The sequence below is a fragment of the Aerococcus sp. BD502 genome (genome assembly GCF_057919555.1).
This window is the reverse complement of the sequence record NZ_CP147972.1, coordinates 632,376-690,046: the sequence shown is the minus strand read 5'-3', so window position 1 is coordinate 690,046 and position 57,671 is coordinate 632,376. Positions and strand designations below refer to the sequence as shown.

The following is a 57,671-nucleotide window of genomic DNA, read 5'->3' as shown; positions in this document are numbered from 1 at the left end:
ATTTAGTAGGAGAAAACATCTAATATATGCCGCCTTGCTGCTTTTGCTTATTTTAGTGGGCAGCACGATTGGGGTGGGGAATTATTTTGTGAACTATGCTCTGCTTCCTCAGCAAGGAGCAGAAGAGCGACAGGTGGAAAAGCCTCAGGAGTCCGCCGAAAGAGCGTCGGCTGTCGCCAAAATTGAGCGAAATAAGAAGCGTTTAGAAAATTGGCAGAGAACTTGGGAAAAAGAACATCAAGAAGTCATCGAACCGGTGGAGATTGAGAGTGCGGACGGTTTAAAACTGCGGGGCCATACCTACCGGCAGGAAAAGCCCACGGGACTTTGGCTCATTCTTGTGCATGGCTACCAGGCTCGGGAGGCTGACACCAAGCTTTTGCTGCCGGCCTTCTATGCCCAAGGCTACAATGTGCTCACGCTAAGCCTTCGGGCTACCCCACCAAGCGAGGGCAAGTATATCACCATGGGCGCCAAGGAGTCCCAGGACTTATTGACTTGGACGGACTGGCTCCTCCAAGAAGATCCCGACGCCGATATCATTTACCATGGGACTTCCATGGGGGGAGCCACCGTTTTGAATGCGGGTGATCAAGCCCCACCTGCCGTTAAGGCCATCATTAATGACTGTGGCTACAGCTCCAACTGGGCCATTTTTGCCAGTGAATTAAAGAAGCGTTTCAACTTACCCGCTGTCCCCATTTTGCCCATGGCGACAGTCATGGCCGGCCTCCGTGCGCACTACTGGCTGCCGTCCAATAAACCCATCGCCCATGTGGCCCGTTTCACCAAGCCCTTACTGACTATTCACGGGGACCAGGATGATTTTGTGCCCCTAGACATGGGTGCCGACATTCACGCAGCCCATCCCGGCCCCCACAAAGAATTCTGGCAAGTTCCAGGCGCTGGGCATAATGAGAGTCGCCTCCTCGCTCCCAAGGCCTATATCCAGCATATGACGGCTTTTTTACAGGAGCATGCTGCCTTAAAACATCATAAAGCTTTGAAGCCTATTGAAGGCATTCCTTGGCCAAAAGGCCTCTAAGTCCTATCTAAGGCGCTCATTTTGGGGTATAATGAAGGTGTTAAAACTTCTGGCTAGCCAGTTGGACAGGGCGGAGGATGAATGGATGCGGCATTGGTTTTTGCTATGGCTTGTTATTTTGCTCGCTTTACTTTATTTTTGGCTCAGTTTGGCTTGGGTGCAGGAGGCCAGCTTTCGAGACGTGTCCCAGAATACCTATGAAAATTACCGTGAGGAACAGATGGCACCAGATATTTTAAATTATGAAGCCTGGCGAGAGAGAATATTAAAGCATTAAAAAGGCCGCTCCGGGAGCGGCTTTTTAGCTAGCAAGAAGTTATTGCTAGTCCAGGTTTGAAGAGGCAGGAGCAAACTGCCTCTTATTATTGTGTGCTTTTGGGTCTGTTTAGCTTTTCTTTTGGAAGCTTTCCCAGTCTTTGAGGAAGGCAGCGAGGCCATTATCGGTGAGGGGATGGCTCCACAATTTGCTGAAGAGTTTGCCAGGAATTGTGGCTATATGTGCTCCGCAACGTGCTGACATGGCGACGTGTTCGGGGGTGCGGATACTGGCAGCGATAATTTCTGTATGGTAGCCATAGAAATCAAGAACATCACGTAAATCAGCAATGAGTTCGAAAGCATCCGTGCCAATATCTTCCAAACGGCCGATGAAGGGGCTGATATAGGTAGCGCCAGCCTTGGCAGCGAGTAGGCCTTGGTTCAAGCTAAAGACTAGGGTCACGTTGGTTTTAATGCCTTCGTTAGACAGGGTGTGGGTGGCTTCCAGGCCGGCTTCGGTCATTGGAATTTTTACCACCACGTTGGGTGCCCATTTGGCCAATTCGCGCGCTTCTTCGACCATTTCCTCAGCGGTCGTCCCAGTCACTTCCGCGCTGACAGGGCCTTCGACCGTCGCGCAAATTTCCTTGATGACCGTTTCGAAATCTTGGCCATTTTTAGCAATAATGGAAGGGTTCGTCGTCACACCATCCACCAAGCCTAGGGCATTCACGCGTTTGATTTCGGCCATATCTGCCGTATCCAAAAACATTTTCATGTCTGTAAAACTCCTCCTCATCGATGTAAAAACTGCATAAGTCAGATTCATTATAGCAGAGATTGACCCCCTTGTCGTCCCTTTGGCCTAGGCAAATTTTTTAGTTGACATTGCCCCAGCCGTTCGGTAAAGTATGCATGGTACAGTAATTGTATTTAAGGGTGTACGAAACTTGTACTCCCGCCGATGAAAGGGGAAATGGAGTGGATATGATGAGGAAGAAGAGCTTCTGGCTGAAGCTACTGCTTTTACTTTGCCTGCTGCCTTTAGTGGCTTGCCAAGGGCAAAAATCAGCGACGAAGGATAGTAAAGAGAGTGCTAGCACCGAGAAGACGGAGGCAGCTGACGAAAAAGACGCCGATCAGGCGGAAGGAAAAGTCACGATTGCCGTCAATGGCGATGCTAACCGGATCATCTGGGAAGATGTCAAAAAACGACTGAAAGCTGACGGTGTGGATTTAGACATTAAATCCATGACCGGCTGGGTGTCACCCAATGTGGCCGTCAAGGATGATGAAGCGGACCTTAATTGCTTCCAATATATTCCTTTCTTGAAGGATTTTAATGACTCCCACAATGCGGACTTGGTACCGATTGGCTATGCCTTCCTACCCCCCATCAGCATTTACGCCGTGCCTGAAATTAAGAGCTTGGACGATATTCCAGACGGGGCGAAATTTGCCTTGCCCGAAGACCCGGTCAATTTAGGCCACAGTCTCTTGGAAATCGAAAATGCCGGCTTGATTAAATTGAAGGATTCCGAAGCCACCGACATCACCTTGGATGACGTGGTGGAAAATCCGAAAAACCTCGACTTTATTTTACTCGATGGCCCCAACATTGCGCGCGCTCTAGGGGATGTGGACCTCATGATTACGGGGAGCACGGTCGCACGGGACGCCGAATTATCCGAAGACCAGGCCATCTACACCGAAGACGTCAACAAAACTTCCAACTACTATAAGGTAACGATCGTGGCCAAACGTGAGCGCAAGGACGATCCCCTTTTGAAAAAGGTCGTCGAAGCTTACAATGATCCGGCCACCGTGGAAGCCATGAAGAAAAACTTTGACGACACGGTTCTCCCTGCTTGGAGTGACGATGACCATCCGGTGGAAGATTACGATGGCTTAGTCGAGAAATTAGCAAAGGAAAAATAACACTTATTTTTTAGAAAAGAGGCAACACCATGAAAAAACGTTGGTTACTTTTACTATCGGTCCTCTCCGCCCTCCTATTTGCGGCTTGTGGCCAAGGTGGCGGTAGTGGCAAAGACGCTAAACCGGAAGCGAAAAAAAGCGAAGTCCAAAAGGCCAAAGTCGGTGTCGTGAGTGATACCAACCGCGTGATTTGGGCGGATGTGAAGAAACGCTTGAAGGATGAAGAAAATATTGACTTGGAAATTGTCACCATGGACGACTGGGTGACCCCTAACGTTGCTGTTCAAGAAGGGGAACTCGACATGAACTGCTTCGAGTACATTCCTTTCTTGCATGACTATAACGACGCCCATGACGCCGACTTGGTCCCTGTCGGCTATGCTTACTTGCCCCCAATTAGCATTTACGCCGTGGATTTCATTAAAAGCATTGACGATGTGCCAGAAGGGGCTAGCTTTGCCTTGCCCGAAGACCCGGTCAACTTGGGCCACAGTCTCTTAGAAATTGAAAAAGCCGGCCTCATTACCTTGAAGGCAACGGAAGTCGATAACCCTACTTTGGATGATATTGAAACGAACCCTAAAAACATTGAGTTCAAATTGCTCGAAGGCTCAAACATTGCCCGGGCTTTAGGGGACGTGGACCTCATGATTACGGGGAGCTCGGTGGCCGCTGACGCTGGCTATGATAAGGAAGACGCCGTTTATACGGAAGATCCAGAAAAAACATCCAACTACTACAAGGTTATGCTAGTGGTGAAACGAGACCGAGTCGATGATCCTTTGATTCAAAAAATCAAGAAAGCCTACCAAAGCGAAGAAACAAAGGCCACGATGAAGGAAAACTTCGACGACAACATTCTGCCCGCGTGGCCAGAAGATGATAAAGCCACCGCTGACTACGACGAATACGTCAAGAAATTAGAGGATGCCGGTAAATAGCATGCAGAACAGGAAGAAATTTTTAAAACTCAAACGTTGGCTGTTGGCCCTGATGGCTTTGGCTTTGCTTTTTGTGACGGCCTGCCAAGGCGGTGAAAGTCAGGACAGGAAATCGGCAGCCCAGGAGGAAAAATCAAAAGAGCCCACTACGGTGAAGCTCGCAGTCGGTGGTGAACTGGGACGGGTGATTTGGGAAGACGTTAAAAAACGTTTGCAGGACGACAATATTAACTTGGAATTGGTCGTCATGACCGACTGGGTCACCCCTAATGTCGCCGTGAAGGAAGGGGAAGTGGATCTCAATGCTTTCCAATATATGCCTTTCCTCTATGACTTCAATAAATCTCATGATGCTGACCTGGTTCCTATTGGCTATGCCACCCTGCCCCCGATCAGTATTTATGCGGTGGATTCCATTAAAAGCCTAGACGATATTCCAGACGGTGCCAGTATCGCTATGCCGGAAGACCCGGTGAATGTGGGTCACAGCTTGCTAGAAATGGAAAAAGCCGGCCTTCTGACCTTGAATGCCACGGAGGCCGACAATCCGACTCTGGATGATGTGAAAACCAATCCAAAAAATTTAGACTTCAAATTAATGGATGGGGCGACGATGGCGCGGGCGCTTGGCGATGTCGATATGATCATCACCGGCAGTGCCATGGCGGCTGACGCTGATATCGGCCAGGAGTCAGCCATCTACACCGAAGATCCGGATGAAACTTCGAACTACTATAAGGTGATGATGGTCACCCAACGTGCTAAGAAGGATGACCCGGCCATTCAAAAAGTCTTAAAAGCCTATCAGAGCGATGAGACGAAGAAAATTATGAAAGAAAACTTTGGCGATGATATTATTCCTGCTTGGAAGGAAGGACAAGATCCCGTCAAAGACTATGATGAATTGGCTAAAATCTTAGACGAGCAAAATAAGAAATAGGGGACTTGCCTAGGTTGGCGAACAACAAAGCCTAGGCAGGAAAAATGTTTTGTCCCTTTTACTCACCTCACTTGCCCAGGGAAGGCTCCTTGCTTCCCTGGGTTTTTTAGGAGCCAGAACAGCTGTACTTTCATCCTGTAAGTATTCCCTTTTCTTTGCTATAATGTAAGCGACTCTAGGAGGGTGATATTTTGAAGCGAGGGATCAATTGGAAAACGCTGGGACGAACATGCGGTTTTGTGCTGCTCGTTTTGGCCACCATTTTTATTTTTAGTTACTTTAAGCCGGAATTGGTGCGGGAAATTGTCTTGACCCATCCCTATTCCGAACTGATTTACGTGCTACTCTGGACCTTTTTGCCGATTGGCTTCTTTCCAGTTTACTTTCTGGCTTTTGCGGGGGGCATGGGCTATGGCATGCTGAAGGGCTGCTTGCTCACCATGGTGGGGACGACTTTTAACATGACCTTAATGTTCTTCATTTCCCGCTACCTCTTCCGGGAGCCGGTGCAAAATTTTGTGTTCAGCCGCTACCCGCAAGTGAAGCGCACACTGACGCAAAACAAGCGGGGCTTGCGCATTGCCTTGGTGGTGGCGCGCCTGATGCCCCTGATTCCCTATAACGTGGAGAATTACGCTTTTGGCCTGACCGACATGAATTACTGGGAATACATCATCATTTCCTTCTTCATGATTCTGCCGGGGAACGTCATCTACGTCAATGTGGGCGATAAAATGCTGGATACCAAGTCGCCGTCTTTTATTATTTCTATTATTTTGATGCTTTTACTCATTTTTGGGACCGTCTTCTTAGCCCGTTTCTTAAATACCGACGACAAGGAAAAGAAGGAAGACGTCAGGTAAAACTCTTCGCCGACGCCCTTAGGAAAGGATGGAAAACATGAAAAAATATTTCAAACGCTACTCACACTGGGGCCTGCTCCTGTCACTTCTCTTTATGTTAGGAGCTTGTGGCACGGGTGATTCCGCCAAAGACCAGCCGGCCGACTCGCCCAAGACCGAGCAACAGTCGACTGGGAAAACCGATGAGAAAGCTGACGCTGAAGAAGACTTGACGGCCTTAGACTTCGATGCTTTAAAGGAAAAAGCGGCAGGCCAAACCGTCAACTTCTACGGCTGGGGTGGCGATGAGAAGTTGAACAACTGGATCGATAAGGTTTATGCCCCAAAAATGAAGGCAGACTATGATGTCACCATTAATCGCGTACCCATGGATATTGAGCAAATTTTAAGCCAATTATCCGGGGAAAAACAAGCCGGCACGACGGAGAGTGACATTGATATGATTTGGATTAACGGGGAAAACTTCAAAACGGCGAAGGAAAATGACTTCCTCTACGGGCCTTTTGTGGATGCCCTCCCCAACTACCAGGACTATGTGGACGCGGATAATGTCGAAAACCAAAAGGACTTCGGCTTCCCGATTGATGGTTTGGAGGCGCCTTTTGGCAAGGCCCAACTCGTTATGCTCAAGGATAGCGATAAGGCCCCTGAAGAAATTCATAATGCAGAGGATTTTGCTGACTTTGTGAAGGCCCATCCTGGTGAAGTGACCTATCCAGCCCTGCCTGACTTTACGGGCAGTGCCTTTGTTCGCAATATTATTTACGAATTTGTTGATCCGGAAAAATTCCAAGACGACAGCCTGGTGGATGACGAAGAAAAAGTGCGCCAACTCGTCCAACCGGCCATGGACTACTTGCGCGACTTAAAACCTTACCTCTGGAATGAAGGGCAAAGCTTCCCCAGTAGTGCGACGGAACAAGAAAACATGTACGAAGACGGCGAGCTGGTTTTCCATGTGAGCTACGGCTCCTTCATCAATGCGCTTGGCCTCGAGCAAGGCCGCTACCCCAAAGGCAGTGAAACGGTCATCTTCGACCAGGGTACCATTGGGAATACCAACTTCCTCGCTATCGGAAAAAATGCTAAAGACAAGGCCGGGGCCATGGTCGCCATTAATGAAATGCTGTCGCCGGAAATGCAATTGTCCCGCTATGAAAACCTCAAAGTCTTGCCCGTCTTAGCGCCAGATAAATTATCTGCAGAAGACCAAAAAGCCTTCAAGGATGTTGAAATTGGCGAAGGCGTCATCCCTCAAGACGAGCTCTTAGAAAAACGCTTGCCCGAAATGCCCGCTGGCCTTGTCCCTATGATTGAAGACATTTGGTTAGAAGAAGTGGCGGGTAAGTAATGAAGGAAAAGACTCCTTTGACTCTCTGGCTCCTGCCCCAAATCACCCTCACCCTGCTTTTGGGGTGGGGGCTTTTGGCTGGTTTGAGCCAGAGCTTTGGCTACCTGCCGGCCTTGGGCTTGACGAAGTGGACGACTCATTACTATGAGGCCCTGTTCAAACGGCCGGATTTTTGGCAAAGTCTCGGCTTTAGCCTCCGGATCGCGGCTTCTTCCTCAGTTTTAGCCTTGTTTTTAGGCGTGGGCTTGGTTTACCTCTTGCTCCATGTGTTCAAGCGGGCCGACCGCGCGCTCAGCCTCCTGCAATTGCCTATTATTATGCCGCATTTAATTGTGGCCCTGTTGACGCTCCTAATATTCTCCCAAAGCGGCCTCTTAGTGCGGCTTTTATCGCAGCTGGGCATTAGTGGGGCGAAAGCTTGGATCAAGCCGCTTACCATGGATCCCCACGGTAACGGTATTATCCTGAGCTACTTGTGGAAGGAAATTCCCTTTATCACTTTTTTTGCCTATGAACCTCTGAAGGCCATTGATGAGCGCTATGGGGAGGCGGCGCAAACGCTGGGAGCGAGTCCTTGGCGCAGTTTTCTGACCGTGACTTTGCCTTTATGCCGGCAGACGCTGGCGACCGCTTTTTTAATTATTTTCATGTTTGCCTTGGGTGCTTATGAATTGCCTAGCCTGCTTGGACCGACGCTCCCGAAAAGCTTGCCGGAGCGGGCTTATATCGACTACATCCATCCCGATTTAACCCACCGACCCTATGCCATGGCGGTTAACGGCACCATTCTGCTTTTAGGTGTGTTGGCCTTAGCCCTCTACTTACTGGTCAGCATCCGCCGGCAAAGGAGGCGGTCCTCATGAGGCGAAAAATCAAGCAGGGCCTCATCTTACTGGGGCTCATGGCTGTCATCCTTTGGCCCCTGCTGTTACTCGGCTTGTGGACGGTGGTCGCCCGCTGGCCTTACCCGAATTTGTGGCCGACTGCTTTTTCCCTACGCGGCTTGAAGCAACTCCATACTCAATGGGGGCAAGTGGCGCCTGTTTTAGGCCAGAGCTTTCTTTTGTCTCTGGGGGTGGGGCTTTTATCTCTCGTGATCAGCCTACTGAACGCCCGTTTCTATGTGCAAACCACGGCTTGGGGGCGGCGCTGGCTTTCGATGCTTATGTTTCTCCCCATGCTGATTCCGGCCACGGTGTTTGGCATGGGCATTCATACGCCCTTCCTCCGGCTGGGCTTAGCCAATACTATTCCGGGGGTTTTACTGGTGCATTTGCTCTATTCCCTGCCTTATGCGAATTTTCTCGTGTGCGAGGCCTACCAAAATATTGGCCTTGGCTTAGAGGAGGAAGCCCAAACACTCGGAGCTAGTCCCTTTCAGGCCTTTCGCTTGGTGACCTTGCCCCTGCTCGCTCCCGTCCTCCTCACGGCCATGGTCATGGCGTATATCGTGTCTTTCAGCCAGTACTTCCTCACCCTACTTATTGGCGGCGGGGTGGTGCGGACCTATGCGCTCATCATGTACCCTTACTTGCAGGCCAATGACCGCACGATTGCCAGTGTGTTTAGCCTGGTTTTCCTATTGTTTACCTGCCTAGTTTTTGCCTTAGGACGGTTTTTGGTGCGCTGGTGCCAGAGACACTTGTTGCAAAGGGAAGCCTTGGGAAAGGAGTGTAAGCATTGAGTCTCAACATTGAAAAGCTATCAGTAGCGCTCGGCGGGCGAGATGTTTTACGAAATTTGACGTTACAAGTTAAAACGGGGGAAATTTTTACGGTGCTCGGCCCCTCTGGCGTGGGAAAAACGACCTTACTGAAGGCCTTGGCTGGCCTTATTACCAGCCAAGTTCAGACGATGACTTTAGGGGGACAGGATCTCAAGCCCCTGCCCACACAAAAGCGCCCCATCGCCTTTGTTTTCCAAGACTTGCGGCTCTTCCCGCATCTGAGCGTTTTTGATAATATTGCCTTTCCATTGAAAATGCAGGGCGTACCTAAAAAATTTTGGGACGGACGGGTCAAGAAATTGCTTGGCGAGGTGCAGCTCCAAGGCTTTGAACAGCGAGAAATTGCCTCCTTATCAGGAGGGCAACAGCAGCGGGTCGCCATTGCCCGTGCTTTAGCTCAGGAACCTGAGCTTTTACTTTTGGATGAGCCTTTTTCCAGTTTGGACGAGGCCCTCAGGTTAGAAATGCGCGAATTATTAACAACGCTTCGTGACAAACATCAATTAACTTGCCTCCTCATTACCCATGATAAGAATGAGGCCGTGCAGCTGTCCGATCGCCTAGCTGTATTGAGTCCCCAAGGCTTAGAGCAGGTGGGCACGCCGAGAGAACTTCTGCTTGAGCCCAAGAATTTAACGGTGGCCCAGTATTTTGGCACTGTCAATATTTTAAAGGGCGTGGTCAAAAATGGTGAGTTTAAAGGGGCCTTTACCTTGCCGGTGGCTCCGCAGTCTCCCCAGCAGCATGATGGTTTAGCCTGGGGCATTCTCCGGCCGGATCAGTTGACTTTAAAGGCTGCTGGTCAAGCTTGGGAGGTCACCGAGCGCCTGCAGCAGGTTGAATTCGCCCAAGTGAGCGTTAGGAAGGGGACAGAGGTCTTACGCGTGACCCTGCCGCCCCAAGCCGCCTTTGTGGTGGGGGACTCGGTGGCTGTACATTGTGAGAAGGAGGCGATCTGGTGCCTGCCGCGGACTTGACGTCATTTATTTCCTGATAAAAAGCCGATTTTCTTTACTTGCTTACAGGTCTGTGCTATGGTGAATGATGTGAGTATTTTAAAGGAGGAAGACAAGTGCATAAAACACTGAAGAAATGGACGAGCTGGTTTTTAGCCTTAATGGCGACCTTGTTCCTACTCGCAGCTTGCGGCCAAGGTGGCGGGCAAGAAGCAGAGTCTAAGGCACCAGCTGAAGAAACGAGCGTTGAGGAGTCTAAGGCTGGCTCAGCAGACGCTAAAGATGAAGATAAAGAAGCGGCGGAGGAAGACGCCGATAAGGAAAAAGACACCGAAGCCAAGGCAGGCACCTTGCGCGTGGTAACGACTTCCGAACGTTACGTGCCTTTCTTTGAGAAATTTACCCAGGAAACGGGCGTTGACGTTGAATTTCTTTCCATGTCCAGTGGGGAAGTGCTCTCCCGCATGGAAGCTGAACAGGGTGAACCGATGGCAGACTTATGGTTTGGCGGCGGCTTAGATGCCTTCATGTCTGCTAAAGACAAAGGCCTGCTCGAGCAAATCGATAGCGAAGCGGTCAAAGCCCTGCCCAAAGCTTACCGCGATGAAGACGGCTACTGGCTCTCCAAGGGCTTGACCGTTGGCGGCTTACTGGTGAATGATAAAGTCTTAGAAGAAGAAGGCCTAGATAAGCCTGAAACGTGGGACGACCTTGCGAAACCGGAATATGAAGGGGAAATCATTATGTCCGATCCCTCCGTTTCTGGCACCATGTACGCCATTGTTAAAGGCCTCCTCGACTTAAAAGGTGAAGAAGGCTGGGACTATTGGGCTAAAGTCGATAAAAATATTCCTTTCTACGGCAAACGTGGGAAAGACCCGGAAGAAAAAACCGCTGCGGGTGAATTCGCTATTGGCCTCGTGCCACTGGACGAAGCGACCTTCAAAACCGCTGAAGAAAATGGCCTCTCGGCTGTTTATCCCAAAGACGGTGTCCCCTGGGTACCAGAAGGGGTGGCCGTTTTTAAGGATGCCGCTAATGCGGATGCAGCCAAGGAGTTCATCGAATTTTTCTTGAAACCTGAAAACCTCTCCGAACTGGCGAAGTTAGACGGTAAAGACACGGCCCAAACCTTGAAACCTGATGAAGTTGAGGGCTTAGATTTAGGCCTTGACAAAGACCAGCTCATTGACCAAGACCTGAGCACATTCGGTACTGATCGGGATAGTATTCTCGAAAAATGGGCTGAAATGACCGAAGGTAAGGAAACGAAATAACCAAAAGAAGGCTGGGCAACCAGCCTTTTTTCTTTACTCGTATGTTGGAGGTGACTTATGGCAAAATGGAGTCAACGGGGGCTTCGGCTCACTTTGGTTCTGCTGATTCTCTTATTTATTTTATATCCCTTGCTGACGGTGTTTCGCCAGGCCTTCCGCCAAGACGGGCACTGGAGTCTGGAACCGCTCCTAGCCTACGTGACGGGGCACAGCACTTTAATCAAGCAGACGCTCATTGTGGCGGCCTTAGTAATGCTCTTGACCACTTTACTCGCGGTAGCCATGGCCGTCACCTATTACTTGGCGACTGCTTTCTGGCAGCGGCTGATGCGACTATTTCTTCTGGTCACCCTGATTTCTCCGCCCTTTATCAGTGCCTTGGCCTATATTCACCTTTTTGGTCGGCGAGGCCTCATCACCTACCGCCTTTTGGGGCTGCGCCTGAATCCTTATGGGCTGTGGGGCATTGTCGCTATGGAGACTTTGGGCTTTGTATCCTTTGCGAGCTTTCTCTTGATCAATGCCTTGGAGCGGACGGACCATGAACTTTTAGAGAGTGCTTATTCCTTAGGCGCTCGCACCAGTCAGGTGATTAGAACGGTCCTCCTGCCACTTATTCGGCCGACAATTTTTGTGGTTATGCTCCTAACCTTTATTCGGGCTTTGGCGGACTTTAGCACGCCGACGATTATTGGTGGTAATTATAATGTTTTAGCGACCGAGGCCTACCTCAGCATGATTGCCTACGGGAAGCCGGGGACGGCAGCAGTGATTAATGTGTTGCTATTAATGCCGGCACTAATAGCTTTTTACTTCTATCGCAAGGAAAATGCCAAGGCCATTAGCAGTGGCAGTGGGCAAAGTCAGGGCTCTGGCCAGCGCCAGGGTGGGGGCTGGCTGCTGCGGCTTTTCCAGGGCTTGAGCAGTTTTTTCCTGGTGATGATTGGTGCCCAGTATGGCACGGTTATTTTCATGGCTCTTAGCCAAAGACGGCAGGGTGTGGTGCATCTGACGCTGGATAATTTTAGGGCTGCCTGGCCCTACTTCCGTAGTGTGGCAACACGCTCCATCCTCTATGCCCTGATCACCGCCGTGGGAGCTGTTTTCCTTTGCAGCTTGCTGGCTTACTTCCTCCACATTCAAAAAGTTCGCTACTTGGACACGGTAGAAGGCATAGCGACCTTGCCTTATATTATTCCCGGCTCGTTTTTCGGCTTGGGCTATATTCTTGCCTTCTCCGGCCAGCCATTTTTTTGGACGGGCACAGCCACGATTGTCGTATTAAATATGTTATTTAAACTACTGCCCCTCACCAGCAAGCTCCTCGGCAATGCGGCGGCTGGGCTTGAACCCAGTATTTTTGAGGCCAGCCGCGACTTAGGCGGCCCTTGGTACCAGGAATACTTGCGCCACTTCCTGCCTTTAGCCTGGCCCAATATCCAATTGGCTCTGATCCACGGCTTCATCAGTTCCATGACCACGATTGGCTCCATTATTTTCCTGATTTACCCCGGACAAAAGGTGTTAACCTTGGTGCTGTTTGAACTCATTGGCAGTGCCAAGTACGACATAGCTGCGGCTCTGACTTGCTGGATGATGCTGATTTGCTTGGCTTTTGCCGGTTTCATGCAATTGCCCAGATTTTGGAAAGGAGGGCATCATGCTCTTAGACGTTCGTGATTTAAGTAAGGCCTTTGGGGAGAAAGAAGTTCTATCTCATCTGGACTTTTCCGTGGCAGAAGGGGAAATTATCGCCGTATTAGGCCCCTCCGGCTGTGGGAAAACGACGCTACTCCGTTGCTTAGCCGGTTTTGAGGCCGTGACGGGGGGAGAAATGCTTTTAGTAGGGCGGAAAATGAATGATCTCTTACCCCAAGACCGCCCCATTTCTACTGTTTTTCAAGCTTTTGGCCTCTTCCCCCATCTCAATGTCTTTGACAATGTGGCTTATGGTCTCTGCATGCAAGGGGTGAAGCGGTCAGAACGCCAGGAGCGGGTGGAGCGGGTCTTAGAATTAGTGGCCCTCAAAGCTTATGCCCAAGCTCGCATTCAAGCCCTCTCTGGTGGCCAGCAGCAGCGCGTGGCCTTGGCGAGAAGTCTGGTGATACAGCCGGCTCTCTTGCTCTTGGACGAGCCCTTTTCTAGCTTGGACCAGCAATTGCGCACCCGCATGCACCGGCAAGTGAAGGAAATTCTTAGGGAAGCAGGGACGACTAGTCTGCTGGTGACCCATGATCAGGCCGAGGCTTTTACGCTAGCAGATCGCATTATTGTTCTCCACGACGGCGTGATCCAGCAAATTGGGACCGCCCAGGAGCTTTATGAAGCACCTCAGACGCCTTTTGTTTTAAACTTCATTGGCCAGGTGAATCGCCTAGGCGACGGGCTTTATGTGCGTCCAGAAGCGGTTTGCTTAGCCAAAACACCGCAAGCTCATTTTAAAAAAGCAGCACTTCGCCGCCTGCTCTACCTCGGTGGTCAAGTGCTTTATGAGTTAAAAACAGCGGAGGGAGAGCTGCTAAAAGCCAGTCGCCAAACTTTGCTGCCTGGTGTTACAGAAGGCGACACCCTCTATTACTCCTACCAAGCACAAAAATTGTAAGCAAAAAGCCTGCTCCCCAGAGGATGCAGGCTTATTTTTTGCCCAAAATGAAGCTTAACGCAAGCGCCGACGGAAGGGCCGGACCTCCACCAAAATAATGCCCACAAAAATACAGGCTGCTCCAACCAAGAGGGACTGGGTGATGGGCTCGTCTAAAATGAGAATTGCTCCCAGACTGCCGAAAAGAGCCTCAGTAGCCAAGATGACAGCGACTTGCGTACTTTCAACAAAACTTTGTGCCCAAGTTTGAATGCCAAAGGCGACTAGTGTGCAGACGGGACCCAGGAAAAGAATAGAGGAGATTGCCCCCAGTGACCAGTCAAATTGCCACTCGCCCCGGACCAGGACAGCCAGCCAGCCGAAGATGGCCGCTATCCCCATTTGAATAACGACCATGTGATTGGTGGGGACGTCGTCTAAATACTTGTCGATGAAGTAAACTTGGAGGGCAAAAAAAACAGCTCCCAAAAGCGATATGGGATCCCCCAAGCTAAAGCCTCCCGTGCGTAGGTCACCCGATAAGAATGCGATGCCGGCTAGGGTAATAATGGCCGCCGCAATGGCGTGCTTACTGACCTGGCGCTTGAGGAGGAACCAACTGAGGAAGGGCACCATAATAATACTCGTAGCCGTCAGGAAGGCATTTTTCGAGGTGGTAGTGAATTGCAGGCCAATGGTTTGACAAGCAATGCCCAAGAATAAGGACAGGCCCACTAGCCCGCCCCCCTTAAAAGCTGTCCGGCTAAAGTCCTTGATTTGCCGGTGAAAAATGACTGCAGCGAGGATAAAAGCGGTTGTAAAACGGAGGGCAATAATTTGAAAAGGGGAGTAATACCGTAAGGCGATGGCACTCGCAACAAAACTACCGCCCCAAATAATAGCAACGAGAAATAAGGATACTTGACCGAGAAATTTCTTCATATCATCACCTCTTAACATGCAAGAGCCACTGCTCAGAGAATACAACAACCACAAAAAAAGCTAAGTAACTTAGCTCATTTTTGCTTAGGAAAGCTCCCTCAGCACCATAATGAAAGGGCTTAAAAATATTTCCATATCTCTAGTATACGCTTCTTTTTTAACTTTGGCTAGCGTGTTGAAGAAAAGAATACTGGTATTTGCTTGCTTTGCTTTTGAAAATATCATATGCCATCACTAAGGAAATTTTACTAATATTTAACTTGATAAATAATTATATTAGTAGTATAATAAACGAAATAAAAATAAGGAGGCGCTACCATGCGCTGGAAAAAGGTGTTGCTAGCGGTTGCTGGTGTAGGGTTTTTGCTCTCTTCCTATCATTTTTGCTCTGTGGTGGAAGCGGCCGATGGGCAAGCAGTGGTTAGCAGTAGTGAGCAGGAAAAGAAGTCAGAGGGCCATACGATCTATGAAGGGAAGGTCACAGGGCCTTGGACAACTGATGGGACGCGGGCTTTGTCGCTGGGGAAAAAGACGCGTTACCCTGATGAAGGGGGTACCTGGTCCTATGGTTTTTGGAATGTAAAAGTGCGCTCATAATATAAAGTCAATCGCTGTCACGGCAGTACGGTTAAGCTCAATGGTAAAGTGAGTCGTTCCATTAATACTGCTGCTAACTATTGGTCCTATGCTGAACTGTGGGCGGTGAATACACCACGCGCCTCCGATGAGTATTACTATCGTTTGTGCCGTTAAACTCGGCTTGGAAAAGGGCAGGTGAGGGCCTGCCCTTTTTACCTAGCTAAAATTCTGATTCGAGAGGTGGGAGAGGGATGCGACGCTTCGGTTTAAGCCTGGCAAGTGGCTTATTCATCATCGTTTTAGGGGTTTTTCTGTTGCAATATCTTGAGGCTCGGCAAAGCCATTATCCTTTTGCAAGCAGGGGAGAATTGCAATTGCAGCTGCCGACTTCCACAGTCAGCAAGGAACAATTGCAGAAAGAATTAGACCAGTTGGTTGATGCTCATCCAGGTGCTCAATTGCTTAAGGTGAGAAATCGCCAAGAAGGGCAAAAGGAGCAGCGAGACTTATATTATTTTGGCAGTCAACCGCCAGTGAGTCGTGACCTACCTTTAGCAGGGCAACGTATTTTATGGTTTGGCAGGCAGACGATTGGCCAGTTACGTCCCGCGCAGGCATTAGGGACGACACCATTATTTGGAACTTACGCTTGGGCGGGGGATGAGCGTTTTATTTCGGCCTTGCAAACTTGGGCGGAGGAACGTGGCTTGGCAGTGCAAGTACAGGAGCGCCCTTCTTTTTGGCGAAACTTGCGCCAGAGCCTCCTGGCCCTGCCCCAATCCGGGCGGGGGCAGATTGTTAGTATCACTTTTCTGCTATGGTTAAGTACGGTGCTCGCCTATTTTCGTGACGAACATCGCCATCATGTTTTACGCTTGCTCGGTGGCATTTCACCGCGGCGGATTGTCGTTGATATCATTATTGATCTGAGTCAGCAACTGCTCTGGGGCTTGCTATTGGGCTTACTGATTCTGGCTTGCGGGGTAGGGCTTTTCTTTGGCTACCAGCAAATTAGCATTGCTTGGCGTTTTAGCCGTCTTATTCTGCTGGGTCTCTCTATAGGACTGTTGCTCTTATTGGGCCTGTCCGCTTGCCTGTTGCGCCCACGGGTGGCGGTGGTTTCTCAACCTGGCTTTGCAGAACCCTGGTTGGAATACTCCCACCGGGGACTGCGTTTTTTAAGCTGCCTAAGCTTTTTCTTGCTCCTGCCTGGCTTGCTGACCACATTTTGGATTCGCTTTCAACTTGCTCAAGAATATCAAATCTGGCAGGGCTTCGAAAATCATGTACAGGTGGCTCTTAGTCAGGAAGAGGCCAGCACCCAAGAGCCAGCCAAGACGTTGGAGTTTCTGCAAGGGATGGCTGATCATGAGGGCTTGGCGCTCTCTTATGTCGTGGATCAAAGTATTCATCTGGAAGAGGAATTGGGCGATGCGTTTGATCATTTTATCGTGACTGATCCGCAGTGGCTAGAAGCTATGGAGCTTTCTGTATCTGACGCTCAGGCTGCCGGCCAACTTAAGCCCCTGCAGGTTGAGCAGCTTTCCCCCGGCTTGCGGACTTTTTTACAAAGTCAATTGCCTTTATGGCTGAGGGATAAAAATGCCGAACTGGATTCTTTACCTTTTTATGTTTGGACAGGCAAAAAACCTTTAGTTGCCTTACCGCCTAATTTAGCCATGGGCAATCAGACAGTGCATGCTAAACACCCACTGGTTCTGCTGGTGGACCATCCAACACGAGATTTAGAATTTAACGGTTTTCTGTTGCCCGCCTTAACCAGTGGCAATTTAGTCTTTAAGCAGGATACTTATTTTGAAAATGCTTTAGCGAGATCACCACTCTATTGGGATGTTTTGTCCATCGATACGATTGCGGATGTTGCCCTCCACCAGGGGCAGGACTTCCAGAAAGAAGCCAATTTCTATGTCTTGGCGATTGGAATTACCCTCTTTCTTATCGGCTATTCGGGCTTTTTGGCGGCCAAAAATTGGTTGGATCAACATCAAAAAGTACTTTTTATCGAACGCACGAGTGGCCATCCTTACCATCAGATTTTCCGGCCTGCCTTGCGTTTGGAATTGGGGATGTTTAGCCTGGCTGCCTTTTTAGGCCTCGGTTATGGGGCTTTTTTTGGACATTTGCCGTTGACTTTACTGCTGGGTGTGGGTGCTGGTGGCTTACTATTGTTTATCACAAGTTTGTTGCTCACTTATCATGGGGTGGGCAGCCAGCGTTTCCAAAATATCATCCAGCGCGCTTAGGAGGGATCGAGATGGCTTATATTGGCGAAAATATTGGGGTTAAGATTGGGGAACGAACTTTATTTGCAGGCCTGAATTTCACATTGAGGGCGGGGACCAGTGTGGCAATCACTGGGCCTTCAGGCTGTGGGAAAACGACCTTGCTCAATGTATTAGGCTTGCTGCGACCTGCTGACCAGGGGGAATTATTTTGGGCTGGCCAGCGTCTCGATGCCCAGTCGGAACAGCAGCGCCTGCGTTTTTGGCGGAATGTGGCCGCTTTTATTTACCAGGATTATGGGGTCATTGATGAGGCCAGTGTGGCCTATAATGTGACCTTAGAGCGGCGGAAAGAACGCGCTCCTCAAGTGGCAGAAATTCTTAAAGCGGTTGGCTTAAATGGACAAGAGCAGCGTCAGGCAGTTACCCTGTCTGGTGGGGAGAAGCAACGTCTGGGCTTGGCGCGTGCCTTGTACAAAGAGGCAAAAATCATCTTTGCGGATGAGCCCACTGCCTCCTTAGATCGAAAAAATCGTCAGCAGGTCTTTCGCCTCTTTCGCCATTGCCAAGACCGCGGAGCCTTGGTAGTATTAGCTACCCATGATGAAAATTTAGCCCAACACTGTGACCAACAGCTGTGTTTGTAGGTGCAGTTTTAAGGATTCAGCTGGAGGGGACTCCAGCTTTTTTTAGGTGAGATTTGGGCACAAAGAAAAAAGAGCTGGCGAACCAGCTCTTTAGGGGGCAGCGAAACTTTCTATTCTTCAGGGAAGACGGCGTCGAGGGCTTTGTTAATTTTTTCCTCGTCTGCAAGGTAAGGGATAGTGATGTGGCCATCAGACTTCCGATCGTTATAATTAATCGCTGTTTCAATGGCGTGAGGGTTGCGAGCCCAGCTCCGACGGGCGACACCGCCCATGGTATCCCAGGACATACTGAGACGAATAATTTCGTCAACACGTTCACTACCGTCTAAGACAAGACCAAAACCACCGTTAATGGACTTACCAACACCGACACCGCCACCATTATGGAGGGCAATCATGGTCATCCCACGGGCAGCATTCCCGGCATAGCATTGTACTGCCATGTCAGCGGTGACGTTAGAACCATCCTTAATGTTGGAGGTTTCACGGAAGGGGGAGTCTGTCCCAGAAACGTCGTGGTGGTCGCGGCCGAGCATCACCGGACCAATTTTGCCTTCACGAACAAGTTCGTTGAATTTAAGGGCGATATTCACCCGCCCAATTTCATCTTGGTAGAGGATGCGGGCTTGGGAACCAACAACCATTTGGTTCTTTTCAGCGTTCTTGATCCAGTTGTAGTTGTCCAAGTCTTGGTAGCGACGATCCTTGTCAATGGCTTCCATCGCAGCCTTGTCCGTTTGGATTAAGTCTTCGTGTTTGCCGCTCAAGCATACCCAGCGGAAAGGTCCGTAGCCGTAGTCGAAGAGCATCGGTCCCATGATATCTTCCACGTAGCTTGGCCAGATGAAGCCGTCTTTGTCATCGTGGCCATTTTTGGAGATTTCCTTAATGCCCGAGTCATAGATGGCTTTCATGAAGGAGTTCCCGTAGTCGAAGAAGTAGGTGCCTTTTTCTGTTAGCCGCTTGATCACGTGATAGTGGCGATCGAGGGTTTCGTCAACCAGCTTGCAGAACTGCTTAGGATCTTCATTTAACATCTTAGTCCGTTCTTCAAAGGTCAAGCCAACTGGGCAGTAGCCCCCAACATAAACGTTATGGCAAGACGTTTGGTCGGACAAGAGGTCGATGTGAATGTCTTCCTTATCCATGTATTCCAAGAGATCAACGATGTTACCGTGGTAGGCGATCGAGGTGGATTCTTTCTTATCCAAGGCTTTTTGGGCACGTTCGCAGGCGTCTTCTGGCGTTTCTGCCAATTGACTGATCCAGCCTTGTTCGAGGCGGGTGTCAATCCGGGATTGATCCACTTCTGCAACGATGGTGACGGAGTTGGCGATTTCCCCAGCTTTACCTTGGGCACCGGACATCCCACCGAGACCACTTGTGACGAATAATTTACCGGTCAAATCGCCATCTTCAGGGACGCCTAATTTCAAACGACCGGCATTTAAGATGGTGTTGAAGGTGCCGTGAACGATACCTTGTGGGCCAATGTACATCCAGCCCCCAGCCGTCATTTGCCCGTAGTTGGTGACGCCCATTTCTTCGGCGACTTCCCAGTCCTCTTGGTTGTCATATTCGCCGACGAGTAGGCCGTTGGTGATGATGACGCGAGGGGAGTTTTTCCGTGATTTGAACAAGCCCACAGGATGTCCTGATTGCATGACGAGGGTTTGTTCATCGGTCATGTTTTCTAAGTATTTCTTGATGAGGCGGTATTGGAGCCAGTTTTGGCAAACTGAACCGGTTTCACCATAAGTAACGAGTTCGTAAGGGTAGAGGGCGACGTCGAAGTCCAAGTTGTTGTCGATCATGACTTGGATTCCCTTAGCCGCTTCACATTTCCCCTTGTATTCATCAATTCCCTTGGCATAAATTTTGCCCGCAGGCCGCCAGCGGTAAGCGTAAATACGACCGCGCGTCCGGAGTTCTTCGAGGAATTCAGGAATAACTTTTTCGTGTAGTTCTTCTGGTAAATAACGTAAAGCATTTTTTAACGCTGTCCGTGTTTGGTCTTTCGTTAAATGGAAGCCACGATTGGGCGCCCGACGAATACCTTCTTCAAATTCTGGGTAATCAGGCAGGGTATTATCCAATTTGATTTCCATTGCCTGAGAAATCTGTTGATTATCCATTTTTTCGCTCCTTTACTAGCACTAACGGTTGTCAAAGTGTAAAACCCTAAGCCAAGTGAGAGTGAGCTATAAAGATTTTACTCTTTTACAGCGCAATACTACTCTATCCGACCTCTGTCAAACAAAAGTCAATCTTAGTATATCATAGTAAGTGCCTTTTGTTCAAAGCGCTTTCCGCTTAGCTTAGACGTTTTTTTGACAATAAAAAGGTATCTTGTACTATAATAGTGTTAGTAACTCAATTGATCCAAGCGAATATGCAAGGAGGCATAATATGGCAAGTGATAAAATTTTTGTCCATTTTAGTCAAGTGTTCAATCCTCATGACGAAGGACGAGCCTTATATGGTTCGGAAATGGATACGGCAGATGTCATTGAAGATGGCTATATTGCTGTGAAGGATGGGAAAATCCTCGCTGTTGGTTCCGGGGAACCCGCCAGTGATTTAGTGGATGACAAAACTGAGGTGATTGACTGCACGGGTAAATTCGCTAGCCCCGGCCTCATTGACTGCCACACCCACCTTGTTTACGGTGGTAGTCGCGAGCATGAATTCGCTAAGAAATTAAACGGCATGTCCTACCTGGAAATCTTAAATGAAGGCGGTGGGATTCTCTCTACGGTTAGAAGTACCCGTGAAGCCAGTTTTGACGAATTAGTCGAAAAGACAGAAAATCTCTTAAGCCACATGCTTCGTCACGGGGTGACCACTGTGGAAGCGAAGAGTGGCTACGGCTTAAACTGGGAAAATGAAGAAAAACAAATGCGGGTGGTCGAAAAATTAAAGCAAACGCAACCGATTGAACTGGTTTCAACCTTTATGGCCGCCCACGCCATTCCGGAAGAATACAATGGTGACGGCGACAAATATATTGATGATGTCATTGCCATGCTACCTAAGGTAAAGGAAGAAAACTTGGCGGAATTCTGTGACGTTTTCTGCGAGCAGGATGTCTTCACGGCGGAACAATCCAAACGCCTTCTCGAAGCTGCGAAGGAATTGGGCTTTGGCCTACGCATTCACAGTGATGAAATTGCTACGATTGGTGGCGTCGATGTGGCGGCGGAAATTCCTACGAACACGGCTGAACACTTGATGAAAATCACTGATGAAGGTGTGAAAAAATTAGCTGCAAGTAAAGTCATCGGGGATGTTCTCCCAGGGACGACTTTTAGCTTAATGGAAGACACCTATGCGCCAGCGAAGAAAATGATCGAAGCCGGTATGGCCATTACCTTGTCGACAGACTCTAACCCGGGCAGCTGCCCCATGGCAAACATGCAATTCATCATGCAATTAGGCTGCTTCCAATTGCACTTAACCCCAATCCAAGTGTATAATGCGGTTACTATTAATGCAGCCTATGCAGCAGGTCGTGGAGAGACAGTGGGTAGCTTTAAGAAAGGTAAACGCGCTAACATTACCATTTTTGATGCACCAAACTTGGACTACACCCTCTACTTCTTCGCCACCAACCTGGCTCAAGACGTTTTGATCGACGGGGAATACAAGGTGAAAAACTTCGAAATCGTCAAGTAAAAGTCAAAATTAGAATGCTGACCCGGGCTTTGGCTCGGGTTTTTTAAGTTTTATAAGCAGGAAATAGAAAAGTTTTCCTTAACGAACCTTTCTTCGTCTAGGATTGCCAAAAAGCATGTTAAAATAGTTAGTGAAGTCGTTCATGAGTGCTGGGCGACAGGCGATTAACTGAAGAGGGTGTTGTTATGCCAATATACGGACAGTGTTTTGGAAAGCCTCAGATTACGGTGGAAGGCGAGACGATCCTATTTCCCTTTCAAAAGATTGAGGCCTTGCTATTTTATCTTTTTGTTAATACGCAAGTTCGACGCGATGAGGCCGCGTCACTATTATGGCCGGACATGGAGGAGAAGCGGGCAAAGAAAAACTTACGGAATGTGATTTACCAGGCGAATAAGAAGTTAACTTATCCCGTCATTGCCTCGCCAAACAAAGCAATTCTAACCCTGAATCCGGAACTCCCGATTGATGCTGATGTTAGGGCTTTCAAAAAACAGCCCGAGGAGCATTTAGACCTCTACCGCGGGGAGTTTCTGGAGGGCTTTAGCCTAAAAGATTCCGAAGCTTATGAACTGTGGCTGGTGAAAATGCGCCAGCACTACCGCCGGGAATTTACCAATGCCTGCGTGGAAAAAGTCAAAGCTGAATTGGATCAAGGGGAAAATCCTGAAATTGAGAAACTCCTCTATCGTTTGATTGACTTGGATGAATTTGACGAGCAAGCCTATCATCTCCTGATGTGCTATTATCAAAAAATTGACCGCCTAGATAAGGTGGTTGACACCTATTATCGTTTGGATGACTTGCTGGCGGAAGAATTAGGGGTCACTCCCAGTGCACCGGTGCGGGAAATGTATGAAGCCGCCTTGCGTCAATTAAATCAGCGGACACCTATTAAGAAACGGCGCTTTGCCAAACGCTTTTTTGGCCGCCAGGACGAGCGGCGTTGGTTGGAGCAAAATCTCTCACATTTTAAGCACCATGAACCCAACTACTCGGTGCTTCTCACCGGCGAAGAGGGGGTAGGAAAGACAAGTTTAGTGAACCGGGTGTTAGATAATGTGAGGGATGACTTCTACATTTTTGACACGCAATGCTACCAAGTCGAAGGGGCCTATAATTTACGGCCTTTCTACCGTTTGATTCCCCAAATCACAAAAATTATCAAGGAAAAAGAGCTCTTCAATTTGGATGAATGGCGGGCCACCCTATCCCATTACTTCCCCTCGATGAATTTGCGCTCTTATCAGAAATTTGCGCCCCATATGGATACCGAGCAGGTGGGGAATTTCAATGTTTTGAGTGAACTGCTGCTGACAGTTTTTGCAGCCTTAAGCGAATCCAAACCTGTGCTGGTTGTCTTCTCCGATGCCCATTGGCTGGATCAAAACAGCTGGAAGGTCATTGAAAGCTTAGTTTTGAATACGCAAAATCATAACATGCAATTGCTATTAACTTGGCGGAGCGATGCCAAGCAGCCCTACCCTTGTACGCTAGCCACCTTGAAGAAGAATGACCTACTGACGGAGCATGAGGTGAAACCCCTCTCTTTAGAGGAGACCAAGAATTTTGCCCGTAGTGTCTTGGAAAATCGGGAATTGTCCGCTTCGGAGTTGCAAGACCTCTATCATTTGACGGAAGGGAATCTCTTCTTTCTGGAAGAGGCGCTTGAAGTTATTAATAATAATGAGGATATCGGCATTTTGACGATCAAGATGCAAGCCGCTTTGGCGGAGCGCTTCAATCAAGTCAGTAAGCAGGCCAAACGTTTGCTTTGCCACTTGAGTTACTTTTATGCCAGTGTTTCGCTTGACTTCCTCGAGCAGGAGCTGGGCATTGATGAGCATGAATTATCCGAACTGCTGACGCCCTTAGTGGAACAAGGGGTTCTCATTGAGGAGGTTCATGAAGGTGAGCTAGGCGTTCGCTTCAGTCATCAGCGCTTCCGCGAGTATTTCTACCAGATGGAGAGCTTGACCAAGCGACGGGCTGAGCATTTACGCTTGGCACAAACACTGGCCAAAGCCCACCAAGACGACGACGCCCCTAATCCTTTGGCTAAAATTGCTTACCATTACAAGGAAGCGGGCGAATACTTGCTGGAGATTTCCTACCGCATTCGTTACTTGGAGCACTATTTTGATTACTACCACGAGCTTTTCCCCGTGGAACCTGATCCGGCTTTTCAGGTTAATCCTTATACGGGACTGGCGAGCCTTTGGGGTATGAGTACAGAAAATAGCTTCCAAGATGTGCGCCATAAATTGGAGGATTTGACCGTAGAGGAAGGGCAGCAAGAGGCCTATGAAGAACTGCTGATTCGCTTCAATCTGATGGAAGGGCGCTATTACCTCCGCCGTGGGGCTTATGATAAGGCGGCTAAGGATTTGCGCCAGGCCATTCGGGAAGCTCGAACCGTGGGGCATGAAGAGCATTTGCTGACTGGCTATAAGCAACTTATCTACTTGTATATTCAAATGGATCGCCCCGATGACATGGGTTACTACCTAGAGCAAGCCTTGCGCTTAGCAATTAAAACGAATAATTACGAAACCATGGGCGGGCTCTTGCGTCTCGAAGGCCTGCACCATTTGATGCTCGGGGAATTGACAGAGGCTTGGCAGCGTTTAGACGAATCGATTCGCAATTTCACGATCGTTTCCAATTGGCAGGAAAAATACAGTGTCAGTGTGGCGGTGGCCTATGACTATATTGCGGAAATTTGCTCGATTAAGAAGCAGTACCGCGACGCTGTCGACTACCAGAAACGTGCCATTCATTTAGTTGAGCATGGCCACGTGGAGAGTACCCTTTATGTTTTCTATATTAATATGGGCATTATTCGCTATCAAATGGGTGAGTATGAATTATCATTGGATTATTTGACTAAGGCTTATGAGATTTACCAAGCCATCCCCACGAGTTGGAAGCACGGCCAGCTTTATGCCTACCTCATTTTAGTGGCCTGGCGTTTGGAAAAATGGTCAGCATTAGAAAAATGGCTGCGTGAACTGACAGGTGCGGCCGGACGCTTTACCAGTCCGAGTGAGCAAGGTTTCGTCGCTTTTGCCAAGGCGATCATTAAAAAAGAAATAGAAGAAGAGCCTCAAAAAAATGCCGCGCCTTGGGCCCAAGCTTTCGCTCACTCCAGTGAGTATTATGCCGAAGATGCCCGCCGGAAATTAAATACGCACCGTAATCGTAGTGAATTAGATCGTTTGCAAAAGAAAATTCCTATGACTAAGCATTGAGAACAGAAAAAGCCAGCCGGGGGGCTGGCGTTTTCTTTTGCCTATAGTTTCTCTAAATGAGCCTTGGCAATTCTTAGGGCGAGTGCGGGATAGTCCTTCGCCAAGAGACCCATGGCGGACAAAAGGTAGGCGTGATCGCGGTAGAAGGCGGGCTGTTCGGGAAAGAGGAAAGTTCCGGCAGCACTTCTGTGCGGGGCAGTTGCTTCCTTAAGAATGTTTAAAGGGGTAGGACTATGCACGATGACGCCCCCAGTGCCAATCACATTTTGAATGCCCCGCAAATCTTTTCCTTGCCAGTAGTAGGTGCCTTCGCTACCTTCTTTGACATAGCTTTCGGTGCCGGCATGGCGCTGCATGGCTTCTTGGCAGGCAATGCGGGCAAGGGTTTGGTCGAATTGCTGCTCCCAAGCATTGCTAGGCAGACTTTCGGGGTGTTCTTCAAGCTCATGGCAACGCCTTTCAATGGTTAAAGCCTCTAAGCTGGGGTCTTTCTCTTGAAAAGCGGCCACCCCACAATTCATTAAAAGGCTTTGGCTAGAATAGCGCATGCCCAAATCACCTTCAACCGTTCGCTTGACGACCGGTTCCGGCAGGCCGAGTTGAATGCGGTTAGCCTGGTGCTGGTGATTTTCGATGACAGAATGGATGTCTGTTGTCGCTCCGCCAATGTCGATGATACAAGTGGGCCCGATTCCCGCTTCCTTCTCGGTACCTTGACTTAAAAGTTCCGCTGCTTCTAAGACGCTAAGGGGAGTGGGGAGGATCGGATGGGGACTTAAGTGTTTTAATTCCCCTAAGCCCTTAGCAGAAATAATTTTGTCGAAGAAAATTTGCCGCAGAATTTGCCGTGTCTTATCGGGCCTAAGGAAATTGGTTTTGGGCAGGATATTTTCGGCAAAAATCACGCGCTCCCTGCCCCCCGCAAACTGGGCTGAAATTTTTGGGTAGGCTTCTGTGTTACCAGCCACCACAAGGGGGATCTCTGCCGGTAAGGCCTGTAGTTTTTCTGCCGCCGCCGTGATAAAGGCCGTGTTGCCCCCTTCCGTACCACCGGTCAAAAGGACAACATCTGGCTCTAATTTCTGTATCTCCAAGACATCAAGAGGGCTAATTTGATAGGCATAAGTTTTTAAAATGCGGGTGCCGGAGCCCAAGGCCACGTTAACTGCTGCTTTCGCGGTTAGGGACTGGGTTAAACCGATGGCCACCATTTTAAAACCCCCAAAGGCCGAAGAAGCAATATAAGTATCCTGAATAGCTAAAGCTTCATTTCCTAAGCTTTTCACTAATTGCTGCCTGATCGCCTCGTAGCTGGCCATGATACTGGTTTTGACAGCTGTTTCGGCACTGACTTGGGCGAGCAAGGCTTCGCGCTTGGCGTCCACAAGTGTCCCTTTGGTATAGGTACTCCCAAAATCCAAGAGTAATAGTTGCTTTCCCATACTGGACCTCCTTAAATTTTTCGTCTATTTATCGTCAATTCAAAAATACTGGTCAGAAGTAGTTTGAACGTCATAAAAAATTATTGTGAAAATTTGGTATGAAAATCGATACAAAGATGATTTTTTTGATGCATAAGGGACGATTTGTTTGGCAAAAACCAAGCAGTAGGCCATTCCTACTAACTAACCATTACCCAGTAACTGTCAAATAAACGTCAAAGAATAATAAAACCGTTTACATCGCTATAAGCATTAGGGTTGACAGCGTTTATTTTAAATGGTAATTTTAGAAGTGTCAAATGTATTAGCCAAGTGAGAGGCAAAATGGAAAGGAAGAATGATTATGGCAAAACTAGTCGAATGTATTCCTAACTTTAGTAATGGCCGTGACAAGGAAGTTGTAGATGGCCTTGTTGAAGTAGCGAAAAGCGTCAACGGGGTTACCTTACTTGACTATTCGTCAGACCCTAGCCACAACCGTAGTGTGTTTACTTTGGTAGGAGACGTTGACGGAGTCCAAGAAGTAGCATTCCAATTAGCTAAATACGCCCGTGATCACATTGATATGAACAAACACGAAGGTGAACATCCACGCATGGGTGCTATGGACGTTTGCCCATTTGTTCCAATTAAAGAAGTGACCATGGAAGAATGTGTGGAAATTTCTAAGAAAGTAGCCCAACGCCTCTGGGAAGAATTAGAAATTCCAAGCTTCCTCTATGAAGAATCAGCCAGTGCCCCTTACCGGAAGAACCTCGCCAAAGTGCGTAAAGGCCAATTCGAAGGCATGCCTGAAAAATTGAAGGAAGAAGAATGGGCGCCTGACTATGGTGAACGTAAGATCCACCCCACCTTTGGGATTTGTGCCATTGGGGCGCGGATGCCACTCGTTGCCTTCAACGTTAACCTCGACACGGATAACTTAGACATTGCGAAGAAAATTGCTAAAATTATCCGTCAATCTGGCGGTGGCTGGCGCTCCTGTAAAGGGATCGGTGTCATGCTTGAAGACCGTAACATCGCCCAAGTTTCGATGAACATGGTTAATTTTGAAGACACGCCTCTTTACCGGACTTTTGAAACCATTCGTTTTGAAGCTGCTCGCTACGGCGTTAACATCATTGGTAGTGAAATCATCGGCTTAGCCCCTGCCAAAGCGCTCGTAGACACCGCCGAATACTACTTGAAGGTCGAAGACTTTGACTACAATGAACAAGTTCTTGAGAACTACTTATTGAACTAGGAGGCAAAAACATGGCAAAACTCGTTGACTTAACCGTCAAAGAATTTATCGATACGTTAAACTCAGATGCGCCAGCACCTGGTGGCGGTAGTGCTTCTGCACTGGCCGCAGCGATGGGGATCTCCCTCACCAACATGGTCGCTCTCCTCACCGAAGGCAAGAAGAAATACGCCGATGGGCAAGAAGCTGCTAAAAATATTATTGCTGAAGCCAAAGACTTGAAAGTCAAATTGGTGGAAGCCATTGATAAGGATACAGAAGCTTTCAACGCCGTTAGCGCCGTCTTTAAAATGCCGAAAGAAACCGATGAAGAAAAAGCTGCCCGCAAAGAAGCCATGCAAGAAGCCCTCAAGGGCGCTGCAGAATCACCTTTGGAAATGATGAAGATGATTGTTAAAGCCATCCATATCACCGACAGCGGGGTAGGTAAATTAAACCCGAACGCTGCTAGTGACTTGGGGGTAGCGGCCTTGAACTTGAAATCTGGCCTCCGCGGCGCTTGGTTAAACGTTTTGATCAACCTTGACGGGATCAAAGACGAAGACTTCATCCAAAACATGAAAAAAGAAGGCCAAGACCTCTTGGCTGAAGGTGAAGAACTCGCTGATAAAGTTTACGAAGCCATTTTGAGTAACCTGTAACGATATAAAGTCGGGCCCGGTTTTCCGGGCTCGCTATTGGATCGAATTTTGAATCATAGGCCAATTTTGAATATTTGAATAATTTAAAGTCTATTTTTTGAAAGCGATCACCTTGTCATTGGAAGGAGAAATATGAAATGACAATGATGGAAGAACAAACAAAAAATTCACCACCACCAACACAGGAAGATCCTATTCCACTAGAAAAAGAAGCTGATAAATTTAGCTTGAGTGGGGCCACCCTTTATGGGATTAACGCCGTTATCGGGAGTGGTATTTTCCTCTTACCACAAACCATTTATAAGGATCTAGGGCCAGCCAGCCTTTTAGCCATCGTCTTTGACGTGATTTTGGTCCTCCTCCTTGCGGTTTGCTTCGCTGAAGTGGCCACTCGCTTTGACAAAAATGGTGGGGCTTTCCAATATTCCAAAGCTGCCTTTGGTGACTTCTTCGGTTTCATTGTCGGCTTACTGGGTTGGGCAGTAACGATCATGGCTTGGGCAGCGATGGCTGCTGGCTTTGCTAAATTATTAATTATGGCTTTCCCCAGCCTTGAAGGGAAGAATGTGTGGATCAGTTGTGCCTTAGTCATTGCTTTGTCCATTATTAACAGCATGGGGATTAAAACGTCAAAGATTTTCACGATCACGATTACGATTGCGAAGCTGATTCCGATTATCCTCTTTGCATGCTGTACGCTTTTCTTCCTGAAGGGTGGTTTCGATGCCGGTAACTTCACACCTTTCGTGCGCTTACCTGAAGGCATGACCATTTCCAAGGGGATTGCTTCCACATCCATGACCATTTTCTACGCCTTCATCGGCTTTGAGGCTTTGCCCATTGTTGCCGGTGAGATGCGTGACGCCAAGAAAAACGTTCCCAAAGCCATTGTTGGCTCCATTAGTATTGTATCTATTCTCTATTTCTTAATCATTGCCGGGACGATTGCCATGCTTGGTGTGGGCATTCTCCAATCCAATGCTCCAGTTCAAGATGCGCTTCGAGAAATGATTGGGCCGGTGGGCAGCTGGATTGTCTCCATCGGGGCTTTAATTTCCATTCTTGGCTTGAATATGGGCGACTCCTTGATGATTCCCCGGCTCGGTGCTTCCATTGCCGACGAGGGTTTACTGCCCGCCGCCTTTGCGCGAAAAAATAAAAAAGGCGCTCCCATTGTCGCTATTATCGTGTCGGGGATTTTAACCATCCTGCTGCTCATGAGTGGGACGTTCGAACAATTAGCTGACCTTAGTGTGGTCTTCCGGTTCTTACAATATATTCCTACGGCTCTGGCGGTTATTGTCCTTCGTCGCAAAGAAAAACAATTCAAAGGCTCCTTCCGCTTGCCTTTTGGTTCAACCATTCCAATTTTGGCAACGGTCGTCAGTGTTTGGATGCTCTTCATGGGAGCCAACCGTATGAGTCTAGTGGCCTTAGTGGTCGGGGTAGTTCTCTCCGCCATCATGTACTTCATCATGAACAAATCCTACAAGCGGGAACAAAGTAACCTTAATTAAACTTACCGTTTCTTAATATTAAATCAGCTTACTATATGTTAGTATAAAATCAGAACTTAGAATTATGGAGGTAAGGACATGACACAAATTATTGAACTCGATGGTAATAGTTTAACACTCGAACAAGTTGTTCAGGTCGCTCGCGAGCATGCAGAAGTCAAGTTAAAAGACGAAGCCATTGCTGCTGTTAATGCTTCACGGAAAATCATTGATGACATCGTCGAAAGCAAGAAAGTCACTTACGGGGTCAACACTGGTTTTGGTTCCCTCGTACGGGAATCCATTCCGGCTGACTTAACCCGGCAATTACAAGAAAATCTTATCCGGACCCATGCCAGTGGCTTCGGTGATCCTTTCAAGGAAGACGAAGTGCGGGCGATCGTACTCATCCGGATTAACAGCTTACTGAAAGGCTACTCCGGCATTCGCCTCAGCACCATCGAAACCATGGTGGACATGTTAAACAAAGGCGTTGTCCCACACATCCCAGAAAAGGGCTCGATTGGTTCCAGTGGTGACCTCGCACCCCTCTCCCACATGGTGCTCCCCATGCTTGGCTTAGGCCGGGCTTACTACCAGGGTGAATTGATGGCTGGTGCCGAAGCCATGGAAAAAGCCGGCGTTGAAGTCATCCACCTGGAAGCCAAGGAAGGCCTAGCTCTCATCAACGGGACGACCGTCCTCACCGCTATCGGTGCCTTAGCGACTTATGACGCTGAACAATTGCTCAAGCTCGCCGACATTGCTGGGGCGCTTTCCCTAGAAACCCACCACGGCATTATCGATGCCTTCGACGAACGCCTACACATCATTCGTCCTCAAGTGGGGCAATTAGCAACCGCTAAAAACATTCGCACCTTACTAGAAGGTTCCAAGCGGACCGTGCGCATGGACGAAGAACACGTGCAAGACGCCTACACCCTCCGCTGCATCCCGCAAGTTCACGGCGCCAGCAAGGATACCATTGCCTCTGTTAAGGAAAAAGTTGAAATTGAAATCAACTCCGTCACCGACAACCCTATTATCACTCGTGAAGGCCAAGCTATTTCCGGTGGTAACTTCCACGGTGAACCTATGGCCCAACCTTTCGACTACTTAGGTATTGGGATTGCCGAAATCGGGAATATTTCCGAACGTCGGGTGGAACGTCTTGTTAACTCCAACCTCAGTGGCCTACCAAGCTTCTTAGTGAAGCACCCAGGCGTTAACTCTGGCTTCATGATTGCCCAATATGCCGCTGCCGGCTTGGTTTCTGAAAACAAAGTACTCGCCCACCCAGCTTCCGTGGACTCTATCACCAGCTGCGAAAACCAAGAAGACTTTGTCTCCATGGGGACCATTGCTGCCCGTCACGCCCGGGACATCCTCAAAAACTCCCGCCGTGTCGTCGCTACGGAAATCATGGCCGCTTGCCAAGCCATTGACTTCGATGAAGATGGCCGCGACCAATTAGCAGAACCAACCCGTGCCGCTTACGACGTTGTTCGCCAACACATTGACTTCATTGCCGAAGACAAAGATATTGAAATCTATGACGAACTTGAAAAAGCAACCGACTTGCTGATCGATGGCTCGATCCTAGCCGCCGTAGAAGAAAAAGTTGAATTAAATATTCAATAATAGGAATCGACAGCTTTTAGAGAAGCGCCCGCTGCGAGTAGGGCGCTTTTTTGTTTGAGTTCTTCGGCTAGAGAGCTATAATGAACACCGCAAAGGAAAGCCTTGAAAAGCTAGTAATAGCTCAAGTATAGTGTTTGAGGAGGGCTTTAGCAGGGGCTGATGGATGATGTTAGAGAAGATTTTGGGGTGCCATTTTATCAGGCCAGTTTCCATTTTTTGGTGATTCTACCGGCTGGAACAGGTTAAATGCGGCTCCCCTCTCATTTGTCCAAGTTCTTGTGAGCTTTTGTTCCAATGTAAAAACCCCTAGCGCAGCAGGCTCTGTTGGCGCTAGGGGTTTTTATCTTTGCTCTTGACTTAGAAAACGGGCACGATATCGTCTTGGAATTTTGCTTTAATAAGCTCCTTGCATTTTTCGGAGGTCATAACCTGCAGCAATTTTTGGAATTTCTCCTCGCCTTTATTTTCTTCCTTGACGGCAATAATGTTAGCGTAGGGGGCGTCCTTATCTTCGCTGTAAATGGCGTCGTCGATGGGATTCAGACCATTAGCGATGGCGTAATTGGAGTTGATAATACCAATCGTGGCGTCGCCGTAGGTTTTGGGAATAGAGGCTGCTTCCATGGGCACAAATTTCAAGTTTTTCGGATTTTCCACGATATCTTGTTCTGTGGCTTTCAAATTATTTTCATCGGCGAGTTTAATGACTCCCGCTTTTTGCAGTAGCAGGAGGGCACGGGCACCGTTGGAAGGGTCGTTAGGGATAATAACTTCGTCGCCATCCTTTAGTTCATCCAAGCTCTTAAGCGATTTGGAGTAGACACCGATGGGTTCCAAGTGGATAGCGCCTAAGTTGACGAGGTCCTTAATGCCCCGTTCTTCGCAGAAGTCCTTCAAATAGGCTTCATGCTGGAAAAAGTTGGCGTCAATATCGCCAGCTTCTAATTGCAGGTTGGGTTGCACATAGTCGTCAAAATTAACCACCTTAACATCTAGGCCTTCTTTTTTGAATTCATCCTTTAGGCCTTCCACAATTTCTCCGTGGGGCGTGGGGCTGACGCCAATAGTTAAGCTGTCTTCTGACGAGGCACTTTCTTGGCCGCAAGCCGTGAGGGTGAGGGTGAGGGCGATGAGGCAGAGGACGAGGTATTTGAATTTTTTCATATTAAAACTCCTATCTTTTATCAATTTTAGTGGCTAATTGCTTGCCTAGGAATTGGATCACCTGGACGAGAATAATAATTACAATAACAGCGGCGTACAGGACCTCAGGCTCATTGCGCTGGTAGCCGTAGCGGTTGGCAATATCCCCTAGGCCACCCCCACCCATCAAACCTGCCATGGCCGAGTAACCAATAACGTTAATAATGGTCATGGTGATACCGTCAACGATCATGGGCATGGCTTCTGGGAGCAGCACCTTGTAAATAATTTCCCGATTCGTCGACCCCATCGATTTGGCGGCATCGATCACGCCCCTGTCCACCTGGAGCAGGTAGCCCTCCATCAGCCGGGCCACAAAGGGCGCCGCACTCAGGGAGAGGGGAATGATCATTGCTGACGTTCCGTAAGCTTTACCGACGAGCAAGCGCGAGAGAGGGAAGACCACAATCATCAAAATCACAAAGGGCAAGCTTCGTAAAATATTAATGATCACATCTAAAACTTGGTAGAACTGCTTATTCTCCATCAGGCCGCCCGGCTGGCTGACGACCAGCACAATGCCTAGGGGCAGGCCGATTAAAACCGCAATTAGGGTGGATAAGAGTGTCATGATGAGGGTTTCTACCAAGGCAGGTTGAATAATTTGTAAAATATCCACGTTAGACCTCCTTCACTTGCACATCGTTGGCTTCTAGGTAGGTGACTGCTTTAGCAATTTCTTCCTCGCTCCCGCGCAGTTCAATATTTAAATGCCCGACGCAGGAGTTGGTCACCTTATTAATGTTGCCGGAGAGAATATTCACATCAATCGCAAACTTTTTTATCGTATCTGAGAGCGTCGTGTCGTAGTAATTCCCCTCACCATAGGTCAGCCGATAGAAACTGTGATTAGTGGGCGCCGTTTTCAGCTCTTGCATCTCCACTTCGTCTTCCAAATTCTTGATAAAGGCCTTGGTGATCGCATGTTGGGGATTAGTGAAAATTTGCTTGGTCGTGTTTTCTTCCACGATACGCCCCCGTTCCATCACGGCAATGCGATCGCAAATGTTTTTCGCCACCTCCATCTGGTGGGTGATCATAATCACCGTCATGTTGTATTTTTCTACTATGAGGCGAATTAGCTTTAAAATCTCGGCCGTATTTTGTGGATCTAAAGCGGATGTCCCTTCATCAGACAGGAGAATTTTCGGGTTGGTGGCAATAGCGCGCGCAATCGCCACGCGCTGCTTCTCGCCACCCGATAATTGCTTGGGGTAGGCGTTTTTCTTCTCCTCTAGGCCGATCAGGGTGAGGAGTTCATCCACCCGGGCAGCCATTTCTTCCTTGGTCTGGCCCATAATTTCCATGGGATAGCGAATGTTTTCCGCCACCGTTTTCTGCATGAAGAGATTAAAATGCTGGAAAATCATGCTCATGTTCTGGCGGGCCGCCCGCAAGTCGGGACCCGTTAGTTTTAAAATGGGCTGGCCGTCAATTAAAATTTCCCCCTGCGTCGGTTCTTCTAGCCGATTTAAACAACGGACCAAGGTTGATTTACCGGCGCCTGAGAGGCCAATGACCCCGTAAATCTCTCCTGCCTTCACCTGGAAGGACACATCATCTAGCCCCTTAATGAGCCGGTCGTTCACTTGAAATTCTTTGGTTAAATGCTTGACTTCAATCATATTTCCTCCCTAAACAAAAAAGATCTCCACCCCAAAGGACGAAGATCGTGCTACCACCTTAATTCCATGCCTTATCACTAAGACATGCTCAACAAGTACTATCATACTCGTTCTCTGTAACGGGAGAACCCGTAAATTTCTCAGTTTGAAATTTCCTAAAAAAAGACCATCTTCATTAAAGACCACTTTGCTTCTCTCACCACCACGAAGTTCTCTGGGAAAGCGAACTTTAATTACTCTTCTTTTTATGAAGTTTGCTTATTAATCTCCATCATAATGATTTTTAAGGCTTTGTCAACCGTTTTGTAAAAATAATACGAAATTTCTCATTTTTACACGTGGGACACTTCTACAATATCCTGGGTGGCTAGGATCCCTAGCACGTGACTTTAGGAAGTCCGCTAACTAGGGGCCTTGGCGCATGGCTCCCTGATAGCAAGTTTTAGAGTTCTGGATTCGAAAACGGGTAGTAATAATCGATTTGGGTACAAAAAAAGCGATCTCAAGGAGACCGCTTTTATTCAAAGAATTTTCCTGAATTTACTTGCCCTTGCGGAGGGCAAAGCCAGCACCGATGGCGGCGATGCTAAGGCCTAAAAGTGCCGGAGTCAAGGACGTCAGTGCCCCCGTCTGTGGTAATTTAGCTGCTCGGCGTTCGGCTACAGTTTTTTCGGCTTGCTCCTTGGCTTCTTGCTCTTGGAATTTCTTGTGCAAGTTTTTCACTGCGGACCAGTCGACTAAGTCAAGAAAATCCTTCGCTGGTTTTTCCGTCTCCACTTCTGCTTCCGCTGCGTCAGCCTTATTGGCTTCTAGGGCTTCGGCTAATTGCTTAGTGAGGACTTGGACGTCCTCAATGGTTAATTCTCCTTTAGCGAGAGCAGCTTCGGCTTGTTGAATGGCTTCCTCTAAGGCTTTCGATTGCTGTGTTTCCTTCTTGGCCAAGGCAATCAGTGCCTGCAGTTCATCGCTAGGGACGGCTTCCACAGTTGCTTCCTCATGAGCAGCGTAGGCTTCTCGAAGTTGGGTGAGGGTGCTTAGAATTTCTTCTGAATTAGCATCAGCCCCCTTGACTAAGATGGCTTCAGCAGCATCGCGAGCGTCACTTAGCGTCTGAGTGAGTTGGCTCATCTTATCGATTTTTTCAATGAGTGCTTTTAATTCGCTCATACGCAATTGGTCGATTAGGGCATTGAGGTTCGCTAAGGTTTGTGCGTCATTAATTTTAGCGAGAGTTTTCTCATCAGCTGCTTTGAATTCTTCCTTGGCTGCAGCTTTGGCAGCAGAGAGATCCTGGTCGTCCTTTTTCTGGACAGGGGCTTCCGTTTGTTTTTCTTCTTCTCTTTTTTCTTCGGCCGGCTTCTTCCCGTCTTTGCTTTCTTCCCGGTCCCCCAACAACTCTTCGACAGTGAGTTTAGGAGTTTCCGGTTCTTCGTCAGCGTAGGCAGGACTCGTCATGAAAGTTGCCAAAGTGGCCACCACGGCCAAGCTGGTTGATAGTAATTTCCTCATGATCCTCAGCTCCTGATTTCATCATTCACGCTAGTGGGCAATATGTACCCCTATTTCATTTATAATTATACCGGATAAATTCATATTTAGCAAGGAAAGTCACCGTATCTTCATCTTTATTTGAAGGGGTTCCATACAGGCCATGATAGGAATGTGAATTTCAGTAGCGATCACCTTGAAATATGCCTGTAACATTCATCGTGCCAAGAACGTCTACTCTGACCATATTTGACCCCGTAAAAAAAGCACCCACTCTGGGCGAATGTTTTTATTTTATACCTTCCTAGTTGATGAGGTCATTCCAAGCTTTATAAGCATTTTTATTTTGTTCTGACGGAGGTGTGCTGGCAAAGTTACCAACAAGCCAATCTTTGCTTGCTGCTCAATGGCATCGGCTTGATGGGGGAGAATATCTTCAAGGCTTTCAAATAGTCATAAAACATTCCATTTTTTTATGTTTTGGTAAAATTCTAGGAAACTCAGTAAAAACTTTCCTTAAACCATACAAGCGCTCTTAAATAGGCTATAATAGAAGGAAAAGGATGACTATTTTTAAGCAAGGCGGGGTTGATATGGAAAAACGTTACTATAAGCAATTTGATAGTGTGCGCTTTTTGGCCATGCTTTTTATTGTGAGCTATCATTATTTGACGCACCGCTGGCCGGGCGGTTTTTTAGCGGTGAATATTTTCTTCATTTTATCCGGTTTTTTTGTGACGCGGAAATTGGAGGAAAGTTATGAGTCGGAGGGCTCCATGCAATTGGGAAGCACTTTTCTCAGACGGCTGAAGACGTTGTTTTTGCCCATGCTGGTCGTTGTGGCGCTCTCTTTAAGCTATTTATTGCTTTTCCGTTTTGATTTACTGACCAATGCCTTAGGGCAAGTTTTATCTAGTTTCTTTTTTGTGAACAATTGGTATCAAATTTCGAGTGGGGGCTCCTATTTTGATGAATTTTTACATCCCTCCGTATTTACGCATTTGTGGTATTTAAGTGTTTATGCCCAGCTTATTTTATTTTGGCCCTTGCTGTACCGGCTGGCGCGGCCTTTTTTAGAGCGGCGGCGAAACCGGGCGATCGGGACTTTGGTCTTGACACTCGTGAGTGCCCTGCTCTTGGCGCTTTTCTTTCAGCCGGGAACGGATCCAACGCGGGTCTATTATGGGACCGACACGCGTTTCATGAGTTTTGGTTGGGGCGCCTTGCTGGCGATCGTTGAGCCTAGTGAGATGTTCCATGCGCAAATGGAACGTATTAGGCCTTGGTTGCGCGGCTTAGTGGCCCTGGTTCTATGCGGAGTACTGGTTATTTTAATGGCCACCTTGCCGGCGAATGCGACCTTTACCTATTATGGGGGCATGCTGCTGTTTGATATCATGGGCGTTTTGGCGGTGGCTTTTCTTTTGGAAGATCATTGGTTGAGCCGACTGCTGTCCTTTAAGCCGCTCGTGGCCTTAGGGCAGTGCACTTTCCTGGCTTACCTCTGGTACTATCCGATCTATATTGTTTTTTACATGGGTGCGAAGACACAGAATATTTTCACGCAAACTTTCCTGTTGCAACTCCTGCTCCTATATATTTTGGCGATTTTGACGCGCTTTGGCTTACAAAAAGCTAAAGATTTGCCCATCTTCCAGCCTAAACGGGGGGAAGATGGGAAGATTGCTTGGCAGGCAGAAGCTCAGCGGGCTATTGCGAAGACCACACCCTTACTGACCCGCATCCTCTTTTGGGTGTTTACGGTGAGTTTACTCCTCGGTGGGGTGGCCTTAGCTGTTGCCCCCAAGGCAGCCCGGCAAACGGACGCTACGAAGGCGGCCCAAGAACAAGCCAAAGTCAATGAGAGCAAGAATCAATCGGCTTTGAAAGCTAACCAAAAAGGCAAAACGGCTAATGAGAAAAAAGTGATGCAGGAGTTTTTGGACTATCAGAAAAACTTTGATAAGAATAAAAAAGCACTTTATGAACACATTAGTCCAGCCGAAGGAGCGCTGGCTTACCAGGAACCGATTACTTTTATTGGCGATTCCTTAACGCTTGGTATGTCACCGGCGATTCGAACGATTTTCCCCAAGGCTTATATTGATGCAGCGGTCGGGCGACACACGAATGATATACAAGTCGTGGCACAAGGGCTGGCAGAAGCGAAACAATTGGCTCCGAATGTGGTGATTAATATGGGAGCGAATGGTGGCTTTACGCTGGAGCAGGTGAAAACTTTGCTGGAGACGCTGGGGAAGGACCGGCAAATTTACTTGGTCAACACACATGTAAACCGCCCTTGGCGTGATGATGTTAATCGTATGTTGAAGCAGGCCGCTGAGGAGGCGGGAAAGCATGTGCATCTCGCCGATTGGGCCGGTTACTACCAAAATAATGTTCAGGCTGACTGGCTCACACCGGATCAGGTACATTTAGAATTTCCAGGTTACCGCGCTTGGCTGACGCTCCTGTTGCAAAGTATAAGCCAGGTTCACCAGGCACAGCTTGGTCATTTTGAGAAGGCTTATGACGAGCTGAAGAAGGAAGCTGACGAGGCTCAGGCGGATGAGGCTCAGACGAACGAGCAGACTACACCGATTAAGGAAGTCGCTGGCCAAGATGGCGCTGGCGATGAAACGCACGTCGAGCCTACTGATGGCGAAGGCCCCCAAACGCAGGGGCTGGAAACCAATGAACCCTAAGCTATTTCTAAGCCTCCAACGCTCTGTCGTTGGAGGTTTTTTAGTGAAATGAGGTCTGCACTATTTACAGTGGTAGTTGCTCTGACTAAGATAGCTGGCTGTATACTCGCCCCCGTCATCTGCTAAGAGCCTATTAGCTTGCTGGTTTTTAAAAATAAATAGAATTGCAGATCGGTGGGGTCATCGGCTTTATGTCAGTGTTTGCAGACCTTGCCTATTTTTCCGTTTTATATTATGCAAATAAGACGTGAAAGGGAAAAAGAGACATTCCGTAAGGTAAGCGTGCTTTAGAATCAGGCTTTTGCCAGCCCTCTAAAAGAGTCAACTCGACGGGGGCGAGCGGTGGCTTCGCCTCCTATTGTTTCGTTAGAAATCTAATGGGCTTATTGCTATAATAAACGAGTATGAAGAAATGAGATGTGAGGTGGGCTGATGGCAGCTGGGATCCGTGTAGAGGATATTTATTTTTCCTATGAACATGATGATGAGAAGGAGACGGGTGACTGGACGGTAGCAGGCGCCAGCTTTGAGATTAAAGCGGGCGACTGGGTGGCGATGATTGGCCACAACGGTTCGGGGAAGTCCACCTTGGCGAAATTAATTGATGGCCTGCTTGAAGCGGAAAAAGGAAAAATCATAGTGGATGGCTTGACCTTGAGCGCGGAGACGCTTTGGGATATTCGCAGTAAAATTGGCTTGGTTTTCCAAAATCCTGACAACCAATTTGTGGGGGCGACGGTGGAAGATGATGTGGCTTTTGGTCTTGAGAACCAAGGGCTGCCACGTCCTGAAATGCAGAAACGGGTCGCTTGTGCCTTGGAAGAAGTGGGGATGTCCGCTTTTAAGACGCGTGAGCCGGCTAATTTGTCCGGTGGTCAGAAGCAACGCGTGGCTTTGGCGGGCATTTTAGCCATGCAGCCAGAAATTATTATTTTAGATGAAGCGACGGCGATGTTGGATCCGGAAGGGCGTAGTGATGTGCTGGCTATTTTGAAGCGCATTAAAGCCCAGGGGGACATGACGATCCTCTCAATTACCCATGACATTAATGAGGCCGCGCTGGCGGATCAGCTCTTGGTGGTGAATCAGGGGCAGATTGTGGACCAAGGCGCACCGGAGACGATTTTCCAGCAGGGGGAGGCTTTGCTGGAGTTGGGCTTGGATGTGCCGTTTTCTGAGAAATTACGTCTCAAGCTGGCGGAGGCGGGGGGGCAAATTCCAGACGCCTATGAGGATGAGAGGGGGCTGTTGGACTGGCTATGTCAATTCGATTAAAAAATTTAGGCTTTGCTTACGGGGCGGGGACTGCTTTTGAGTCGTGGGTCTTGCTCGATGTGAACGTGACCATCCCCAAGCACCAGTATACCGCGATTATTGGCCAGACGGGCAGCGGAAAATCCACCTTGGTGAAGCACTTGAACGGCTTGCTCCTACCTGCAGCAGGTGAGGTTTGGGTAGACAGTTTTAAGGTTGTTCCGGGGATGAAGCAAAAGGATGTGGCCCCTTTGCGGAAGAAGGTAGGCATGGTTTTCCAATTTCCTGAAGCGCAATTATTTGAGGAAACGGTGCTTAAAGATGTCATGTTTGGTCCCATGAACATGGGGGCGAGTGAAGAAGAAGCTAAAGTTTTAGCAAAGCATGCGCTTAGGCAATGTGGCGTACCGGTCGACTTGCATGAGCGCTCCCCCTTTGACTTGTCCGGCGGGCAAATGCGGCGGGTGGCGATTGCAGGTATTTTGGCTATGGAGCCGGAGATTTTAATTCTGGATGAACCGACGGCGGGCTTAGATCCTATGGGCCGCGAGCAGATGATGGCTATGTTCTATCGTTTGTATAAAGAAGAAGGCTTGACGGTGATTTTGGTGACGCACCAGATGAATGATGTGGTGGCTTACGCCGATCATGTGGTAGTCATGGCGAAGGGCACTTGTGTCAAGGAGGGCTCGCCTAAGGAAATATTTGCGGATGAAACTTGGCTCAAAGAGCAGCAACTTGATGTGCCGGACACTTTGCAATTTGTACGGGCCTTTAATAAAAGAATGAAGCGTCCGCTGGCAGGCGATATTTTGACTTTGGAAGAATTGGCGGCGGCCTTGACCGCTTGGCAGAAGGAGGGGGAGCATGAAGGATAAATTTATCTTAGGCCGCTTTTTACCGGGCAATTCCTTCATGCATCGTTTGGATCCCCGCGTTAAATTGGTGGGCATGATGGTTTTATTAATTGTGATCTTCTTTGCCAACAGTTTGACGGCGTATTTTGCCATGCTGGGCCTAGTGGCTTTGATGATTTATGCGAGCGATATGGGCCTGGGCGTTTTTATTGGTGGCCTGCGTCCCATGCTTTTCCTAATTATTTTTACGGTCACGATTCAGCTCTTATTCACGCGCACGGGGACGCCCCTCTGGCAGTGGGGCCCGATTCTTTTAACGGTGGATGGCTTGGAGAACGCCTTCTTCATTTTCCTGCGCTTTCTATTGATTATTTTTATTTCCACGGTGGTGACGCTAACGACGGCGCCCTTAGCGATTACGGATGCTTTGGAAAGTCTCTTCAGTCCGGTGAAAAATATCCTGCCGGTTCATGAGATGGCCTTGATGCTCTCCATTTCCCTACGTTTTGTGCCGACGTTAATGGAAGAAACCGATAAAATTATGGATGCGCAAAGAGCGCGCGGGGTCGATTTTAGCCAGGGAGGCGTTATGCAGCGGATTAAAAGTGTGGTTCCTATTCTGATTCCATTGTTTGTGTCTTCTTTTAACCGGGCCTATGATTTGGCGACAGCCATGGAGGCTCGCGGCTACCGAGGTGGCGAAGGGCGGACGAAATACCGCAAACTGCAGTGGCAAGCCCGCGATACTTGGGCCATGGCCATTGTGGTCGCCGCAGCGGTGGGCATTGTCCTGCTGCGCTATGTGGCGGTGATTTAATGGCTCGGCAGACTTATCAACTGACGATTGCTTATGATGGCACGCCCTTTGCGGGTTTTCAGGTGCAGCCGGGGGAAACCACGGTGCAAGGGGAATTGGAACGCGCCCTTAAACTCATGAGTAAGGGGGAAAATATTCCCGTTGTCGGCTCGGGGCGAACGGATGCGGGCGTTCATGCCCGGGGGCAAGTGATTCATTTTGCTTACCCGGCCGACCTGCCTCAAGAAGCAATGCTCCGGGCCTTGAACAGTATTTTACCCACCTCCATTCGGGTTTTGGACGTTCAAAAGATGGAGAAGTACTTCCATGCCCGCTACCATGCCCAAGATAAAACCTACTGCTATCAAGTTAGCAAGGCGCCGGTCTTATCGCCTTTTGCCAGGAATTATGTCCTGCATCATCCTTACCGCACCGATTTAGCCCTCGTCGCACGCGAATTGGATACGCTCGTGGGAGAGCACAATTTTCAAAGCTTTTGCTCGACGAAAACCGATAAGACCAATTACGTGCGCACCATTAAAAAGGCACGTTTAGCAATTGGGGCGGACGGCAACTTTGCCTTTTGGCTGACGGGGAATGGTTTTTTATATCATATGGTTCGAATTATTGTAGGCACGGCCCTCCAAATTGGGGATGGCTTACGGCCGCCGGGGGAAATGGCCCGCCTGCTCGCCTTAAAAGACCGCACCGCCGCGGGACCAACTGCCCAGGCGCATGGCCTGTATTTAATGAAAGTGACTTATATGGATCAAGCCGCCCGCGCTGAAAAAACGGCCCGTTGGTTGAAGCAAATGCAAGCAAAGCAGGAAGATTAACGCTCGACGGATCGGGCGTTTTTATTTTTCCATAGAAAAAACGCCCACCAAAACGGCGGGCGTTGCCCTATTTTCTTGCTTATTTTTCTTCTTCCTGGGCCAAGGCAGCTTGGGCGAGGAGGTTGAGGTAGTGCCAAGGCCGGTCGAAGTTAGGTTGGAAGAGGAAGTCGACGTAGGCCAAGTCTTCAATCGTCATTTTATTTTGGATGGCAACCGATAACGTGTTGGCGGATTGGGTGATATCGTATTTGGAAATCAGTTGACCGCCGACGATACGGCCGCTGTCTTGTTCATAGACGAGTTTCATGTGCACCTTCTCATTCGTGGGCATGAATTCGGGTCGGTACCAGTCGCTGAAGGTGACGCTATGGGTACTGAGACCGAAGTTCTCGGCTGTATTATCAGCCACGCCGGTGGTTCCAATGGTCCAGCCGAAGAGCTTCAAGCCTGAGGTGGATTGGGTGCCGCGATACTTGACGCGGTCTGCCTTAATATTTTTCCCGACCAATTGACCCATTCGCACCGCATTCGTGGCCAAGGGGATGTAGGCGTGGCCGCCGTTGGGGTTGTAGTTGACGGCGCAACTGTCTCCCGCCGCGAAAATGTCCGGATCGGAGGTATGCATGTAGTCATCCACTTCGAGCGCTCCCGCAGCAGTCGTTTTCAAGGGGCCAAAGAGGTCGGCAACGGGTTTGAAGCCCACGCAAAGGACAGCCATGTCCACCTCAAAACTTTCCTTCTCAGTTTCAACGGCTCGGAGAATGTTTTGCCCATCCACTTTAAAGCCGGTAACTTTTTGGCCAAGGGCAAGGTCAATGCCGGCCTCCTTCATATCGCTTTCCAAGTGCTCGATGAGTTCGGTATCGAGGTACTTGCTTAGGATATGATTTTCGGCATCAATGAGGGTGACATCTTTACCGTCTTTTTGGAAGGCTTCGACCAGTTCCACGCCAATGTAGCCCCCGCCAATCACGGCGATTTTTTGCTTGTCGGTTTTATTTTGGATCAGGTTTTGGGCATGGTGGAAGTTTTTGCAGATCAAAAGATTTTCGGCGTCGAGGTGATCGAGGGGTGGGATAATGGGCCAAGAGCCGGTCGTCATCACCAATTTATCGTAGCTATCTTCAAATTCTTCGCCAGTTTTGAGGTCTTTAACTTTGAGGGTTTTGGCGGCTTGGTCAAGCTCGGTGACCTCGTGCTCCATATGCACATCGGCACCCAGAGCTTGCAATTCGTCCGGGGACGAGTAGAAGAGGCCATCCACATCTTTGACCGTGCCACCCACATAAAGGGCAATCCCACAGGAGAGGAAGGACACGTTGTCATTCCGCTCGTAAATCGTCACATCAATATCGTCATTTTCCGTTAACATCGTTTTTGCGGCCGCCGTTCCGGCATGCGTGCAGCCAATAATAATAACTTTCATCGGACACACTCCTTATCTCATGTTTGTATATTTTTTCACATTGCATAGACTATCTTAGAGTAAGTGAATAAAAATGCAAGCCATAACCCCTTTTTTAGCTACATTTTGTTGAAAGTTTACACTAGTCCGCTATCATTGGTTTTAATATTTTTAAAAGTTATAAATAAGGCGGCTGGCGATTCCTTTTTCTGCTCTTACCTTATCGTTTCATTTTCGACGCTGGGCTTGTTAAAATGAGGGCAGTAACGCATTATTTTGAAGGAGGCCAACATGAAAAGTCAAGCAGCTGTAGCGTTTGGACCTAATGATTTACGCTTTGTCGAAGTTGACGTTGCGGACCCTAAGGAAGGCGAAGTTCGCATTAAGATCGCTTATACTTCCCTTTGCCATACGGATATTTACACCCTTTCTGGTGATGATCCCTCTGCCATTTTCCCCTGCATTTTAGGCCATGAGGCAACGGGTATCGTAGAAAAAGTGGGTCCCGGAGTTACCAGTGTTCAGGAAGGCGACCACGTGATCCCTCTCTGGAAGCCAGAATGTGGGGAGTGTGAATACTGTGAGCGCGGTCTAAACTTCTGTAATGCCATCAGTGACACCCAAAGCCAAGGCCTCATGCCGGATGGAACCACGCGCTTCTCCTATGAAGGCGAGCCAATTTACCACTTCATGGGAACGAGTACCTTCAGTGAATACACGGTCCTCCCGGAAATTGCCCTTGCTAAAATTGCTAAAGACGTGCCCCTGGACGAAGCCTGCCTGCTCGGTTGCGGGGTGACGACAGGACTCGGTGCCGTTCGAAATGATGCCAATGTTCAGGAAGGCTGTACGGCCGCAGTTTTTGGCATTGGCACCTTGGGCTTAGCAGCAATTCAAGAACTTGTCCGGAAGCAGGCCAAACGGATTATTGCGATTGATATTGATGATAAGAAAGAAGCCCTGGCCAAGCAATTTGGGGCCACGGACTTCATTAATTCCAGTAAAATTGACCGGCCCATTCAAGAGGAAATTATCGACTTGACGGATGGTGGTGTGGACGATAGCTTTGTTTGTGTCGGCAATACGGACGTGATGAATGCGGGCTTAGAATGCACGCACAAGGGCTGGGGCCAATCCGTGATTATGGGGGTTGCTGCTGGCCAAGAGAAGATTAAGACGCGGCCTTTCCAATTAATTACCGGCCGTACTTGGCTGGGTTCATCTTTCGGTGGAGTGACCGGGCAAACCGGCTTGAAAGCCCTCATCGATGACTACATGGCTGGAGATATTGACCTAAAACCCTTCATCAGCCACCGGCTCGACTTTAAGGATTTGAAGCAAGCCATGGATTGGCAAGAAGCCGGCGAATCCTTGCGCGATATCTTGAGTTTTGACGACGGCAAAGGAGGCCAATAATTTGACTTGTGAGTGTCTCGAACAGAAAAAGGTGTGGGGCGGCCAGCAGTGCCGCTACCAGCATACTTCCACCAGCTTGGGCTGTGACATGGTATTTAGCCTCTACCTTCCCCCTCAAGCCCAATTGGGGCCGGTGCCCTTAATCTGGTGGCTGTCGGGTTTAACGTGCGATGACCAAAATTTCAGTACGAAGGCAGCCTTTCAACAAAAAGCAGCTCAATTAGGAGTTGCGGTGGTGATCCCAGACACCTCACCCCGCGGCGAGGACGTGCCGGATGCAGAGTCCTACGACCTCGGCCAGGGGGCGGGCTTCTACCTGAATGCGACGGCAGAGCCCTGGGCCAAAAACTACCAGATGTATGACTACTTGACGGAAGAATTACCAGCCTTGGTGGACGACCTCCTGCCCGCTGGGAAAACGAGCGAAAGTATCATGGGCCATTCTATGGGCGGCTACGGGGCCTTAATGCTCGGGCTGAAAAATCCTGAGCGCTTCACGGCAATTTCTGCCTTTGCGCCTATTAGCCAACCTACCATGGTGCCCTGGGGCCGGCAAGCTTTCTGCGCTTACTTAGGGAAGGACGAAGCTAACTGGACAGCTTGGGATCCGGTTGCCTTAGCCAAGACTTTAACTGAGGCGGCGCCGATTTTAATCACCCAAGGGACGGCGGATGAATTTCTTGATGAGCATTTAGCAGCCAATGCTTTCTTAGCTGCTTGCCAGGAGCAGCACTTGCCCATCACCTATCACCTAGAGGCTGGCTATGATCATTCTTACTATACGATCCAAAGCTTTATTCCTGAGCATTTGCGCTTCCATGCGAAAACATTTAAATAGCTAGCGACCACACGCGCTCGCCCACTTGAGGGCGGGCTTTTTTCAATAAAAGCAAGAAAATATTGTATCCGGAAGAAAAGCAAGAAATGTTTTTAATTGTTGTAATAAAGCCTGAAACCCGATTAGGCCGGTCTTTTTATAGCTTTATTGAAAATAATGAAAACAAAATTGCTGGCAAAAAGGGATAAAATGCTTGCCTTGGTCATATTTAGCTGCTACACTAGGATAACATTGTCAAAATTGTTCTAAGGTTTGAAAACAAAGGAGGACGAAAGATGAACAAGAAGAAAAAACGCACACTACTTGCAGGCTTATTATTGCTTTTCCTCGTGGTGACCGGCGGCTTGTATGCCTACTGGGGTGGTACGGTGGGGAATCCTAATCAAGCTAACGAAGGCCAGGAAATTACGATCGGCAAGGGACAAGATGTGCATACCGAGCTGAATGTGACGAAGGCCTTAAAAACAGCCGGAAAGAAACTCGTTCCCACGGGTAAAGTGCCGCTCAGTGTTGGCGGCAGCCAGGATAATGTCGATGTTTATGAAGCCACTTATACGGTGAAATGGGCTGAGAGCGGGGAAGACGCGACGATTAGCGCTAAGGACCTTATCGAAGGGAATTTAGTGGTTTCAGAAACCCATGAGATTGAAGGGGCCAGCGACTACGCTGACTTAGTTCAGGTCGAAATCACGCCTAGCCAGCAAAAAATGACGGCGGCTGGTGACCCAGTGACAGTGACGGTAAAGGTAACCTTAAAAGAACCCGAAAATAAGGCGGCCTATGACGCCATCGTGGGCAAAACGATTAAGGTTAATTTGAATTTCACCTTGGCCCAATAGGCGATGCCTGGTGGAAAAATTTTACCGCTATGGGAGCCTTTGCCTTAAAGGGCTCCTTATTTTGGCTTTGAGTACGGCCTTGGTGACGCGTTTTATGCCACCGCGAATTTTAATGGAGCGGCTGCCTTACAATTATTTTGTGATTAAAACGCCCTCCATGGCTCCCGCTCTAGAAGTTGGGGACCTGGTCGGTGTGAAGAAAGCTCAGCCGCCTTTTAAGGTGGGGGATATTTTAGTCGTTGAACCCCAGCCCGGCCTTTACGTTTCGCACTACTATGCGGCAGAGGTTCAAGATCCCACGGGTGAAGTGCGCTATAAGACCCATGCGTTTGGCCAGGACGAGAGGCGCCAGTGGGATCCCTGGGCCTTGCGTCCAGATCAGGTCTTAGGCCAAGTGTCGGGCCGCCTGCCTAAAATCGGCCGGCTGATTTTATTTTTACAAACGCCTTGCGGCTGGCTGGCCTTGGGCTTTGGCTTGGCCTTGTGGCTTTTGTATGAGGGCTTGACGATGGGAGAGGAGAAAAGTGAGGTGTGAGGATGACGAGGCAATTTTGGGGCTGGCTGTTGGCTTTGGGACTTTTAGGCTTAGGCTTGGCCCAGCCGGCTTATGCTTATTTTGGTGGCTTGCGGCCGGTGGACCCAGATTTAAATAGCGGGGGTGTGGTCGTGATTGGCCAATGGTACCAGGCAGATCCTGAGGACACGCAGCCGCCCAAAATTGTGACTTTTGATCCTAAAAATCCACCGACCTTTCCTTTAAAACGGGGCGATATTGTTTTAGTTCGGGATGAAAATGGCGAAACGACGGGAATTTACATTGTTTTAGGGGATGTGGCCCCCAACCAGCCTAATTTTGATCCGACTAAGCCGAATAATGATTGGGCTAGGCCCATGTCCTACGCCGAAGATACGCGAGACTATCGCTGGTACCATCACTACATGCGGGGCGATTATGTTTTATATGAAGGAAAGCTTTACCGGTGGAATGGGATCGTGAACCATAATCCGAATACGGTGAGCCAAGTCCGGCCTGGCGAGAGCAATTACTGGCAGCCAGCTTCCTTGCCGGCGGGGGTGTCTGATGTGAAAGACCTCTGGTATCGGCATAAAATTTACCTGGTTGGCGAGCGGGTTTGGTACCAGGGCGCTTGGTATGAGGCCATTTTATCCGGCCGCAGTGGCTATGAGCCGAGCCAGACGAAAGCCGGCGTGTGGAAGCCATTGGACCAGGAAGTCCCCCGGCGGCAGCCTCGGGCGGCAAGCCTACCAGACCAGGAAGCGATCGCTGCTTACCGCTGGTTCCATACCTATGAAACGGGCGACTATGTCCTATTTAAGGGCGAGCTTTACCAGTGGCAAGTCAAAGCGCCGCACCAGCCCCTCAGCGAGACCGAGGAAAAACCCGGTGACGGTGAGCGCTGGCAGGCTGTGACTTTGCCTCCTGGAGTGGCCAGTGTAGACGAGCTTTGGTTCCGCTACTTAGAGTATGATCTGGGAGACCGGGTGTGGTATGCGGGTGAATTTTATGAAGCCAAGCTGAAGCCTCAACCTGGCGTCCCACCGGTAGCTGACCCTGATGTTTGGACGGTGGTGGCAGCAGACGATCTTGAAGAAGATGAAGCCAAAGTGCCGCCAGCAAGTGAGCCTGAGGCTGAAGAGGGGCCTGTTGCTGACGATGCTGGCCGTCAGGACGAGACTGAAGCTAGCGAAAAGGATGAGTCGGCTTTACCTCCTGAAACGGACACTTTGCTTAAAAAAGAATTGGAGGAAACCTCGCCTTAGGCGGGGTTTTTCTTTACCTTAATTTAAGCATTAACACTTGTTTCTATCCTTAAATTTTGGTAACCTACAGTTTGTATTTATAATAAATATATCCAAGAGGAGATAACCATGTACCAAAAATTACTGACTTCGCTTCAGGCCTTGCACCGCGCCCACACGCGTTTTATCGACTTATGGCTGAAGCAGGCTGGCTTGAATCGTCTGCAAATGACAATTCTATTCGCCCTCTACCAGCAAGGGGAGTGCACGTTAAATGAACTCACGGCTTTATTACAGGAGAATCAGGGGAATGTGTCGCGCTTTTCCAAGCAATTGGCCGAGCGTGGTGAGGTGCAGCGGGCGAAGGCCCCTCATGATGAACGGTGCACGCTCTTGTCCCTGACACCGGCGGGCGTGGCTTTTTGTGAGGCGCGTTTTGTGGAGGTGCAGGAGTTGTTTGAAATGAGTGACGCCGATCTGGAGGCGCTAATTGAAGCCCAGGGGCAGACAATCCGGCGTTTGCAGATGGCGATTGATAAATTGGAGGCTAGAAATGTTAGAACTGAGAAAGATTAGTAAAATATACGAAACGGGGGAGACGCAGCAGAAAGCCTTGGATGAGGTCTCTGTGCGCTTTCGGGCCAATGAATTTGTGTCCATCCTCGGCCAGAGTGGGAGTGGGAAGACGACCCTCCTCAATATGATTGGGGGCTTGGACCAGCCGACCAGCGGGGAAATTTTGATTAATGGGCAAAGCACACGGGACTTCACGGACCGCGACTGGGATACCTACCGCAATCATTCGGTGGGCTTTGTCTTCCAGTCTTATAATTTAATTAGCCACCAAACCGTTTTGGCGAATGTGGAATTGGCGCTAACGCTCACCGGGCAAAAGAAGCAGGAGCGCCAGGCCCGAGCCCAGGAAGCTTTAGAAAAAGTGGGCCTAGGTGACCACCTCCACAAGCGGCCCAGCCAGCTCTCGGGTGGGCAAATGCAGCGGGTGGCGATTGCGCGTGCCTTGGTCAATGATCCGGAGATTCTGCTGGCAGATGAGCCGACGGGGGCTTTGGATTCGGAAACGTCCACGCAAATTATGGATCTCTTAGAAGAGATTGCTTTGGACCGCTTGGTTATTATGGTGACGCACAATCCTGAGCTAGCGGAGAAGTACTCCACGCGGCTGATAGAGTTGGCAGATGGCCAAGTTATCGCCGATAGTCAGCCCTTTGAGGTTACAGAAAGCCAAGCCGAAAAACTCGAGCAAGGGCAGAAAACGCGTATGTCATTTTGGACGGCGCTGGGCTTGAGTTTTAATAATCTCCTGACGAAGAAGGGACGGACGCTTTTGACGGCTTTTGCTGGCAGTATTGGGATTATCGGCATTGCCCTTATTTTATCCTTGTCCAATGGGGTCAGCCATTATATCGATCAAATTCAGGAAGACACCATGACCTCCTATCCCTTGACCATCCAAAAAACTAAGGATAATATGCTGCAGACGTTTGAGCAATTTCAAAAGAGAGAAGAACCCAAGCATAAAAAAGATGAAATTGTCGCCCAGAAACGCCTCCTGTCAGTTTTAGATGCCAATCAGGAGAAAAATGATTTGGAAGCCTTCAGCGCTTATATTAAGGAAAACCAGTCAGCCTTTGAGGCGGTCACTAATAGCATTCAAAAGCATTATGATTTTGACTTATTGGTTTACTCGAACCCTAATAATAAGCAGCAATTTTTCCAGCAAGTGAATCCTAGCCCTGTCACCAGTGCCATGGGGCTTTCCGAGCGGCAGAAGCAAATGAATGCTTCCTCCAGCCTGTTTAATATGAATAATTGGCAGCCGCTGGTCGATAATCTGCCCCTTTTGAAACAGCAGCACAAAATTCTAGCGGGGCGCCTGCCCGAAAAACCGGAAGAAGTGGTGCTGATGGTCGATAATAAGGGCAAAATTGATGATATGACGCTTTACGCCTTGGGGTTGGCGGACGCTGATCACTTAAAACAAGTCCTCCAGGAGCGGGAGCAGGACAAGCAGAAGGGTGAAGCGGAGAGTTCCTATGAAACCTATCCCTTAGATGACTTGTTGAATTTGGACTTCACGATTTTACCCAATGCCCTCCAATATGAAAAGAAGGAGGGCCACTGGGAGAAGCGAACGGAGCAAAAAGATTTTCTCAAGAAGCAATTGAAAAAAGGCCTACCGGTTAAAATTGTCGGTGTCTTGCAGGCGGATAGCCAGGCAGAAGACTTTGGTTCTTCGTCAGCAATCGGCTACTTGCCGGCCTTGGAAGAGAAAATTATCGCCATGAATCAAGACAGCGAGTTGGTCAAAGCCCAGAAGAAAGACCCAAAGAAAAATATTTTAACGGGGGTGCCTTTTGGCCAGAAACTAGAAGACCTGCAAGGGAAAATGTCGCCCGCTGAACTTAAAAAAATGGCTCCGGAACAGTTAGAAGCGCTCAGCCAAGCTGCCGAGCAAACCTATGAAGGCAATCTCCAAGCCTTTGGGGCCTTGGATACGGAGCATCCTGACAGTTTGGCTTTTTATACTAAATCCTTTGAGGACAAGGAAAAATTGAAGGATTTAATCGCCCATTATAATGAAGGGAAAAAGGAAGGCGAGGAAATCCAGTATTCGGATGAAATTGGCCTCCTTCTCTCGGCCGTCACGTCAATTATCGATATGATTACGACAGTTTTGATCGGCTTTGTGACCATTTCCCTCGTTGTTTCTTCCATTATGATCGGCATTATTACCTACATTTCCGTGCTCGAGCGGACCAAGGAAATCGGTATTCTTCGGTCAATCGGTGCGTCCAAAGGGGATATCTCCCGCGTCTTTAACGCCGAAACCTTCATTCAAGGCCTAGCCGCCGGGGGCTTAGGAATTGTCGTGACCATTGGCCTAGATCAAATTCTGAATTACTTCATTAACCAATATCTCGGCATTTCAGGCTTTGCCTTCCTCGCCTGGCCCGCCGCCGTCATTCTAATCCTCGTCAGCGTCGCCTTAACCTTACTCGCCGGCATCATCCCCGCCCGTATCGCCGCCAAAAAAGATCCTATCGAAGCCTTGAGGACAGAGTAAGGAAGGGAACGCCGAAGAGAGGAGAGGCTGAGTTGACGGCCAAATGTGAGGTTCTGCCCTTAAGGCAGGTTCTCACATTTGACGTAACGCAAGCATAAGAAAGTGAACATCGCCAAAATGGGTGGGTTGAGTTGCTGGCCAAATAGAAGGCTCTACCTGAAAGGTAGGTTCTTCTATTTGTCATAACGCAGTCCCCCATGCGATGTGAACTGGACGACCCTCAGGCGTGACCTGGACTAAGAAGGAAGGGAACGCCGAAGAGAGGGAGTGGTGAGTTGACGGACAAAGAGAAGGTTCTGCCTTAGGGCAGGTTCTTCGCTTTGACGTAACGCAAGCATAAGAAAGTGAACATCGCAAAAATGGGTGGTTGAGTTGATGGTCAAATAGAAGGTTCTACCTGAAAGGTAGGTTCTTCTATTTGTCATAACGCAGACCCCCATGCGATGTGAACTGGACGACCCTCAGGCGTGACCTGGACTAAGAAGGAAGGGAACGCCGAAGAGAGGGAGTGGTGAGTTGACGGACAAAGAGAAGGTTCTGCCTTAGGGCAGGTTCTTCGCTTTGACGTAACGCAACCCTCCCTCAGGCGTGACCTGGACTAAAGGAAGCGAAACTCGACCAGCAGGCGCGAACTCAACTTAAAAGCAGACACTATCGGGGCATCACTTTAAAATCCGAGTAACGCAAGCCCCCTCAGGCGTGCCCCGGACTTAAAAGTCGCCCCTTATCGGTAAATAAGATTACCCCAGTAACACAAGTGCCTATCACAGCCCCGCCTCGCTCTTTAGCTGGTAAATTATCAAAAAATGAGGCAAATAACCCCCGTCGAGCCCTTGACTTACTGCCGGCTGATTCGCTATAATTAGGAACGGTATTGTTTGCCCCACGATAGGCCCCGGAACCGATTCGTGACAACAATCAGACAAGTAAACGGAGGAAGAAAAAATGCGGACAACATATATGGCTAAACCTCATGAAGTGTCCCGTGACTGGGTGATTCTTGACGCGACTGACGTGCCCTTGGGCCGTATTTCTAGTGTCGCTGCTAAAATGCTTCGTGGTAAACACAAGCCAACTTACACCCCCCACGTTGACACCGGGGATCAAGTGATCATTATTAATGCAGAAAAAGTTCAACTCACTGGTAAAAAGGCTCATGACAAGAAATACTACCGTCATTCTGGCCACCCCGGTGGGATTAAAGAACGTAGCGCTGGCATGATGCGCGCTGAAAAGCCAGAAGAACTGTTAGAGCTCTCCATTAAAGGAATGCTTCCTAACAACAAATTGGCCAACCAACAATTCAAACACCTACATGTCTATGCTGGCTCTGAGCATCCTCATGCTGCTCAACAACCTAAAGCTTTAGACATCAAAGACTTAATTTAAGGAGGGAACAGCAGTGGCACAAGCACATTACCAAGCAACTGGACGTCGTAAGAACTCAACTGCCCGTGTACGCTTAGTACCTGGTAAGGGTGAAATTCTCTTTAACGGGAAACGCATGGAAGACTATCTCCCTTACGATTCCTTATTCGTTATTGTTAAACAACCACTTTCCGTTACGCAAACGGAGGGGCAATATGACATCCACATTAACGTTCATGGCGGTGGCTTTACTGGCCAATCGGGTGCAGCTCGTCAAGGGATCGCCCGCGCCTTGCTCGAAGTGGATCCTGATTTCCGCAAGCCGCTTAAGGATGCCGGCCTTCTTACCCGTGACCCACGGATGAAAGAACGTAAGAAAGCAGGTCTTAAAAAGGCACGGAAAGCTCCACAATTCTCCAAACGTTAATTTTTACTTTGGCTACTCAAACGTCTCCTGGTCAGGGAGGCGTTTTTTGTTGGAAATAAAGCGTGACTTTCCTTTGTCGGCGTGCTAGAATAAGGCAAATTTATAAGGAGGCTTGGCAGATGTTAGGGGAAAATTTGAAAGCTTGCCGCAAGGCCAGACGTTTATCCCAGGAGGCGGTGGCCCGTGTTTTAGGCGTGTCCAGGCAAGCCATCTCCAAGTGGGAGTGTGGCCTTGGCTATCCTGACTTGGATAATTTACTTTTACTGGCCCAGCTCTATGAGGTCACTTTAGACAGCCTTTTTCTTTCGTTGCAAAAGCCGGCGCCCAGAAAAACGCTGCGCTTTAAACGTTACCAGCTAGTGCGTTCTCTATGATCATCAAAATCTTCAAGTGAAAAAGGCGTCCGTGGACGCCTTTTAAGATCGGTTCAACAAATAGTTGAGATAGGGAATTCCAGAAGCGAGTGCTAGGAAAAGGTACAAGGCTTCTGCGCAGGCACGGATCGTGTAAAAACTCCAAAATAAATCCATGGGATCGATTTTAAGGGTCACGACGGTGAAAATTTTGCCGAGGGCCAGCCAGCCCAAAAACAAAATCAACAAGTGAACAAGTAAGATTAAGATTAGTTTTTTCATAGGGCCTCCCTAACGATAGGTATAAGAAATTTTGAATTGGACGGCTTTAGCTTTTCCGGTGTAGCCAGTGCCTTGGCGGCCCCATTGGCCACTATTCCAAGGCTTTTTATCGACGGCAAAACTTTTTCGGTCGCGAATCGCATGGGCGCTTAAACGACAAGTTTTTACCAGGCGGCCGTTTTTCTTGGCCGGCACTTTGAATTGGGTGGAGACTAAGACGCTGCGGCTTCCGGTGACGGTCCAGCCGACCTGGGCTGAAATGAGCTGCGTACTGGCCCCAAAAGAAGAGCTTAAAGTTGTTTGCACGGTTTGATTTTGTTGAATCCCTAGCGTCATTCCCGGTTCACCGATAACGGCTGTGAAGGGTGAGGCGTCCGTTTGCTGGGGTAGAGTTCTAACGTTGACTACCCGATAGGCTGGAACTCCCCATTTGAGCTCCCAATCGTCAGCTGGCTCCTCCTGGCTTTCTTCATGGCTTGCGGGTAAGAGCAGTGTAACACTGTCGATGTTTTCTTGGGCGAGTAAGGTGCTCACTTCTTCGGGGTCACTGGTGACGGCCTGGTGTGGTGTGATATAAGTAGCAACGTTAGGAAGTTTTGAATTGACGTGGTCTGTTTTTTCTGAGCTGGCGAAAACGAGCGTGGGATCGAGGATGGTCATCAGTAAGCCGATCGTCAAAATTTGTATTTTAGCTTTCATAATTCTCCTCCTTACTTTCTTATATTTTATGCCCACGCCCTTATTTTGCCTAGCAACGCTTCGTTGCTTTTTAAGCTTTTTTTGCCATCATTAAAGAGATAAGTCGCAAGATCTCCACCTTCAAAATCCCTTAACTGGGCGTTTTTGCTAAATTAAAAGTAGGATTTGTTGGCCATGGCTAAATATGATCTTTTACGAAGCAAGAAGGTTGCTTTTTAAGGCCTTGCCCCGTATACTGAATAATGGATGACATGAAGATTAGACAAAAATTTTTATAAGGAGGCATGTCAAATGCAAAAGAGAAAAAATTTCCTATTCATTACTAAAGAAGACAACATTTACACCCTTTCCATGACCCCAGAACTCCAAGACGACTTGGGAACAGTTGGTTTCGTGGACTTCACAGAAGATAAGGAAGTTGAAGAAGGCGACGTGATCGCTAACCTCGAAGCTTCCAAATCTGTGTTGGAATTACAAGCTCCTTTGGCTGGTAAAATTGTTGAAATCAATAAAACTGCCAAAGAAGAACCTAGCATTTTGAACTCGGAAAAACCAGAAGAAAACTGGCTCGTACGCATGGAAGATGTGGACGAAGAAGCGTTCAACAAATTAGAAGACTAAGACATCAATCGGGGCAGCGATTCCTAGCGGGTCGCTGCCTTTTTTGAAGGGAGATGACGCCTTTGACACAGGAAGAGCGTTTGGATGCCATGCTGGACATTTTACTGGCAGAACGGCCGACAGCCGAGGAATTGGAAGCCCACAAAAAACGTTTTCAAGGCTTGCGCTACAATGCCCAAGACAGCTTGGCTTTGCCCGAGAAGCCTTGGGATTTAGAGACCAAGCAAAAGGTTTGGCGCGGACTGGTGAATATCCGAGAACCCAAGCCCATCAGTTCGGAGTACCTGGCTTTGGAAGAAGCTTATTTAAAGGGGCGGCTAGCAGATATTGAAACCGTTAGCGTCAACGACTTAACCCCTAAAGCTGAACGCCTTTACCTCTGGCAGGGTGATATCACGCATTTGGCTGTGGATGCAATTGTGAATGCAGCCAATAGTGACTTGCTGGGTTGCTTTATTCCTAACCATGCCTGCATTGACAATCAAATCCATACCTTTGCAGGGGTGCCTTTGCGCCAAGAGATGGCTCAGATCATGGCCAAGCAAGGGCGCCGGGAACCGGTGGGCAAGGCCAAAATTTCTAAGGCCTATGCCTTGCCGGCTAAGTATGTCATTCATACGGTGGGGCCGACGGTGACTGGGGACGTGAACGGCATCAAGGAAAGCCAATTGGCGAGTTCCTACCGTAATTCCCTGAAATGCGCCACGGAAGCAGGCCTTGAAACGCTAGCCTTCCCTTGTATTTCGACGGGTGAATTTGCCTTCCCTAACGAGCGAGCGGCAGAAATTGCTGTGGCCACGGTTAAAAAATACTTAGTGAAGAAGGATCCCCAATTGAAGGTTATTTTCAATGTCTTCGGTGACCAAGATCGGGTCATTTATGAAAAATTACTCGAGCAGGAGGGCTAAAATGAGCGCATGGACAAAAATTACAGCAACGGATCCTAAAGCGCAGATCGAAGCCTTAAATGCTCTTCTCAATGGGGCCGAAGCTGTTGTGGTCGGGACGGGTGCTGGCTTATCAGCAGCGGGGGGCTTTACTTACCATGGCCCACGTTTTACAGACCATTACCAGAAATTTATTGAAGCTTATGGCTTTCTCGATATGCTGCATGCGGCCCTCTACGACTTCCCCACCTGGGAGACTTACTGGGCCTTTGAGAGTGAATTTATACTCATGAATTATTGGAACACGAATCCGGTCGTAACCTATACCGATTTGGCCAGCATTTTGCGGGATAAAAATTATTTTATCCTCAGCACGAATGCCGATAATCGCTACCGGCTCAATGACTTTGACATGGATCGTGTTTTCCAAATGCAAGGAGAGTACGGGAAAATGCAGTGCACGAAGCAATGCCATAACACCCTGTACGACGATGAGGCGCTCATGTGGCGCATGGTCGATGAGCAGGCGGATTTGAAGATCCCCAGTGACCTCATCCCACGTTGCCCAAAATGCGGGGCACCTTTGGAGATGAATAAGCGGGACGCCGCCCGTGGCATGGTAGAAGATGAGCAATTTGTGCGCCAGCGCCAGGCCTATGAGGACTTTATGAGCCAGCATGAGGGCAAGCAGGTCTTGTTCTTGGAAATTGGAGTGGGCTTTACGACGCCGCAATTCATTAAACGCCCCTTCCAAGAGGCAGTGGCTAGGAACCCGAAAGCCCAATACGTTACCCTGAATGCGCGCAATTACCAATTGCCGCAAAATATTCGGGAGCGGTCGTCTTGGCTTTCGACTGATATCAAAGCGGTACTTCATACTTTGGCAACAATGGCATAAGCCTTAAGAAAGGAAGAATTTCATGCAACTGATTCAAAATATCCGTGACGGTCAATATTTCTACGATGCTGGGGTCGACATGGCCATGCAGGACTACCTGATTCACCACGCCGACTTGGATGATGATATTCTTTTCCCTTATTTGAGTGAGCCAAAAGTTCAGATTGGCCGCTATCAAAACACCCGCAAGGAAGTCGACTTGGACTATGCCAAGGAGCACGACATTAAGATTTCTCGCCGCGATACGGGTGGGGGCGCCATCTATATTGATGAAGGCTCGCCCGCATTTTGCTATATCTTCAAAGACGACAAGCTCTATAATGACTATCCAGCCCTCTTTGCGCCCATGCTG

Annotated in this window: 52 protein-coding genes and 1 pseudogene (2 of these 53 cut by a window edge); 42 read left to right on the top strand and 11 right to left on the bottom strand. The window is 48.7% G+C overall.

From position 1 onward, the window contains the following. Both WF803_RS03285 and WF803_RS03280 read left to right on the top strand, forming a co-directional pair. A protein-coding gene (locus WF803_RS03285; RefSeq protein WP_489611694.1) for an alpha/beta hydrolase crosses the window boundary here: on the top strand, window positions 1-1,045 show its 3' portion. The gene continues 20 nt to the left of window position 1, outside the view; the window shows 1,045 of its 1,065 coding nt (coding positions 21-1,065); its start codon lies beyond the left edge, outside the window; it ends in the stop codon at window positions 1,043-1,045. 31 nt (window positions 1,046-1,076) lie between these two features. After that, entirely contained in the window at window positions 1,077-1,322 is a 246-nt protein-coding gene (locus tag WF803_RS03280; protein WP_489611693.1) for a hypothetical protein, read from the top strand. A 108-nt stretch (window positions 1,323-1,430) separates the two neighbouring features. On the opposite strand, the gene fsa is transcribed toward WF803_RS03280, so the two are convergent. Next, the gene (fsa, locus tag WF803_RS03275) at window positions 1,431-2,081 is read right to left on the bottom strand and encodes a fructose-6-phosphate aldolase (RefSeq protein WP_489611692.1); all 651 of its coding nucleotides are present in this window, start codon (window positions 2,079-2,081) and stop codon (window positions 1,431-1,433) included. Between the two features lie 212 nt (window positions 2,082-2,293). On the opposite strand from fsa, the gene WF803_RS03270 reads away from it, so the two are divergent. From WF803_RS03270 to WF803_RS03220, 11 genes are all read left to right on the top strand, one after another. Then, a complete protein-coding gene (locus WF803_RS03270) occupies window positions 2,294-3,241 on the top strand; it encodes a MetQ/NlpA family ABC transporter substrate-binding protein (RefSeq protein ID WP_489611691.1) in 948 nt (315 codons plus the stop codon). A gap of 29 nt (window positions 3,242-3,270) precedes the next feature. Then, complete coding sequence (locus WF803_RS03265; protein WP_489611690.1) at window positions 3,271-4,182, top strand: MetQ/NlpA family ABC transporter substrate-binding protein; 912 nt, start codon at window positions 3,271-3,273, stop codon at window positions 4,180-4,182. Between the two features lies 1 nt (window position 4,183). After that, window positions 4,184-5,122 (top strand): MetQ/NlpA family ABC transporter substrate-binding protein, encoded by a 939-nt coding sequence (locus WF803_RS03260; RefSeq protein ID WP_489611689.1) that lies wholly within the window; start codon window positions 4,184-4,186, stop codon window positions 5,120-5,122. 191 nt (window positions 5,123-5,313) lie between these two features. Then, on the top strand, window positions 5,314-5,985 hold the full coding sequence (locus WF803_RS03255) for a TVP38/TMEM64 family protein (protein ID WP_489611688.1): 672 nt from the start codon (window positions 5,314-5,316) through the stop codon (window positions 5,983-5,985). Window positions 5,986-6,022: 37 nt separating this feature from the next. Further along, window positions 6,023-7,336 carry an ABC transporter substrate-binding protein gene (locus WF803_RS03250; RefSeq protein WP_489611687.1) on the top strand — a complete coding sequence of 438 codons (1,314 nt, stop codon included), beginning with the start codon at window positions 6,023-6,025 and terminating at the stop codon, window positions 7,334-7,336. After that, window positions 7,336-8,199: an ABC transporter permease gene (locus WF803_RS03245; RefSeq protein ID WP_489611686.1), complete on the top strand. Its 864-nt coding sequence runs from the start codon at window positions 7,336-7,338 to the stop codon at window positions 8,197-8,199. Before WF803_RS03250 ends, WF803_RS03245 begins: the two co-directional genes overlap by 1 nt. After that, on the top strand, window positions 8,196-9,020 hold the full coding sequence (locus WF803_RS03240) for an ABC transporter permease (protein ID WP_489611685.1): 825 nt from the start codon (window positions 8,196-8,198) through the stop codon (window positions 9,018-9,020). Before WF803_RS03245 ends, WF803_RS03240 begins: the two co-directional genes overlap by 4 nt. Beyond that, window positions 9,017-10,039, top strand: coding sequence for an ABC transporter ATP-binding protein (locus tag WF803_RS03235; protein WP_489611684.1), 1,023 nt, complete (start codon window positions 9,017-9,019; stop codon window positions 10,037-10,039). The genes WF803_RS03240 and WF803_RS03235 overlap by 4 nt, the downstream gene beginning before the upstream one ends. A gap of 95 nt (window positions 10,040-10,134) precedes the next feature. After that, a complete protein-coding gene (locus WF803_RS03230; RefSeq protein ID WP_489611683.1) occupies window positions 10,135-11,295 on the top strand; it encodes an extracellular solute-binding protein in 1,161 nt (386 codons plus the stop codon). A 57-nt stretch (window positions 11,296-11,352) separates the two neighbouring features. Beyond that, window positions 11,353-12,975 (top strand): ABC transporter permease, encoded by a 1,623-nt coding sequence (locus tag WF803_RS03225; protein WP_489611682.1) that lies wholly within the window; start codon window positions 11,353-11,355, stop codon window positions 12,973-12,975. Beyond that, window positions 12,956-13,897, top strand: coding sequence for an ABC transporter ATP-binding protein (locus WF803_RS03220; protein ID WP_489611681.1), 942 nt, complete (start codon window positions 12,956-12,958; stop codon window positions 13,895-13,897). The genes WF803_RS03225 and WF803_RS03220 overlap by 20 nt, the downstream gene beginning before the upstream one ends. 54 nt (window positions 13,898-13,951) lie before the next feature. On the opposite strand, the gene WF803_RS03215 is transcribed toward WF803_RS03220, so the two are convergent. Then, entirely contained in the window at window positions 13,952-14,818 is an 867-nt protein-coding gene (locus WF803_RS03215; RefSeq protein WP_489611680.1) for a DMT family transporter, read from the bottom strand. Between the two features lie 318 nt (window positions 14,819-15,136). Here WF803_RS03215 and WF803_RS03210 point away from each other — a divergent pair, with 318 nt between their 5' ends. From WF803_RS03210 to WF803_RS03195, 4 genes and pseudogenes are all read left to right on the top strand, one after another. Beyond that, entirely contained in the window at window positions 15,137-15,415 is a 279-nt protein-coding gene (locus WF803_RS03210; protein ID WP_489611679.1) for a hypothetical protein, read from the top strand. Between the two features lie 21 nt (window positions 15,416-15,436). Then, window positions 15,437-15,571 (top strand): annotated as a pseudogene (locus WF803_RS03205) (hypothetical protein); the annotation flags it as partial. A gap of 77 nt (window positions 15,572-15,648) precedes the next feature. Continuing rightward, complete coding sequence (locus tag WF803_RS03200; RefSeq protein WP_489611678.1) at window positions 15,649-17,661, top strand: hypothetical protein; 2,013 nt, start codon at window positions 15,649-15,651, stop codon at window positions 17,659-17,661. A gap of 11 nt (window positions 17,662-17,672) precedes the next feature. Further along, window positions 17,673-18,287 (top strand): ABC transporter ATP-binding protein, encoded by a 615-nt coding sequence (locus WF803_RS03195; protein WP_489611677.1) that lies wholly within the window; start codon window positions 17,673-17,675, stop codon window positions 18,285-18,287. Between the two features lie 110 nt (window positions 18,288-18,397). Here the strand turns inward: WF803_RS03195 and hutU are convergent, their stop codons facing one another. Continuing rightward, window positions 18,398-20,422, bottom strand: coding sequence for a urocanate hydratase (gene hutU / locus WF803_RS03190; protein ID WP_489611676.1), 2,025 nt, complete (start codon window positions 20,420-20,422; stop codon window positions 18,398-18,400). 274 nt (window positions 20,423-20,696) lie between these two features. On the opposite strand from hutU, the gene hutI reads away from it, so the two are divergent. Then, on the top strand, window positions 20,697-21,962 hold the full coding sequence (gene hutI, locus WF803_RS03185; RefSeq protein WP_489611675.1) for an imidazolonepropionase: 1,266 nt from the start codon (window positions 20,697-20,699) through the stop codon (window positions 21,960-21,962). Between the two features lie 185 nt (window positions 21,963-22,147). After that, window positions 22,148-25,213, top strand: coding sequence for an ATP-binding protein (locus tag WF803_RS03180; protein ID WP_489611674.1), 3,066 nt, complete (start codon window positions 22,148-22,150; stop codon window positions 25,211-25,213). Window positions 25,214-25,254: 41 nt separating this feature from the next. Here the strand turns inward: WF803_RS03180 and glmL are convergent, their stop codons facing one another. Further along, on the bottom strand, window positions 25,255-26,655 hold the full coding sequence (gene glmL, locus WF803_RS03175) for a methylaspartate mutase accessory protein GlmL (RefSeq protein WP_489611673.1): 1,401 nt from the start codon (window positions 26,653-26,655) through the stop codon (window positions 25,255-25,257). Window positions 26,656-26,998: 343 nt separating this feature from the next. Here glmL and ftcD point away from each other — a divergent pair, with 343 nt between their 5' ends. From ftcD to hutH, 4 genes are all read left to right on the top strand, one after another. Then, window positions 26,999-27,898, top strand: a complete 900-nt coding sequence (ftcD, locus tag WF803_RS03170; protein ID WP_489611672.1) for a glutamate formimidoyltransferase — start codon at window positions 26,999-27,001, stop codon at window positions 27,896-27,898. An 11-nt stretch (window positions 27,899-27,909) separates the two neighbouring features. Further along, entirely contained in the window at window positions 27,910-28,539 is a 630-nt protein-coding gene (locus WF803_RS03165) for a cyclodeaminase/cyclohydrolase family protein (protein ID WP_489611671.1), read from the top strand. Window positions 28,540-28,685: 146 nt separating this feature from the next. Then, window positions 28,686-30,056, top strand: coding sequence for an APC family permease (locus WF803_RS03160; protein ID WP_489611884.1), 1,371 nt, complete (start codon window positions 28,686-28,688; stop codon window positions 30,054-30,056). Window positions 30,057-30,134: 78 nt separating this feature from the next. Next, entirely contained in the window at window positions 30,135-31,676 is a 1,542-nt protein-coding gene (gene hutH, locus WF803_RS03155; RefSeq protein WP_489611670.1) for a histidine ammonia-lyase, read from the top strand. Between the two features lie 357 nt (window positions 31,677-32,033). Here hutH and WF803_RS03150 read toward each other — a convergent pair whose 3' ends face one another. The 4 genes from WF803_RS03150 to WF803_RS03135 all read right to left on the bottom strand — a co-directional run bounded on the left by WF803_RS03150 (window position 32,034) and on the right by WF803_RS03135 (window position 36,013). Next, a complete protein-coding gene (locus WF803_RS03150) occupies window positions 32,034-32,840 on the bottom strand; it encodes a MetQ/NlpA family ABC transporter substrate-binding protein (RefSeq protein ID WP_489611669.1) in 807 nt (268 codons plus the stop codon). A gap of 10 nt (window positions 32,841-32,850) precedes the next feature. Further along, window positions 32,851-33,498: a methionine ABC transporter permease gene (locus WF803_RS03145; protein WP_489611668.1), complete on the bottom strand. Its 648-nt coding sequence runs from the start codon at window positions 33,496-33,498 to the stop codon at window positions 32,851-32,853. A gap of 1 nt (window position 33,499) precedes the next feature. Continuing rightward, window positions 33,500-34,504 (bottom strand): methionine ABC transporter ATP-binding protein, encoded by a 1,005-nt coding sequence (locus WF803_RS03140; RefSeq protein ID WP_489611667.1) that lies wholly within the window; start codon window positions 34,502-34,504, stop codon window positions 33,500-33,502. Between the two features lie 540 nt (window positions 34,505-35,044). After that, window positions 35,045-36,013, bottom strand: coding sequence for an LPXTG cell wall anchor domain-containing protein (locus WF803_RS03135; RefSeq protein ID WP_489611666.1), 969 nt, complete (start codon window positions 36,011-36,013; stop codon window positions 35,045-35,047). A 542-nt stretch (window positions 36,014-36,555) separates the two neighbouring features. On the opposite strand from WF803_RS03135, the gene WF803_RS03130 reads away from it, so the two are divergent. From WF803_RS03130 to truA, 5 genes are all read left to right on the top strand, one after another. After that, entirely contained in the window at window positions 36,556-38,697 is a 2,142-nt protein-coding gene (locus tag WF803_RS03130; RefSeq protein WP_489611665.1) for an acyltransferase family protein, read from the top strand. Between the two features lie 432 nt (window positions 38,698-39,129). Continuing rightward, window positions 39,130-39,972 (top strand): energy-coupling factor transporter ATPase, encoded by an 843-nt coding sequence (locus tag WF803_RS03125; protein ID WP_489611664.1) that lies wholly within the window; start codon window positions 39,130-39,132, stop codon window positions 39,970-39,972. After that, window positions 39,957-40,829 (top strand): energy-coupling factor transporter ATPase, encoded by an 873-nt coding sequence (locus WF803_RS03120; protein ID WP_489611663.1) that lies wholly within the window; start codon window positions 39,957-39,959, stop codon window positions 40,827-40,829. The genes WF803_RS03125 and WF803_RS03120 overlap by 16 nt, the downstream gene beginning before the upstream one ends. Then, the gene (locus tag WF803_RS03115) at window positions 40,819-41,625 is read left to right on the top strand and encodes an energy-coupling factor transporter transmembrane component T family protein (RefSeq protein ID WP_489611662.1); all 807 of its coding nucleotides are present in this window, start codon (window positions 40,819-40,821) and stop codon (window positions 41,623-41,625) included. Before WF803_RS03120 ends, WF803_RS03115 begins: the two co-directional genes overlap by 11 nt. Continuing rightward, on the top strand, window positions 41,625-42,440 hold the full coding sequence (gene truA, locus WF803_RS03110) for a tRNA pseudouridine(38-40) synthase TruA (protein ID WP_489611661.1): 816 nt from the start codon (window positions 41,625-41,627) through the stop codon (window positions 42,438-42,440). Before WF803_RS03115 ends, truA begins: the two co-directional genes overlap by 1 nt. A 79-nt stretch (window positions 42,441-42,519) precedes the next feature. On the opposite strand, the gene WF803_RS03105 is transcribed toward truA, so the two are convergent. Beyond that, window positions 42,520-43,866 carry an FAD-dependent oxidoreductase gene (locus WF803_RS03105; protein WP_489611660.1) on the bottom strand — a complete coding sequence of 449 codons (1,347 nt, stop codon included), beginning with the start codon at window positions 43,864-43,866 and terminating at the stop codon, window positions 42,520-42,522. A 270-nt stretch (window positions 43,867-44,136) separates the two neighbouring features. On the opposite strand from WF803_RS03105, the gene WF803_RS03100 reads away from it, so the two are divergent. The 10 genes from WF803_RS03100 (at window position 44,137) to WF803_RS03055 (ending at window position 53,953) form a co-directional block, all read left to right on the top strand. Next, the gene (locus WF803_RS03100) at window positions 44,137-45,261 is read left to right on the top strand and encodes an alcohol dehydrogenase catalytic domain-containing protein (RefSeq protein ID WP_489611659.1); all 1,125 of its coding nucleotides are present in this window, start codon (window positions 44,137-44,139) and stop codon (window positions 45,259-45,261) included. A gap of 1 nt (window position 45,262) precedes the next feature. Beyond that, window positions 45,263-46,099: an S-formylglutathione hydrolase gene (gene fghA, locus WF803_RS03095; RefSeq protein ID WP_489611658.1), complete on the top strand. Its 837-nt coding sequence runs from the start codon at window positions 45,263-45,265 to the stop codon at window positions 46,097-46,099. Window positions 46,100-46,374: 275 nt separating this feature from the next. Further along, entirely contained in the window at window positions 46,375-46,938 is a 564-nt protein-coding gene (locus WF803_RS03090; protein WP_489611657.1) for a hypothetical protein, read from the top strand. A 10-nt stretch (window positions 46,939-46,948) separates the two neighbouring features. Then, complete coding sequence (locus WF803_RS03085; protein WP_489611656.1) at window positions 46,949-47,473, top strand: S24/S26 family peptidase; 525 nt, start codon at window positions 46,949-46,951, stop codon at window positions 47,471-47,473. A gap of 2 nt (window positions 47,474-47,475) precedes the next feature. Next, window positions 47,476-48,720 (top strand): hypothetical protein, encoded by a 1,245-nt coding sequence (locus tag WF803_RS03080; RefSeq protein ID WP_489611655.1) that lies wholly within the window; start codon window positions 47,476-47,478, stop codon window positions 48,718-48,720. 108 nt (window positions 48,721-48,828) lie between these two features. Next, entirely contained in the window at window positions 48,829-49,275 is a 447-nt protein-coding gene (locus WF803_RS03075; RefSeq protein ID WP_489611654.1) for a MarR family winged helix-turn-helix transcriptional regulator, read from the top strand. Beyond that, entirely contained in the window at window positions 49,253-51,784 is a 2,532-nt protein-coding gene (locus WF803_RS03070) for an ABC transporter ATP-binding protein/permease (protein ID WP_489611653.1), read from the top strand. The genes WF803_RS03075 and WF803_RS03070 overlap by 23 nt, the downstream gene beginning before the upstream one ends. A gap of 945 nt (window positions 51,785-52,729) precedes the next feature. Beyond that, window positions 52,730-53,173: a 50S ribosomal protein L13 gene (rplM, locus tag WF803_RS03065; protein WP_489611652.1), complete on the top strand. Its 444-nt coding sequence runs from the start codon at window positions 52,730-52,732 to the stop codon at window positions 53,171-53,173. A 13-nt stretch (window positions 53,174-53,186) separates the two neighbouring features. Then, complete coding sequence (gene rpsI, locus WF803_RS03060; RefSeq protein ID WP_489611651.1) at window positions 53,187-53,579, top strand: 30S ribosomal protein S9; 393 nt, start codon at window positions 53,187-53,189, stop codon at window positions 53,577-53,579. Between the two features lie 119 nt (window positions 53,580-53,698). Then, window positions 53,699-53,953: a helix-turn-helix domain-containing protein gene (locus WF803_RS03055; RefSeq protein WP_489611650.1), complete on the top strand. Its 255-nt coding sequence runs from the start codon at window positions 53,699-53,701 to the stop codon at window positions 53,951-53,953. A 42-nt stretch (window positions 53,954-53,995) separates the two neighbouring features. On the opposite strand, the gene WF803_RS03050 is transcribed toward WF803_RS03055, so the two are convergent. Next, a complete protein-coding gene (locus WF803_RS03050; RefSeq protein WP_489611649.1) occupies window positions 53,996-54,214 on the bottom strand; it encodes a hypothetical protein in 219 nt (72 codons plus the stop codon). A 9-nt stretch (window positions 54,215-54,223) separates the two neighbouring features. Beyond that, complete coding sequence (locus tag WF803_RS03045; protein ID WP_489611648.1) at window positions 54,224-54,913, bottom strand: hypothetical protein; 690 nt, start codon at window positions 54,911-54,913, stop codon at window positions 54,224-54,226. Window positions 54,914-55,204: 291 nt separating this feature from the next. Between WF803_RS03045 and WF803_RS03040 the strand changes: the two genes are divergently transcribed. The 4 genes from WF803_RS03040 to lplA form a co-directional block, all read left to right on the top strand. Next, window positions 55,205-55,534, top strand: a complete 330-nt coding sequence (locus WF803_RS03040) for a glycine cleavage system H family protein (protein WP_489611647.1) — start codon at window positions 55,205-55,207, stop codon at window positions 55,532-55,534. A 62-nt stretch (window positions 55,535-55,596) separates the two neighbouring features. Further along, window positions 55,597-56,442: a protein-ADP-ribose hydrolase gene (locus WF803_RS03035; protein ID WP_489611646.1), complete on the top strand. Its 846-nt coding sequence runs from the start codon at window positions 55,597-55,599 to the stop codon at window positions 56,440-56,442. A gap of 1 nt (window position 56,443) precedes the next feature. Beyond that, window positions 56,444-57,319: an SIR2 family NAD-dependent protein deacylase gene (locus tag WF803_RS03030; protein WP_489611645.1), complete on the top strand. Its 876-nt coding sequence runs from the start codon at window positions 56,444-56,446 to the stop codon at window positions 57,317-57,319. Between the two features lie 22 nt (window positions 57,320-57,341). After that, window positions 57,342-57,671, top strand: the start of a protein-coding gene (gene lplA / locus WF803_RS03025; protein ID WP_489611644.1) for a lipoate--protein ligase. Its footprint extends 687 nt past the window's final position; only the first 330 of its 1,017 coding nucleotides appear in the window; it begins with the start codon at window positions 57,342-57,344; the stop codon falls past the right edge of the window.

Bases quoted from the DNA above. Each gene is read 5' to 3' on its own strand.
- WF803_RS03225 (WP_489611682.1), top strand. From the start codon at position 11,353: ATGGCAAAATGGAGTCAACGGGGGCTTCGGCTCACTTTGGTTCTGCTG.
- WF803_RS03115 (WP_489611662.1), top strand. From the start codon at position 40,819: ATGAAGGATAAATTTATCTTAGGCCGCTTTTTACCGGGCAATTCCTTC.
- WF803_RS03125 (WP_489611664.1), top strand. From the start codon at position 39,130: ATGGCAGCTGGGATCCGTGTAGAGGATATTTATTTTTCCTATGAACAT.
- WF803_RS03215 (WP_489611680.1), bottom strand. From the start codon at position 14,818: ATGAAGAAATTTCTCGGTCAAGTATCCTTATTTCTCGTTGCTATTATT.
- WF803_RS03195 (WP_489611677.1), top strand. From the start codon at position 17,673: ATGGCTTATATTGGCGAAAATATTGGGGTTAAGATTGGGGAACGAACT.
- WF803_RS03070 (WP_489611653.1), top strand. From the start codon at position 49,253: ATGTTAGAACTGAGAAAGATTAGTAAAATATACGAAACGGGGGAGACG.
- hutH (WP_489611670.1), top strand. From the start codon at position 30,135: ATGACACAAATTATTGAACTCGATGGTAATAGTTTAACACTCGAACAA.
- WF803_RS03180 (WP_489611674.1), top strand. From the start codon at position 22,148: ATGCCAATATACGGACAGTGTTTTGGAAAGCCTCAGATTACGGTGGAA.
- WF803_RS03160 (WP_489611884.1), top strand. From the start codon at position 28,686: ATGGAAGAACAAACAAAAAATTCACCACCACCAACACAGGAAGATCCT.
- WF803_RS03045 (WP_489611648.1), bottom strand. From the start codon at position 54,913: ATGAAAGCTAAAATACAAATTTTGACGATCGGCTTACTGATGACCATC.
- WF803_RS03200 (WP_489611678.1), top strand. From the start codon at position 15,649: ATGCGACGCTTCGGTTTAAGCCTGGCAAGTGGCTTATTCATCATCGTT.
- WF803_RS03080 (WP_489611655.1), top strand. From the start codon at position 47,476: ATGACGAGGCAATTTTGGGGCTGGCTGTTGGCTTTGGGACTTTTAGGC.
- WF803_RS03165 (WP_489611671.1), top strand. From the start codon at position 27,910: ATGGCAAAACTCGTTGACTTAACCGTCAAAGAATTTATCGATACGTTA.
- WF803_RS03265 (WP_489611690.1), top strand. From the start codon at position 3,271: ATGAAAAAACGTTGGTTACTTTTACTATCGGTCCTCTCCGCCCTCCTA.
- hutU (WP_489611676.1), bottom strand. From the start codon at position 20,422: ATGGATAATCAACAGATTTCTCAGGCAATGGAAATCAAATTGGATAAT.
- WF803_RS03280 (WP_489611693.1), top strand. From the start codon at position 1,077: ATGAAGGTGTTAAAACTTCTGGCTAGCCAGTTGGACAGGGCGGAGGAT.
- WF803_RS03210 (WP_489611679.1), top strand. From the start codon at position 15,137: ATGCGCTGGAAAAAGGTGTTGCTAGCGGTTGCTGGTGTAGGGTTTTTG.
- WF803_RS03030 (WP_489611645.1), top strand. From the start codon at position 56,444: ATGAGCGCATGGACAAAAATTACAGCAACGGATCCTAAAGCGCAGATC.
- WF803_RS03090 (WP_489611657.1), top strand. From the start codon at position 46,375: ATGAACAAGAAGAAAAAACGCACACTACTTGCAGGCTTATTATTGCTT.
- WF803_RS03130 (WP_489611665.1), top strand. From the start codon at position 36,556: ATGACTATTTTTAAGCAAGGCGGGGTTGATATGGAAAAACGTTACTAT.
- hutI (WP_489611675.1), top strand. From the start codon at position 20,697: ATGGCAAGTGATAAAATTTTTGTCCATTTTAGTCAAGTGTTCAATCCT.
- WF803_RS03100 (WP_489611659.1), top strand. From the start codon at position 44,137: ATGAAAAGTCAAGCAGCTGTAGCGTTTGGACCTAATGATTTACGCTTT.
- WF803_RS03260 (WP_489611689.1), top strand. From the start codon at position 4,184: ATGCAGAACAGGAAGAAATTTTTAAAACTCAAACGTTGGCTGTTGGCC.
- rplM (WP_489611652.1), top strand. From the start codon at position 52,730: ATGCGGACAACATATATGGCTAAACCTCATGAAGTGTCCCGTGACTGG.
- WF803_RS03270 (WP_489611691.1), top strand. From the start codon at position 2,294: ATGAGGAAGAAGAGCTTCTGGCTGAAGCTACTGCTTTTACTTTGCCTG.
- glmL (WP_489611673.1), bottom strand. From the start codon at position 26,655: ATGGGAAAGCAACTATTACTCTTGGATTTTGGGAGTACCTATACCAAA.
- WF803_RS03055 (WP_489611650.1), top strand. From the start codon at position 53,699: ATGTTAGGGGAAAATTTGAAAGCTTGCCGCAAGGCCAGACGTTTATCC.
- truA (WP_489611661.1), top strand. From the start codon at position 41,625: ATGGCTCGGCAGACTTATCAACTGACGATTGCTTATGATGGCACGCCC.
- WF803_RS03250 (WP_489611687.1), top strand. From the start codon at position 6,023: ATGAAAAAATATTTCAAACGCTACTCACACTGGGGCCTGCTCCTGTCA.
- WF803_RS03245 (WP_489611686.1), top strand. From the start codon at position 7,336: ATGAAGGAAAAGACTCCTTTGACTCTCTGGCTCCTGCCCCAAATCACC.
- WF803_RS03135 (WP_489611666.1), bottom strand. From the start codon at position 36,013: ATGAGGAAATTACTATCAACCAGCTTGGCCGTGGTGGCCACTTTGGCA.
- WF803_RS03240 (WP_489611685.1), top strand. From the start codon at position 8,196: ATGAGGCGAAAAATCAAGCAGGGCCTCATCTTACTGGGGCTCATGGCT.
- fsa (WP_489611692.1), bottom strand. From the start codon at position 2,081: ATGAAAATGTTTTTGGATACGGCAGATATGGCCGAAATCAAACGCGTG.
- WF803_RS03120 (WP_489611663.1), top strand. From the start codon at position 39,957: ATGTCAATTCGATTAAAAAATTTAGGCTTTGCTTACGGGGCGGGGACT.
- WF803_RS03050 (WP_489611649.1), bottom strand. From the start codon at position 54,214: ATGAAAAAACTAATCTTAATCTTACTTGTTCACTTGTTGATTTTGTTT.
- WF803_RS03040 (WP_489611647.1), top strand. From the start codon at position 55,205: ATGCAAAAGAGAAAAAATTTCCTATTCATTACTAAAGAAGACAACATT.
- ftcD (WP_489611672.1), top strand. From the start codon at position 26,999: ATGGCAAAACTAGTCGAATGTATTCCTAACTTTAGTAATGGCCGTGAC.
- WF803_RS03140 (WP_489611667.1), bottom strand. From the start codon at position 34,504: ATGATTGAAGTCAAGCATTTAACCAAAGAATTTCAAGTGAACGACCGG.
- WF803_RS03150 (WP_489611669.1), bottom strand. From the start codon at position 32,840: ATGAAAAAATTCAAATACCTCGTCCTCTGCCTCATCGCCCTCACCCTC.
- WF803_RS03105 (WP_489611660.1), bottom strand. From the start codon at position 43,866: ATGAAAGTTATTATTATTGGCTGCACGCATGCCGGAACGGCGGCCGCA.
- WF803_RS03220 (WP_489611681.1), top strand. From the start codon at position 12,956: ATGCTCTTAGACGTTCGTGATTTAAGTAAGGCCTTTGGGGAGAAAGAA.
- WF803_RS03075 (WP_489611654.1), top strand. From the start codon at position 48,829: ATGTACCAAAAATTACTGACTTCGCTTCAGGCCTTGCACCGCGCCCAC.